This window comes from Sphingomonas sp. 320_CC, assembly GCF_059691795.1.
The window spans coordinates 224,866-282,536 of the sequence record NZ_JCAWAE010000003.1 but is presented as its reverse complement, the minus strand read 5'-3'; the positions used below and the strand labels follow the sequence as shown (position 1 = coordinate 282,536).

Annotated in this window: 45 protein-coding genes and 1 riboswitch (2 of these 46 only partly in view); of the genes, 23 read left to right on the top strand and 22 right to left on the bottom strand. The window is 65.8% G+C overall.

Annotated elements, in window-relative coordinates; all coding sequences use genetic code 11:
• Positions 1-918, bottom strand: partial view of a phospholipase D-like domain-containing protein gene (locus AC59GX_RS12840; RefSeq protein WP_426281530.1) — the 5' portion only. 522 nt of this gene lie to the left of the window's left edge; the window shows 918 of its 1,440 coding nt (coding positions 1-918); its start codon is at positions 916-918; its stop codon lies off the left edge, out of view.
• A 100-nt stretch (positions 919-1,018) separates the two neighbouring features.
• Between AC59GX_RS12840 and dinB the strand changes: the two genes are divergently transcribed.
• Complete coding sequence (dinB, locus tag AC59GX_RS12835) at positions 1,019-2,104, top strand: DNA polymerase IV (protein WP_426281532.1); 1,086 nt, start codon at positions 1,019-1,021, stop codon at positions 2,102-2,104.
• Between the two features lies 1 nt (position 2,105).
• Here the strand turns inward: dinB and AC59GX_RS12830 are convergent, their stop codons facing one another.
• The 3 genes from AC59GX_RS12830 to AC59GX_RS12820 all read right to left on the bottom strand — a co-directional run bounded on the left by AC59GX_RS12830 (position 2,106) and on the right by AC59GX_RS12820 (position 6,868).
• A complete protein-coding gene (locus AC59GX_RS12830; protein ID WP_426281533.1) occupies positions 2,106-3,956 on the bottom strand; it encodes an ATP-binding protein in 1,851 nt (616 codons plus the stop codon).
• Complete coding sequence (locus tag AC59GX_RS12825; protein ID WP_426281849.1) at positions 3,956-5,866, bottom strand: putative bifunctional diguanylate cyclase/phosphodiesterase; 1,911 nt, start codon at positions 5,864-5,866, stop codon at positions 3,956-3,958. The genes AC59GX_RS12830 and AC59GX_RS12825 overlap by 1 nt, the downstream gene beginning before the upstream one ends.
• Before the next feature lie 87 nt (positions 5,867-5,953).
• A complete protein-coding gene (locus AC59GX_RS12820) occupies positions 5,954-6,868 on the bottom strand; it encodes an ROK family protein (protein WP_056488750.1) in 915 nt (304 codons plus the stop codon).
• Positions 6,869-7,033: 165 nt separating this feature from the next.
• On the opposite strand from AC59GX_RS12820, the gene AC59GX_RS12815 reads away from it, so the two are divergent.
• Positions 7,034-7,642 carry a Dps family protein gene (locus AC59GX_RS12815; protein ID WP_056488739.1) on the top strand — a complete coding sequence of 203 codons (609 nt, stop codon included), beginning with the start codon at positions 7,034-7,036 and terminating at the stop codon, positions 7,640-7,642.
• Between the two features lie 79 nt (positions 7,643-7,721).
• On the opposite strand, the gene AC59GX_RS12810 is transcribed toward AC59GX_RS12815, so the two are convergent.
• Entirely contained in the window at positions 7,722-8,324 is a 603-nt protein-coding gene (locus tag AC59GX_RS12810) for a hypothetical protein (protein WP_056489420.1), read from the bottom strand.
• Between the two features lie 157 nt (positions 8,325-8,481).
• On the opposite strand from AC59GX_RS12810, the gene ispH reads away from it, so the two are divergent.
• The 3 genes from ispH to rnhA are packed head-to-tail and all read left to right on the top strand — an operon-like array spanning position 8,482 to position 10,851.
• Positions 8,482-9,438: a 4-hydroxy-3-methylbut-2-enyl diphosphate reductase gene (ispH, locus tag AC59GX_RS12805; RefSeq protein WP_120301031.1), complete on the top strand. Its 957-nt coding sequence runs from the start codon at positions 8,482-8,484 to the stop codon at positions 9,436-9,438.
• Position 9,439: 1 nt separating this feature from the next.
• On the top strand, positions 9,440-10,390 hold the full coding sequence (thrB, locus tag AC59GX_RS12800) for a homoserine kinase (protein ID WP_426281535.1): 951 nt from the start codon (positions 9,440-9,442) through the stop codon (positions 10,388-10,390).
• Positions 10,387-10,851 (top strand): ribonuclease HI, encoded by a 465-nt coding sequence (rnhA, locus tag AC59GX_RS12795; protein WP_056064977.1) that lies wholly within the window; start codon positions 10,387-10,389, stop codon positions 10,849-10,851. Before thrB ends, rnhA begins: the two co-directional genes overlap by 4 nt.
• 2 nt (positions 10,852-10,853) lie before the next feature.
• On the opposite strand, the gene AC59GX_RS12790 is transcribed toward rnhA, so the two are convergent.
• Both AC59GX_RS12790 and AC59GX_RS12785 read right to left on the bottom strand, forming a co-directional pair.
• Positions 10,854-11,939: an NAD(P)/FAD-dependent oxidoreductase gene (locus tag AC59GX_RS12790; RefSeq protein WP_426281536.1), complete on the bottom strand. Its 1,086-nt coding sequence runs from the start codon at positions 11,937-11,939 to the stop codon at positions 10,854-10,856.
• Positions 11,936-12,889 (bottom strand): alpha/beta fold hydrolase, encoded by a 954-nt coding sequence (locus AC59GX_RS12785; RefSeq protein ID WP_426281537.1) that lies wholly within the window; start codon positions 12,887-12,889, stop codon positions 11,936-11,938. Before AC59GX_RS12785 ends, AC59GX_RS12790 begins: the two co-directional genes overlap by 4 nt.
• 79 nt (positions 12,890-12,968) lie before the next feature.
• On the opposite strand from AC59GX_RS12785, the gene AC59GX_RS12780 reads away from it, so the two are divergent.
• Genes AC59GX_RS12780 through AC59GX_RS12745 form a run of 8 tightly spaced genes read left to right on the top strand, consistent with a single transcriptional unit; the run spans position 12,969 to position 20,593 of the window.
• Positions 12,969-13,442, top strand: coding sequence for an A24 family peptidase (locus AC59GX_RS12780; protein ID WP_497301824.1), 474 nt, complete (start codon positions 12,969-12,971; stop codon positions 13,440-13,442).
• A gap of 49 nt (positions 13,443-13,491) precedes the next feature.
• Positions 13,492-14,529, top strand: a complete 1,038-nt coding sequence (gene cpaB / locus AC59GX_RS12775) for a Flp pilus assembly protein CpaB (RefSeq protein WP_426281540.1) — start codon at positions 13,492-13,494, stop codon at positions 14,527-14,529.
• 1 nt (position 14,530) lies between these two features.
• Entirely contained in the window at positions 14,531-16,165 is a 1,635-nt protein-coding gene (locus AC59GX_RS12770; RefSeq protein ID WP_426281541.1) for a type II and III secretion system protein family protein, read from the top strand.
• A gap of 47 nt (positions 16,166-16,212) precedes the next feature.
• Positions 16,213-16,845: a CpaD family pilus assembly protein gene (locus tag AC59GX_RS12765; RefSeq protein WP_133020567.1), complete on the top strand. Its 633-nt coding sequence runs from the start codon at positions 16,213-16,215 to the stop codon at positions 16,843-16,845.
• A complete protein-coding gene (locus AC59GX_RS12760; protein ID WP_426281542.1) occupies positions 16,845-18,134 on the top strand; it encodes a CpaE/TadZ family protein in 1,290 nt (429 codons plus the stop codon). The genes AC59GX_RS12765 and AC59GX_RS12760 overlap by 1 nt, the downstream gene beginning before the upstream one ends.
• A gap of 46 nt (positions 18,135-18,180) precedes the next feature.
• Positions 18,181-19,146: a type II secretion system F family protein gene (locus tag AC59GX_RS12755; protein WP_056489416.1), complete on the top strand. Its 966-nt coding sequence runs from the start codon at positions 18,181-18,183 to the stop codon at positions 19,144-19,146.
• A gap of 10 nt (positions 19,147-19,156) precedes the next feature.
• Positions 19,157-20,149 carry a type II secretion system F family protein gene (locus AC59GX_RS12750; protein ID WP_056488706.1) on the top strand — a complete coding sequence of 331 codons (993 nt, stop codon included), beginning with the start codon at positions 19,157-19,159 and terminating at the stop codon, positions 20,147-20,149.
• 51 nt (positions 20,150-20,200) lie between these two features.
• Entirely contained in the window at positions 20,201-20,593 is a 393-nt protein-coding gene (locus AC59GX_RS12745) for a hypothetical protein (protein WP_426281543.1), read from the top strand.
• A 48-nt stretch (positions 20,594-20,641) separates the two neighbouring features.
• Here AC59GX_RS12745 and AC59GX_RS12740 read toward each other — a convergent pair whose 3' ends face one another.
• The 5 genes from AC59GX_RS12740 to AC59GX_RS12720 all read right to left on the bottom strand — a co-directional run bounded on the left by AC59GX_RS12740 (position 20,642) and on the right by AC59GX_RS12720 (position 25,817).
• On the bottom strand, positions 20,642-20,998 hold the full coding sequence (locus tag AC59GX_RS12740) for a hypothetical protein (RefSeq protein ID WP_426281544.1): 357 nt from the start codon (positions 20,996-20,998) through the stop codon (positions 20,642-20,644).
• 22 nt (positions 20,999-21,020) lie between these two features.
• Positions 21,021-21,578 carry a nicotinamide riboside transporter PnuC gene (gene pnuC / locus AC59GX_RS12735; protein ID WP_426281545.1) on the bottom strand — a complete coding sequence of 186 codons (558 nt, stop codon included), beginning with the start codon at positions 21,576-21,578 and terminating at the stop codon, positions 21,021-21,023.
• Positions 21,575-22,708: a phosphotransferase enzyme family protein gene (locus tag AC59GX_RS12730; protein ID WP_426281546.1), complete on the bottom strand. Its 1,134-nt coding sequence runs from the start codon at positions 22,706-22,708 to the stop codon at positions 21,575-21,577. The genes pnuC and AC59GX_RS12730 overlap by 4 nt, the downstream gene beginning before the upstream one ends.
• Position 22,709: 1 nt before the next feature.
• Positions 22,710-25,019: a TonB-dependent receptor gene (locus AC59GX_RS12725; protein WP_426281547.1), complete on the bottom strand. Its 2,310-nt coding sequence runs from the start codon at positions 25,017-25,019 to the stop codon at positions 22,710-22,712.
• A gap of 53 nt (positions 25,020-25,072) precedes the next feature.
• A riboswitch (TPP riboswitch) is annotated at positions 25,073-25,182 on the bottom strand.
• Positions 25,183-25,481: 299 nt separating this feature from the next.
• On the bottom strand, positions 25,482-25,817 hold the full coding sequence (locus AC59GX_RS12720; RefSeq protein WP_133020572.1) for a hypothetical protein: 336 nt from the start codon (positions 25,815-25,817) through the stop codon (positions 25,482-25,484).
• 185 nt (positions 25,818-26,002) lie between these two features.
• Between AC59GX_RS12720 and AC59GX_RS12715 the strand changes: the two genes are divergently transcribed.
• From AC59GX_RS12715 to AC59GX_RS12700, 4 genes are all read left to right on the top strand, one after another.
• Positions 26,003-26,404 carry a GNAT family N-acetyltransferase gene (locus tag AC59GX_RS12715; protein ID WP_426281548.1) on the top strand — a complete coding sequence of 134 codons (402 nt, stop codon included), beginning with the start codon at positions 26,003-26,005 and terminating at the stop codon, positions 26,402-26,404.
• Between the two features lie 133 nt (positions 26,405-26,537).
• Positions 26,538-26,681, top strand: a complete 144-nt coding sequence (locus tag AC59GX_RS12710; RefSeq protein WP_156362367.1) for a hypothetical protein — start codon at positions 26,538-26,540, stop codon at positions 26,679-26,681.
• 36 nt (positions 26,682-26,717) lie between these two features.
• Entirely contained in the window at positions 26,718-28,220 is a 1,503-nt protein-coding gene (locus AC59GX_RS12705) for a deoxyribodipyrimidine photo-lyase (protein WP_497301820.1), read from the top strand.
• Between the two features lie 96 nt (positions 28,221-28,316).
• Entirely contained in the window at positions 28,317-29,522 is a 1,206-nt protein-coding gene (locus tag AC59GX_RS12700) for an MFS transporter (protein ID WP_497301818.1), read from the top strand.
• A 17-nt stretch (positions 29,523-29,539) separates the two neighbouring features.
• Here the strand turns inward: AC59GX_RS12700 and AC59GX_RS12695 are convergent, their stop codons facing one another.
• Both AC59GX_RS12695 and AC59GX_RS12690 read right to left on the bottom strand, forming a co-directional pair.
• The gene (locus tag AC59GX_RS12695) at positions 29,540-32,569 is read right to left on the bottom strand and encodes a glycosyl hydrolase family 28-related protein (protein ID WP_497301816.1); all 3,030 of its coding nucleotides are present in this window, start codon (positions 32,567-32,569) and stop codon (positions 29,540-29,542) included.
• 223 nt (positions 32,570-32,792) lie between these two features.
• Positions 32,793-33,050 (bottom strand): helix-turn-helix domain-containing protein, encoded by a 258-nt coding sequence (locus tag AC59GX_RS12690; RefSeq protein WP_426281552.1) that lies wholly within the window; start codon positions 33,048-33,050, stop codon positions 32,793-32,795.
• Positions 33,051-33,331: 281 nt separating this feature from the next.
• Here AC59GX_RS12690 and AC59GX_RS12685 point away from each other — a divergent pair, with 281 nt between their 5' ends.
• The 3 genes from AC59GX_RS12685 to AC59GX_RS12675 all read left to right on the top strand — a co-directional run bounded on the left by AC59GX_RS12685 (position 33,332) and on the right by AC59GX_RS12675 (position 38,596).
• Positions 33,332-34,678, top strand: a complete 1,347-nt coding sequence (locus AC59GX_RS12685) for a GntP family permease (RefSeq protein WP_426281553.1) — start codon at positions 33,332-33,334, stop codon at positions 34,676-34,678.
• Complete coding sequence (locus AC59GX_RS12680; protein WP_136190959.1) at positions 34,668-35,399, top strand: FadR/GntR family transcriptional regulator; 732 nt, start codon at positions 34,668-34,670, stop codon at positions 35,397-35,399. The genes AC59GX_RS12685 and AC59GX_RS12680 overlap by 11 nt, the downstream gene beginning before the upstream one ends.
• Before the next feature lie 203 nt (positions 35,400-35,602).
• Entirely contained in the window at positions 35,603-38,596 is a 2,994-nt protein-coding gene (locus tag AC59GX_RS12675; RefSeq protein ID WP_426281555.1) for a TonB-dependent receptor plug domain-containing protein, read from the top strand.
• A gap of 95 nt (positions 38,597-38,691) precedes the next feature.
• On the opposite strand, the gene AC59GX_RS12670 is transcribed toward AC59GX_RS12675, so the two are convergent.
• The 5 genes from AC59GX_RS12670 to AC59GX_RS12650 are packed head-to-tail and all read right to left on the bottom strand — an operon-like array spanning position 38,692 to position 46,021.
• A complete protein-coding gene (locus tag AC59GX_RS12670; protein WP_426281556.1) occupies positions 38,692-39,747 on the bottom strand; it encodes an SMP-30/gluconolactonase/LRE family protein in 1,056 nt (351 codons plus the stop codon).
• A complete protein-coding gene (gene uxaC / locus AC59GX_RS12665; protein WP_426281558.1) occupies positions 39,744-41,156 on the bottom strand; it encodes a glucuronate isomerase in 1,413 nt (470 codons plus the stop codon). Before uxaC ends, AC59GX_RS12670 begins: the two co-directional genes overlap by 4 nt.
• Positions 41,153-42,418, bottom strand: coding sequence for an MFS transporter (locus AC59GX_RS12660; RefSeq protein ID WP_426281851.1), 1,266 nt, complete (start codon positions 42,416-42,418; stop codon positions 41,153-41,155). The genes uxaC and AC59GX_RS12660 overlap by 4 nt, the downstream gene beginning before the upstream one ends.
• An 11-nt stretch (positions 42,419-42,429) precedes the next feature.
• Complete coding sequence (manD, locus tag AC59GX_RS12655; RefSeq protein WP_426281559.1) at positions 42,430-43,641, bottom strand: D-mannonate dehydratase ManD; 1,212 nt, start codon at positions 43,639-43,641, stop codon at positions 42,430-42,432.
• A 10-nt stretch (positions 43,642-43,651) separates the two neighbouring features.
• Positions 43,652-46,021 (bottom strand): glycoside hydrolase family 3 N-terminal domain-containing protein, encoded by a 2,370-nt coding sequence (locus AC59GX_RS12650; RefSeq protein ID WP_426281852.1) that lies wholly within the window; start codon positions 46,019-46,021, stop codon positions 43,652-43,654.
• A gap of 154 nt (positions 46,022-46,175) precedes the next feature.
• Here AC59GX_RS12650 and AC59GX_RS12645 point away from each other — a divergent pair, with 154 nt between their 5' ends.
• A complete protein-coding gene (locus AC59GX_RS12645) occupies positions 46,176-48,299 on the top strand; it encodes an alpha-glucuronidase family glycosyl hydrolase (protein WP_426281560.1) in 2,124 nt (707 codons plus the stop codon).
• A 39-nt stretch (positions 48,300-48,338) separates the two neighbouring features.
• Positions 48,339-50,477, top strand: coding sequence for a GDSL-type esterase/lipase family protein (locus tag AC59GX_RS12640; protein WP_497301813.1), 2,139 nt, complete (start codon positions 48,339-48,341; stop codon positions 50,475-50,477).
• 44 nt (positions 50,478-50,521) lie between these two features.
• Here AC59GX_RS12640 and ppdK read toward each other — a convergent pair whose 3' ends face one another.
• The 3 genes from ppdK to AC59GX_RS12625 form a co-directional block, all read right to left on the bottom strand.
• On the bottom strand, positions 50,522-53,185 hold the full coding sequence (gene ppdK, locus AC59GX_RS12635; protein WP_426281562.1) for a pyruvate, phosphate dikinase: 2,664 nt from the start codon (positions 53,183-53,185) through the stop codon (positions 50,522-50,524).
• 91 nt (positions 53,186-53,276) lie between these two features.
• Positions 53,277-55,751 carry a glycine--tRNA ligase subunit beta gene (gene glyS, locus AC59GX_RS12630; protein ID WP_426281563.1) on the bottom strand — a complete coding sequence of 825 codons (2,475 nt, stop codon included), beginning with the start codon at positions 55,749-55,751 and terminating at the stop codon, positions 53,277-53,279.
• Between the two features lie 232 nt (positions 55,752-55,983).
• Complete coding sequence (locus AC59GX_RS12625) at positions 55,984-56,823, bottom strand: glycine--tRNA ligase subunit alpha (protein ID WP_093398883.1); 840 nt, start codon at positions 56,821-56,823, stop codon at positions 55,984-55,986.
• Positions 56,824-57,024: 201 nt separating this feature from the next.
• Between AC59GX_RS12625 and AC59GX_RS12620 the strand changes: the two genes are divergently transcribed.
• A protein-coding gene (locus tag AC59GX_RS12620) for a TraB/GumN family protein (protein ID WP_426281854.1) crosses the window boundary here: on the top strand, positions 57,025-57,671 show its 5' portion. Its footprint extends 220 nt past the window's final position; the window shows 647 of its 867 coding nt (coding positions 1-647); it begins with the start codon at positions 57,025-57,027; its stop codon lies off the right edge, out of view.

Here is a 57,671-nt window from a genome sequence, read left to right as displayed (position 1 = left end):
CATCGCCAGCGGCTCCAGCCACCCCTGCGCCACAGTCGGGTTGATGATGACGATCTCCGGCCCGTCCGCCTCGTCGAGCCGCCGTGCCACCGCCTCCGCCACTTTCCGCGACGCGAAATACTGGCTCTCGATATACAGATGCTTCTTCGCGCGGGCGATCTGCCCCAGGAACAGCGCCTCGCTCTCGGACACCGGCGCCTGGTCCGACATCTCCGGCTCGGTCCGCGCGATGCCGACGTCGACGTTGCGGAAATCGACCGCCAGCCCCTCGGGCCAGAACGTCCCGCCCGGCACGCCCGCCGCCATCGGCTTGCCCCCCGCCAGTCGCCAGCGCCGGCGGAACAGTTCGCCCAGCGCGTGCGCGACGGGTCCTTGCACCGCGCTGATCGCGTCGTGCCATGGCTTGTACGGCTTGCCCGATGGCTGGACGCGGTGCGGATCGCCGTCGTGGTGATCGCGCGTGTCCCAGCGGTCGCCGGTCATGTCGATCCCGCCGCAGAACGCCAGCGCGTCGTCGATGATGACGATCTTCTGGTGATGCGACGCCGCGGTCGGGTGATGCCCGTCGAGCTTGGTATGGATCCGCTTGTGTCGCATCCACTTGATCATCGTGAACAGCGTCGATCCGCGGAACAGCGACTTGATCGCCCCGGTATCCCAGCGCAACACGAAGATCTCGAGTTCGGGTTCGCGCTCGACCAGCCAGTGCATGAACGCGCCCAGCGTCTTGGGTTCGCCCGGCCGATCGACGCCCGGCTCGAGCAAAATACGCGCATCGAAGTCCCAGCCGATCAGCAGGATGCGGCGTTTGGCCCCCAGCATCGCGACGCGCGCCGTCCGGAAATAGTCCGCCGCATCGACGATCACCGCCATCCGTTCGGCGCGTTCGATCCGCCAGCACTCCGTCCCAACCTGCATCGGTATCCCTTCGTCCGTTGCCGACTGATATGCGTGGCGTGCGGTTTGGTTGCGTGAATGCCCTGTATCGTCGCGCCCGGCCGCCCTATCTGGGATGACGATGGCCGCTCCTCCTACCCAGCCGCCGGCGCAGCGCAAGGTGATCCATGTCGACATGGACGCCTTCTACGCGTCGGTCGAACAGCGCGACGATCCCTCGCTCAAGGGCCGGCCGGTGGCAGTCGGCGGATCGCGTGCGCGGGGCGTGGTGGCGGCCGCGAGCTACGAGGCGCGCGCGTTCGGCGTTCGCAGCGCGATGCCGTCGGTCACCGCGATCCGAAAATGTCCCGACCTCGTGTTCGTGCCCCCCCGGTTCGACGTGTACCGCGAAGTCTCGGACCGGATCCGCGCGATCTTCGCCGACTATACCGACCTGATTGAGCCGCTGTCGCTCGACGAAGCGTATCTCGACGTGACCGAGGACATCCGCGGGCTCGGCACAGCAGCCGCGATCGCGGAGGAAATCCGTGCGCGGATCAAGGCTGATACCGGCCTCACCGCGTCCGCCGGTGTCAGCTACAACAAGTTCATCGCCAAGCTCGCCTCGGACCAGAACAAACCCGACGGCATCTGCATCATCACGCCGAAGCGCGGCGCGGCGTTCGTCCAGTCACTGCCGGTCAAGCGCTTCCACGGTGTCGGACCAGTGACCGCGCAGAAGATGGAGCGGCTCGGCATCCTCACCGGCGCGGATCTCTACGGCATGACGCTCGCGTTCCTGCAGGCGCATTTCGGCAGCTATGCGGACTATCTCTACGGCGCGGCACGCGGCATCGATCACCGGCCCGTGCGCGTCAACCGGGCCGCCAAGTCGGTCGGTGCGGAACGGACGTTCGAGACGAACCTGACGACGGCGGAGGATCTGCGCGCGGCGCTGCACCGGGTGGCGGATGCGGCATGGGTGCGGATCGAACGGCACGGCACCCGCGGTCGCACGGTCACGCTTAAGCTGCGCCACGCCGACTTCCGCACGATCACGCGCGCACGATCGTCGCAGGCACCGGTCACGGACAAGGCCGCATTCCTCTCGGCAGGCCTCGACCTGCTGATGGCGCAATTGCCCGTGCCGGACGGCGTGCGCCTCCTCGGGCTGACATTGTCCGGTATCATGGGCGAAGACGACGAAGTGCAGCCAAGCCTGTTGTAGGTCAAACCAGTTCGACGACCCCTGCATCGGGCGCCAGCAGCGTCAGGATCGCAACCGCGCCCTGCCCCGGCCCCTCGCTCTCCAGACGCAGCGAACCCTGCATCGCGTTCACCGAATTGGCGCACCAGTGCAGCCCCAGACCGCCAGACTTATGCGCACGCGTGGAGAAGCCGCGGTGGAACAGCGTCGCCGCGACCTCGGGCGTGATCCCCTCGCCATCGTCGCGAATCTCGATCGTCACGTTGCCATCGCCCGGTTCGATGGCGGTAACAATCGATCCGCTACCGGTCCCGCGCGCAACGATCGATTCGGCCGCATTGGCAAACAGGTTGCCGATTACCTGGCTAAGAATCAGCCGGTTCGCCATGACCAGATTAGGTCCCGCGGGAAATCCGAACGCGATCGAAGCGCCGTCCAGATAGCGGACGATCGTCGCATTGCGCGCGATGATCGTGGTGACGTCGCATATCTCCAGCGCCGGACGTTCGTGCGCGCCTTGCTGCTGTTGGCCGATGATCTCCAGCACATGCCCCATCGCCTCCCGGCCGATGCTGAGTTCGTGACGCGTGGATTCGCGATTGGCGGCTTCCGCGTCGATCGCCGCGGTGACGAACGCGGCCAGCTTCTCGCGGCGTTCGTCCGAAACGTCGCCACGAGCAAGTTCCTCGATCGCCCGGTCGAGCATGGCGCGGTCGATCGGCGGCACCTGCGCGATCTCGCGGCTGAGGATCGTGCTGATCGGGTTCAGCGCGTTGCGGACGTTGTGCATCACCGCCACCGCACTTTCGCTCCGTCCGAGATCGAACGACTGCACGCCGATCTGTTCACGCAGATCCTTCAATTGCTGCAACATTGCGTTGAAGTTGCGCCCGAGCGAACCGATCTCGTCGCGCCGTTCATCCTCCTCGAGCAGGGTTAGGGATCCCGACGCGCGAACTCGGCGCATATGGTTCTCGATGCGCAGCAACGGACGCAGCACGAGTTGCGCTATGAGGCGACGCAGCACGATGAGCACGAACAGCAGAAGCACGATCGATCCCACGATCGCAAACACCAGCACGCGCCTGCCGAGCCGCGTTGCATCACTTGGCACGGCAAACCGAACCGTGGCCACGGCGCGTCCATCGGCGCCGATCAGTGGCACGGCAATTGCCGCTCTCGACCCTCGATAGGTCGCCACCCCCGAACTGCTGGAACCGACGTCTAACGTCGCGTCGACACCCAAAGCTTCGGATATTTGCTTGGCGGTTATCACGCGTGCGACCGCGATATAACCTTGCCCGGTATCCGCGCCGCTCGCCCCCCCCATTCGCGCGACACCTACCGCTGCGACACTATTCCCCAGCCGCGCATAGAACCGCGCCGAACGACGCCGACCAAGCACATGCGCGAAGTCCGTACGATCGAGCAAATCAATCCATTGTTGCGACGAGGTCGAACCCGGCGGTCCGTTCCAACTCGCGCGAGCAAGACGCCCGTTTGCTGTGATCTCGGCAACGCCATCGGCAGGAAGTGATCGCGTCGCAGGCATAGCGCGACTACCAGGCGCAAGCCTTGCCTCGGATAGCTTCGTTGCATCGCGGCGGTCTCGTGCTTCCGCCTGGACCCCGGCAGCGTATTTGGACAGCATCGCGCGCGTTCGTTCGACCTGCCCGGCGATCGCCGCGTCTTCGAGCTTGGTAAAGCTCGGCGTGATGATCAACGCCAGCAACACCGTGATCGCGACCGTCCCGCACAGCGCCACGCCCGTCATGATCAGCACGAGTTTCGCACCAAGCGACGCAGGCCGCCGCATCTTGCCGAATTGCCGCCCCAGCGTCGCCGGAACGCGACCCATCCCGACAGTCGGCACTAGTTCAGCATTCCGTTGCCCAATTGCCGCGGTGCCGTCGGTCCGTCACCCGCCACATCGTCTTCGCCGCCGAGATAGCGCGCGTTTGCCATTTCGAGTGCGACATCCGCCGCAACCGGTCGCGAGTAGAAATATCCCTGGAAATGGCTCGCTCCAGCCAGCTTGAGCGCCTGGACCTGCGCGTCGGTCTCGACCCCCTCGGCAATCACGCCCAGCCCCAGCGCGCGACCGAGATGGATGATCGAATGCACGATCGCCGCGCTTTCGCGCTCCCGGCCCATGCCATCGATGAACGAGCGGTCGATCTTCAGGCAATCGAGCGCGAACTTGCGGATGTTGTACAGGCTCGAATATCCCGTCCCAAAATCGTCGAGTGCGATCCGGAACCCCATCTGGCGCAGCTTGTAGAGCGTTTCCGCCGCCCGTTCGGCATCGTCGAAGATCGCGGTCTCGGTGATCTCGATCTGCAACCGCGCAGGCTCGATCCCGGCGCGCTCGACGCTTTCCATGATATGCCCGACGAAATTGTGACGGCGAAACTGGCGCGGCGAGAAATTGACCGAGACATACTGACCGGGCCATTGCTTCAGGACGTGTAACGCCTCGCCCAGCACCCAGTCGCCCAGTTCGTGAATCAGGTTCGATTCCTCGGCGATCGGAATGAACGTGCTCGGGCTCATCGCGCCATATTCGTCGGTGTTCCAGCGGATGAGCGCCTCGAAACCGATGACCTCGACCGCGTCGCGCGACACGATCGGTTGATAGACCAGGCTCAGCTCGCCCTTAGCAATCGCCTGGCTCAGCCCACCCTCGACCCGTCGGCGAAAGCGAATGCCTTCGTCCATGCTCTCGTCGAACAGGCGAACGATGCCGCGACCGCCGCGCTTGGCGTCGTTGAGCGCCAAGTCGGACCGTCGCATGACGTCGACTGGATCGCGGCCCTGCCCGCCCTCGCTGACGACCACGCCCGCCGACGCGCCGCCCTGCACCGAATTGCCGAACACCTGCAGGCTGACCGAGCACGCCGCGACGACTCGCTCGCACGCCATGACGCCCGCCGCCTCGCCGGACGTCTCGAACAGGATGCCGAACTCATCCCCGCCGAGCCGGGCCACCAATGCTCCCTCCGGCGCCGATCGCTGCAGGATCGCACAGATTTCGCGGATCAGCGCGTCGCCCGCCAGATGGCCAAGCGTGTCGTTGACCAGCTTGAACCGATCCAGATCGACCATCACCGTCGCGAACAGTCCCGCCGCGCGCGTTCGTTCGGCCAACGCGCGCAGGAACGCGAGCCGGTTCGGCGCATCGGTCAGCGAGTCATGCGTCGCCATATGCACCGCGCGACTCTCGTTCGCGGCTAATTCGGCGCTTTGCTCTTCGAGTTGAACAACCTGCGCGGCCAGCGTGACGCGGGCCGCCTTCAACTCGCGATCGATTTCCCACCGCTTCGCAAGCGCCGTCGCGGTCTGTGTCACCTCGGCGACCTCGAACGGCTTGGCGATGTAGAAGATCTTGTCGGCGGGCCCGGCAACCTTGCTGATTTCGATCGGCGAAAAATCGGAAAATCCGGTGACGATGACGAGGTTGATCTCCGGGTCGAGCGCCCGGATCCGCTGCGCCGTCTCGCGCCCGTCGATACCGGGCGGCATGCGGATATCGATGAACGCGACCGCGAACGGTCCGCCTTCCGCCAACGCCCGCGCGACGTCCGCGACCGCGTCCAGCCCTTGATGCGCATGCGTCAGCGCGAAGCCGGCGATATCCCCGCGGCGCAGATCGCCGGCGTTCCCTCCAAACAGGTCCGCCGCCATCGCGCCGAGCGCTTCGCCGCTCTCCGATCGCTGACCGGCGAAGCTGCGCCGGTAGCTGTCATGCATCGCTGGCTCGTCGTCCACGATCAGAATGCGCATCATTACCGTCCTTCACCGGCCAACGCATCCGTGCCTTGCGGTACGCCAAGTGCCTTCATCGTCACGAAGGATAGTAACCTAAAGCAGTTAAGACGCTGTGAACGATGTTTGTAACTTATGTCCAAGTGCTTGAGCGCCCAGCACGATTGCGCCAAGCGGCCCGGCGTTGTTGCCTAACGCAGGCGGCACGATGAACGTATCGACCAGCGCGACCTCGGGCAGCGTGATGTACCCGCCGAGGCTCCGCGTCATCGCCGCTCGAACCCGCGGGAACAGATGCGATGCCCCCATCACGCCGCCGCCCATCACGATCCGCCGCGGGATACCGGTCAGCACGAGCGTATGGCAAAGCTGGCCGAGCGCATCGGCGACGTTATCCCAGACCGGATGCTCGGCGGGCGCTTCGTCCGCCGGAAAGCCGATCCGTGCCGCGATGGCGGGTCCCGCGACCAGTCCCTCGATGCAAGCGCCGTGGAACGGGCAATTGCCTATCCAGTCGTCACCCTGGAATCGAGCGGGGCGGATATGGCCGAGTTCGGAGTGCGTGAGGCCATCGACCGGACGGTTGCCCGCGATCATGCCGGCGCCGACGCCCGTGCCGACCGTGACATAGGCGATGTCCGGCAGGCCCTTCGCCGCCCCCCAAAATGCTTCGGCCAGCGCCGCGCCGACCACGTCGCTATGGAAGCCCGTGGGCACGCCGTAACGTCGGCTCAGCCGTCCCGCGATGTCGGTCCCGGCCCAGCCCGGCTTCGGCGTCGAGGTGATATGGCCGTAATCCCCCGAATGGCGATCGATCGAGACCGGCCCGAAGCTCGCGATACCGATCGCCACGAACCCGCTCCACCGGTCCAGCACTGCCTCGATCGCGGCCAGCGTCTCTTCGGGGCGCGTGGTCGGAATCCGCACGGTTTCTTCGATCTGGTCGGGGCCGCGCGCAAGAATGCAGATGCATTTGGTGCCGCCAAGTTCGATACCTGCGACCAGCGGTGCTTCCGTCATCCTCAACTCCCAACACGTTTACCGCGCCCGCTTCCTTCGCCGACGCCATCCAGTCAAGAGCAGGTGCGTCGTCGCGATCACACTGAACGAGGATTTGATCTGCTATCGATACGTTCGCTCGTGCGTTATGTCGGTCGAGTTCACCCGAACAGACAGGAATTCCGAATGGCGAAGAAACCCGCGAAGCTGATCAAGGCGGACACCGATGTTTCGGTCGAGGCACAGCCACAGTACAAGGTCGAATATCGCGAGATCCAGCCTTATGGGACGCTGAAGAAGCTCCCGATCGCACTTGAAGACAATGCCCGCGCCCAGAGCGTTGCAACGCTGAACCAGGTGCTCGCGGACACGATGACGATCCGCGACATGTACAAGAAGCATCACTGGCAGATGTCGGGCGCGACTTTTTACCAACTGCATCTGCTGCTCGACAAGCATTATGAAGAGCAGGCAGCACTCGTCGATCTCATCGCCGAACGCATCATGGCGCTTGGCGGTATCTCGATCGCGATGTCGCACGATGTCGCGGAGATGACGACCATCCCCCGCCCGCCAAAGGGTCGCGAAGACGTCCCGACGCAGCTCGCGCGCCTGCTCGAAGCGCATGAGATCATCCTGCGTCAGGCTCATGAAGGCGCCGAAGCTGCCGACGAATCGGGCGACGACGGCACCAACGATCTACTGGTGAGCAACATCATCCGCACGCACGAACCGCAGGTATGGTTCCTGGCGGAACACCTCGCCGCGACCGAACTGGTCCGCAGCGACAAGTAAGATTACGGCCCCCTCTTCATGCGAAGAGGGGGCCGTACTTTCGTTCTGGCATGCCGTAGGCGACAGCCGCGCGGCGTATTTAGCGCGTGGCGTTATACTTCAACTGATCGTCGGTGAGTTGGAACCCGACCAGCGCCTCGAAGCTCGCACGCAGCACGGCCTGGCGAACTTCCGGCGTGCTCAGCGGATCGACCGCAGCGTCCTGATCGCCTGCCTTGCGCTTGCGGGTCAGCTTTTCCCGAACGTCTTCCGGCAAGGTGGCCGCAGCGCGCGATACCGTTGCCGTCGTCGTGGCCGACGCCGATGCCAGCGCTTGTCCGGCGGCGAAGTGCAACGTCACACGGCCGATGCGCTTCGCGACGACCGCGCTGCCGCCGCGCACGACCGTGATGAAATACGGCAACGTCACGTCGCGCGCCGCCTCGGTACGCGTACGGCGAGCGCGGATGTCGAACGTCACGTTGGTCACGACCTGATCCGTCGCATCCGCGCAGGTCGATCGGACGTTGGTCATGAAGCCGGCGACGTCGATCGCCGACTGGTCGCGGCTGGTGACCGGATCGAACAGCGTGATGTCGCCGGTCGCTGCCGGGATCGCCACGGGCGGGCAGACCGAGCGGACTGCGGAAATGCCGCCAGTCGCATCGACTTCGCCCTTGCCGGCGCACCCGCTCAACAAGATCGCACACGCAGAAACGGCTAGGATGGGGGCTTTCACGGCGACGCTTACCTTCTCGAACGAGCGAAAGGGCCACCGCATGTCGCAAGCGGCCCCTGTCGCGGCGCACCATAGGAACCGGCTATCGTCCAGGCAAGCAATCGCGTAGAGGCGTGGCATCATGAGCCCAATCGACAAGCCGCCGCTCGAACTGTTGATCGCAGCACCCCGAGGCTTTTGCGCAGGCGTCGACCGCGCGATCCGGATCGTCGAACTGGCGATCGAGAAACACGGGGCGCCGGTCTATGTCCGCCACGAGATCGTTCACAACAAGTTCGTCGTCGACACGCTGAAGGCGCAGGGCGCGATCTTCGTCGAGGAACTGAACGAGGTGCCTGATGGCGCACCCGTCGTGTTCTCGGCGCATGGCGTACCGAAGTCGGTGCCGCTCGACGCGCAGAATCGCGGGCTCGAATATCTCGACGCGACCTGTCCATTGGTGTCGAAGGTGCACCGCCAGGCCGAGCGGCTGGTCGCGCAGGGGCGGCATATCGTGTTCATCGGCCATGCCGGGCATCCCGAGGTGATCGGCACGTTCGGACAGGTTCCGGCGGGCGCGATGTCGCTGATCGAGACGGTCGAGGACGCCGAGGTGTTCATGCCGATCGATCACACCAACCTCGCCTTCCTGACGCAGACGACTCTGTCGGTGGACGATACCGCCGCCGTGGTGGCGACGTTGCAGCGCCGCTTCCCGCAGATGCTGCCGCCACGGGGCGAGGACATCTGCTACGCGACGTCGAACCGCCAGACCGCGGTCAAGGCGATCGCGCACAGCGTCGATGCTGTGCTGGTGATCGGTGCGCCGAACTCGTCCAACTCGGTGCGGCTGGTCGAGGTTGCCGAGCGCGAGGGGACGCCAGCGATGCTGATCCAGCGCGCGAGCGAGCTCGACTGGGACTTCCTGGCCGGCGTCGGCACGCTGGGGATCACGGCTGGCGCATCGGCGCCCGAATTGCTGGTCCGCGAACTGGTCGACCGGCTGTCGGAGCGCTTCACGGTGTCGGAGCGCGAGGTCGAGACGAACCGCGAGACGATCGCGTTCAAGCTGCCACGCGGACTGGAGGCGGCCGCCTAGCATGGCGGTCTATACGCAGGTGTCGGCGGAGGCGCTGGGCGCGTTCCTCGCGCGCTACGATCGGGGCGAACTCCTATCCGCCAAGGGCATTGCGGAGGGCGTGCAGAACAGCAACTACCTCGTCGAGACGACCGCAGACCGCTTCATCCTGACGCTGTACGAGGAACGGACGTCGACCGACGACCTGCCGTTCTTCCTCGACATGCTCGATCATCTCGCGGCCGACGGCAATCCCGTACCGCGCGCATTGCCCGATCGTGACGGCGTGGCAATCCAGCAGCTCGCCGGACGATCGGCATGCCTGATCGAGTTCCTGACCGGGGTTTCGGTATCGCATCCAACCGCGGCGCAGGCGTTTGCGGCGGCTGCGGCGATGGGGCAGATGCACAACAGCCTCGCCGGGTTCGACCAGGTCCGCCCCAACCCGCTCGGCGCGGACACGTGGCGGCCGTTCCTGGAGCGCTGCGGCCGCGACATCGACACGATCGAACCGGAGCTGTTCGACCGGACCGAGGCAGCGTTGACGGCGGTCCTGGCGGAATGGCCGCGCGACCTGCCGATGGCGGCGATCCATTCGGACCTGTTTCCCGACAACGTGCTGATGCTCGGCGACCGCGTGACCGGGGTGATCGACTTCTATTTCGCCTGCACCGACGTCCGCGCCTATGATCTGGCGGTGATGCACACGTCGTGGGCGTTCGACGGCAATGGCGAGAATTACGACCCGGCGATCGGCAAGGCGCTGATCGACGGCTATGCCAGCCGCTTTCCGTTGTCCGACGCCGAGCGCGCCGCGCTGCCGATCCTGGCGCGGGGGGCATGCCTGCGGTTCCTGCTGACGCGCGCGTGGGACTGGCTCAACACGCCGGCCGATGCGCTGGTGACGCGCAAGGATCCACTCGCCTATTGGCGGCGGCTCGAGACGTATCTCAAGGACGACCTGTTTGCATGACTGACGAAGCTCCCGTTTCCATCACCAAGGTCGAGATCTTCACCGATGGCGCGTGCAAGGGCAATCCGGGCCCCGGCGGCTGGGGCGCGGTGATCCGCATGGGCGCGCACGAGAAGGAATTGTCGGGCGGCGAGACGCCGACGACCAACAACCGGATGGAGATGACCGCAGCGATCGAGGCGCTCAATGCGCTGACCCGGCCGTGCGCGGTAACGCTGTATACCGACAGCAAATACGTGATGGATGGCCTCACCAAGTGGGTGAAGGGCTGGCAGCGCAACGGCTGGAAGACCGCCGACAAGAAGCCCGTCAAGAACGCGGAACTGTGGCACGCGCTGCTGGCGGCGGTGGCGCGGCACAAGATCGAATGGCAGTGGGTCAAGGGCCATGCCGGCCACCCGGAGAACGAGCGCGCGGACAAGCTGGCGAGCGATGCCGCGGTGGCGGCCGGGCGCAAGTAAACCTAGAACCGAGCGGGCGAATAGCGTGCGGCGTCGATCGCCGCGACTGCGGGATCGGGACTGACGCCGAGCAGCAGGCTGGCGGCGAGCAGCGCCGCCGCAGGGGCGGTCTGGATGCCGAAGCCGCCCTGCCCCGCGCACCAGAAAAAGCCGGGCACGTCGCGGTCGAAACCATAGATCGGCAGGCGATCGGGCGCGAACGTGCGCAGGCCCGCCCAGCGTCGCTCGACCGCCGCGACTCGCCAGTCGACGACCTGCTCGAACCGATCGATCGCGATCGCGACGTCGATCTCCTCAGGCGCGGCGTCGCACGGGGCCGTCGGCGTCTCGTCGTGCGGGCTGAGCCACAACCGACCGCCGAGCTCGGGCTTGAAATAGAAGCGACCGGCAATGTCGGCGATATGCGGCAGCCCTTCGGGTGCGCCGGGGTCGGTACGCAGTTGCACCATCGTCCGGCGATAGGCCTGCAAGCCTAGCGGGCGGACGCCGGCCCGCGCTGCGATCGTATCCGCCCAGGCCCCGGCCGCGTTGACGATCGTCCTTGCCTGGAACGCACCTGCCTTCGTCTCGATCGTCCAGATCCCGTCGGCGCGCGTCGCTCCGGCAAACGCGGCATCGGTGACGAAGACCGCACCCGCCCGGCGCGCGGTGGCGATGCTTTCGGCGTGGAGCGCGGCGACGTCGATATAGGCACAGGTCGCTTCCTGCACGCCCAGCATCCATTCCGGGCGAAGGCCGGGCACGAAAGCGGAAGGATCGACTCGGTCCAGCCGCACGTCGCTATCCGCGAAGTCGGCAAGGAACGCGTCCATCGCCGCTTCGTCCTCGGCGCGGCCGACGTGCAGCGAACCGAGCGGCGCCAGATGGCCCCCTGCCCGCAACAGCGGACCGGACGCCGTCGTCAGCGGCTGAATATCCGGCCCGCCGTACGTTTCCGACCAGAAGGCGGCCGAGCGCCCCGTCGCGTGATAACCGGGCGCGTCCTCCGCCTCCAGGACGAGCACACGCGCCTGCAACCCGATAGCCGCGGCCAGGCTAGCGCCCGCCATGCCCGAGCCGACGATCGCGATATCGTAGGTTTTCGTCACCGTCGGACCGCGCACGCATCCAGAAACGAATCGATCGCCGACAACGCCCGATCTCGCACGCCATCAGCCTCACGCAGGATCTCATGCGCGGACTCCGACCCGAAGCGAACGACCTGCGCATTGCGCAACCGCCCGGCAAGGCGGAGCGCCGCACGCGGATCGACCAGCTTGTCGGCCTCCGCAATCAGCATCAGCACGGGCGTATCGATCGACTCGACCCGCGGATCGCTCGCCAGCGCCGCAGCGCCCGCGAACCCCTGTGCGAGCCACGCCCAGCTCGGTGGCCCCAGCACGAGTTCGGGATGCGCCGCCTGCCACCATCCCTCGTCGCTGTAGCGATCGGCGTCGTGCGTCAGCAGCGACCGGCGCGAGGCGACCGATCCCGGCCGCTCGTTACTGCGCCATGCCGCGCGCGCAGGGTCGCCGCGGCCGGCGATCCACCGCGCGATCCGTGCGCTGAAGGCCGCGCCGAACGGCCCCTTCAACCCGATCATCGGCGCGACCAGGATCGCCGCATCGGGCTGGGTCGACCGATCGGCAAGCGCGCGCATCACCATCATCCCGCCCATCGAATGGCCGAGTATAACGCGTGGCAGGCCGTGGCCCGCGTCCTCCGCGCTCCAATCCGACCAGAACGCCGCAAGGTCGGCATCGAACACCCGGTAGTCGTTCGCATGCCCGACATGCGGATCGCTCGACAAACGCCCCGACCCGCCCTGCCCGCGCCAGTCGAACGCCGTCACCGACCAACCCGATGCGTGCAGATGCGCGAACGTCTCGAGATACTTCTCGAAGATATCGCCGCGCCCCGTCTGGAACAGCATCCGCCCGCGCGGTGACTGTGCCGGCCAGTCGAATCGGCGCAGCTTCCAGCCGTCGGGCGCGGTCCAATAGCCGATGCGCGCCTTGTCCGGAATCGTCCGACGCACGGCTGCCGGATCGATCGTCATGCGCAAACCCGTGGCATCATTCGAAATTCCTCCAAGCACGGTTACTTTTTCGAAAGCCATGTCCGTTAGGGACTAGCCGATGGGATGGAACATTGCTCTTCCAATTTTGATTCTGGTGCTCGGCGGCCTGCTGGTCTCGGCGGGTATCCAGGATGCGCGGACGCGGGAGATCGCGAACTGGAAGACCGCGGCGGTCGCTCTGCTGGCGCCGCTGTGGTGGTATGCGAACGGACTCGACCCATGGCCCGACATGGCGCTGCAGATCGGCGTCGCGCTCGTCGTCTTCGCGCTGTTCCTGGTAGCCTTCCACTTCGGCATGATGGGTGGCGGCGACGTTAAGCTGATCGTCGCGCTCTCGCTGTGGCTGCCGTTCCCGGCGTTCCTGTCGATGCTGATGGTGATGTCGATCGTCGGCGGCCTCGTCACGCTCGTCATGATGATCGAGCATCGCGCCAAGAAGAACGCCGGACAGATCGAGGTTCCCTACGGTGTGGCAATAGCAATCGCCGGACTTGTTGCGCTGCGCGAACCACTCCTTAACCAGTTTCAGTGATGATTAACGTCGAAATACATTCGCGGCGCCTGAAAGGCACGATCTAGTCATGGATACACGCAAGATCATTTTGCTGGTCGGCGCGCTTATAGTCGCAGCCGTCACGGCCTTCTTCGCCCGAACGCTGATCGCCGGCAGTTCGGCGCCGCAAGCTGGCGCGACCGCAATCGCCGCGCCGGTCATCGACGGCCCCGAAGTCCTGGTCGCAACCCGCTCGCTCCCGGTCGGCACGATACTCGACGCCACGGCGCTGAAGTTCCAGCCCTGGCCGAAGGAGCTGGTCGACAACGCCTATTACCTCCGCGACAAGACCGACCTGAAATCGCTGCAGGGCACGGTGGTGCGCAGCATCATCACCGCCGGACAGCCGGTGACGCAGGGCGCGCTGGTGAAGCCCGGCGATCGAGGGTTCCTCGCCGCGGCACTCGGGCCCGGCATGCGCGCGGTCACCGTCCCCGTCTCGGCACAGGCCGCGGTCGCCGGGTTCGTGTTTCCCGGCGACCGAATCGACCTCGTGCTGACCCAGGCGGTCAGGGGCGGTGGCGATGGTGATCCATTGAAGGTGTCCGAAACGATCATGCGCAACATCCGCGTGCTCGCGACCGATCAGCGGACCGACAATTTGGTCGGTGCGGACGGCAAGACGGAGGTCAAGACGTTCTCCAACGTGACGATCGAGGCGACGCCGAAGATGGCCGAACAGGTCGCGCTCGCGCAGACGCTCGGCTCGCTGTCGCTGTCGCTTCGGTCGATCGCCGACAATTCGGCCGAACTCGAGGAAGCGATCGCGTCCGGCGCGGTGAAGGTACCCGACGGTACCGATCCGAAGGCGGAGAAGGCGATGTTGGTGCGTGTCGCCGGCCAGCCGAGCTCCGGCGCGGGTAGCTATCAGACCGGCGCCGACGTCTCGCGGTACCAGCGCAGCACGGTGCCCGGCAAGGCATCCAGCGGCGAAGACGGTCGTCCTATGCAGATGATGAGTGCGCCGCAGTCCGGTGGCGGGGCACCGGTCGTGGTGCAGGGCCCGGCCGTACGGGTCGCCCGCGGCAACGCGGTGACCATGGTTCCGGTCGGGGGGAAGAATTAAGATGCGTATCGCCATGACGCGCCCAGTCGGACGGCAGATGGGTTGGCCGCTCGCGGTCGCCCTTGCCGCGGCCACCGCCGCACCATCCGTCCCCGCGCTCGCCCAGCATGCCCAGCGGGCTCAGGCTCGTACGCAGGCCACCCCCTCGGGACTGCCCGTCGTCCAGGTCAACACCGGTCGCGGACGTCTCGTCACGCTGGCGCGGCCGATGAGCGACCTGTTCGTCGCCGACGACACCATCGCCGACGTTCAGGTCCGCTCGCCGACGCAGCTCTACGTGTTCGGCAAGAAGACCGGCGAGACGACGATCTCGGCAACTGCGAAGGGCGGCGGCGTCGTCTACGCCTCGACCATTCGCGTCGGCAACAACCTCGATTCGGTGCAGCAGATGCTTGGGCTCGCGATGCCCGAGGCACAGGTCGTCGCGACGCCGATGAACGGGTTGATCCTGCTCACGGGTACGGTCGCCGCACCCGAGGATGCCGCCGAAGCCGAACGGCTGGTGCAGGCGTTCGTCGGTGATTCGACAAAGGTCCTGTCGCGACTGAAGACGGCGACGCCTCTGCAGGTAAATCTCCAGGTACGCGTCGCCGAAGTCACGCGGAACTTCGTCAAGAATATTGGTGTGAACCTGACGAGCCGGAGTTCGGGTAACTTCCTATTCAACATCGCCCAGGGTCGCCAGGGCACCATCACGACCGTGCCCGGCGTTATCAATGCTCCCAATGCGCCCATCGACGCCAATGGCGCCTTCCCCGGCAACACACTTTTCGGCTTTCCTGCCAAGGCCGCGATCGGCTCAACCGTCGGCCTGGCGGGGCGCCTACTCGGCATGGACCTGCTCGGCGCGATCGATCTCGGTGAAACGCTGGGTCAGGTAACGATGCTCGCCAACCCGAACCTGACCGCTCTGTCGGGTGAAACGGGCACGTTCCTGGCAGGCGGCGAGATACCGATCCCGCTGGCGCAGGCGCTCGGCACGATCTCGGTTGAGTACAAGCAATACGGCATCAGCCTCGCCTACACCCCCACGGTCTTGTCGGATGGTCGGATCTCGCTTCGGGTACGCCCCGAAGTGTCGCAGCTCGATTACGCCAACGCGATCACGCTCAGCGGCACGCGCGTGCCCGGCCTCACGACTCGTCGTACCGAGACGACCGTGGAACTCGGCTCGGGCCAGAGCATGATGATCAGCGGCCTGCTGTCGAACAACAACAACAACAGCTACGACAAGACGCCGGGGCTGGCGAACCTGCCGATCATCGGCGCGCTGTTCCGCTCGAACGCCTTCCAGCGCAACGAGACCGAACTCGTGATCGTCATCACGCCGTATCTGGTGAAGCCGGTCAACAACGCCAGCGACATCGCGCTGCCGACCGACGGTGCGCGCGCACCGACTGATATCGACCGCGTACTGTTGGGTACGCTCAGCGCCACCGGCGGCGGCAAGCGGCCGGTGCCCACGATCGCGCGGCCTTCCTATGTTCCACCGGCGATCGGTGCCGCCGCCCCGGTCATGCCGATGCCGCGTAGCGATGTCCGCCGCAGCGAGGACGATATCGCCGCGCGCCCTGCCAACGGGAATGGCGCCAAGACCAAGAAGGGCGCCGTGCCCGCGCCAGGTTTCTCGAATTGAGCCGGCCCCTGCCCCGCCGCTCGCGAACACCGCATCAAGGATTTCCGATGATCACCAAGTCGATCCTGTTAGCGTCCCTCGTCCCCGCGCTGTTGCTCGGCGGGTGCATGGGTACCGAGAATCGCGGGCTTGAATCGGTCCACCAACCGGTCGTGAGCCGCTCCGACTACGCGCTCGATCTCGGCGTGTCGGGCGGCGCACTGGCGCCGGGCGAACAGCAACGGCTTGCCGGCTGGATGAACGCGATGCGGCTCGGCTATGGCGACCGCGTAGCCATCGACGATCCCGCGGGCGAAGGCCCCGCCGCGCACGGCGACGTCGCCGCGGTGGTCGCGAGCTATGGCCTGTTGCTGAGCGACGACGCGCCGGTCACCCCGGCCTCGGTCACGCCAGGATCGATTCGGGTGGTGGTCAGCCGGATGCGCGCGCAGGTGCCGCACTGTCCGGACTGGTCGCGCAACGCGACCAACGAGTTCGAATCCAACACGTCGTCCAACTTCGGCTGCGCGATCAACAGCAACCTCGCGGCGATGATCGCCAATCCTGCCGACCTCGTGCGCGGCAAGGAAGGCGCGGAGACCACCGATACCGCCGCCTCGTACAAGGCGATCGACACGTACCGCAAGAAAGCGCCGACCGGTGCCGGTTCGCTCGCTGCAGCCACGCCGGGAGGCAAGTGATGAACGCTCCGTGGAAGCCCGCTGGCGCCGCCAGTCGCGATCCCTTTGCCGCCTATGTCTGCGACGAGACGACCGCGGCGGCATTGCGCCCGATCGCGACCGAACTCGGCTGGTCGGTCGACAAGATCTACAAGGGCGGACTGCGCAACGCGATCCAGTCGCTGTCGGTTGCCGCATCACCGCAGATCCTGTTCGTCGATCTCGCCGAGTCGGGCGATCCGCTGAACGACATCCACGCGCTCGCCGAAGTCTGCGAGCCCGGCACGGTGGTGATCGCCGCTGGCCAGGTGAACGACGTCCGCCTGTACCGTGACCTCGTCGCGAGCGGTATCCAGGATTACCTGCTGAAGCCGCTCCATCCCGACATGCTGCGCGAGGCGTTCGTCCATGCGCAGATGATGCTCAATGCACCGAAGCCCGTCGACCTGTCGCCGGAGCGTCCGCATTGCTCGGTCGGCGTGATCGGCACGCGCGGCGGCGTCGGCGCATCGACGATCGCGACTTCGATCGCGTGGCTGCTCGCCGACAAGGAGAAGCGATCGACCGCGCTGCTCGACCTCGACGTGCATTTCGGCACGGGTGCGCTCAGCCTCGATCTCGAGCCCGGCCGCGGCCTGACCGACGCGATCGAGAATCCGAGCCGCATCGACGGATTGTTCATCGAACGCGCGATGGTCAAGGCGACGGAAAACCTGTCGGTGCTGAGCGCCGAGGCACCGATCAGCACGCCTGTGGTCACCGACGGCTCCGCCTTCTACCAGCTGCAGGAGGAGATGCGCGCGGCGTTCGAATGCACCGTCGTCGATCTGCCGCGCGCGATGATGATCCAGCACCCGCACCTGATCAGCGACGTGAAGCTCGCGGTGATCGTCACCGACCTGACGCTGGCGGCTGCGCGCGATACGATCCGGATCCTGTCGTGGCTGAAGACGAATGCGCCGCAGATCGAGCTGTTCGTAGTCGCCAACCGCGTGCACACCGGCGGCCAGCTCGAGATCAGCCGCAAGGATTTCGAGGGCTCGATCGAGCGCAAGATCGATTACCTCGTTCCGTTCGACCAGAAGCTCGCGGCGCAGTCGGCCAAGCTGGGCAAGCCGATCGTCGAGGTCGGCAAGACCAGCAAGACGATCGCGCCGATCGTCGCGCTCGCCAGCGCGCTCGCCGCGGCGGTCGCGGACTGCGGCATCGACGGTGCCAAGGCGTCCCGGGGCCGGTCGCTGATGGGCAAGTTCGGCGAACTCCGCGGGCTGATGACGAAGCGCACGCTGAAGCCGGCAAAAGCGAAATGACAGCGCATGGTCATGCGCACATGACGAGCGTCGCGCAATGACCGGCATGGCGCCGCTCCTGCTCGTGATGGTCGGCGCGAGCATCGTGCTGGGGATGATCGTGTTCGCATTCGCCGGGCCCTCGCCGGGCCGCGCAAAATCGCGCCGGCTCGTGGCGTTGCGCGAACGGCACGGCGACGAGATCACCGTGGCGGACGCGCACATGCGGCGCATCTCGCATGCGCGCGATACCAAGATGGATCTGGCGTTCGGTCGTATCCTGCCCAACCCGGTGCAGCTCGCAAAGCGGCTCGCGATGACGGGCAAGGACTGGACGGTCGGCCAATACGGCATGGCGACCGCCGGGATCGCGTTGGTCGTCGCGGCGCTCATGCTGTTCAAGGGCATGCCGATCCTGCTCGCGTTGCTGTTCGGCCTGTTCGTCGGCATCGGCCTGCCGCATCTGGTCGTCGGCAAGACGATCAACCGCCGCGTCGGCAAGTTCACCGCGAAGTTTCCCGACGCGATCGAACTGCTGGTCCGCGGGCTGCGCTCCGGCCTGCCGATCAGCGAGACGATCGGCGTCGTCGGGCATGAACTCGACGGCCCGGTCGGCGAGGAATTCCGCTCGGTCAGCGACAAGATGAAGATCGGCCGGACGATGGACGCCGCGCTCCAGGAGACCGCGGACCGGCTCGGCACACCCGAATTCCAGTTCTTCGTCATCACCATCGCGATCCAGCGCGAGACCGGCGGCAACCTTGCGGAGACGCTGGCCAACCTTGCCAACGTGCTGCGCATGCGCGGCCAGATGAAGCTGAAGATCAAGGCGATGTCGTCGGAATCGAAGGCGTCCGCATACATCATCGGCGCGCTGCCGTTCATCGTGTTCGCGCTGATCTGGTTCATCAACGGCACCTACATGCAACGGTTCTTCGTCGACGAACGGCTGATGGCGATCGGCATGGGCGGCATGATGTGGATGGCGATCGGCGCCTTCATCATGGCCAAGATGATCAACTTCGAGATCTGAGGGACTGACGATGGGCGAGACCGCCGGACCTACCCTGCTCGGGGTCGACGTACTCTGGGTCGCGACGATCCTGTCGGGTGTCGCCGCGTTCGCCGTGATGATCGCGATCTATGCGGTGACGACGGTTCACGATCCGATGGCCAAGCGCGTCAAGGCGCTGAACGATCGTCGCGAGCAGTTGAAGGCCGGCATCACCGCCTCGACCAAGCGCCGCGCGAAACTGGTCACCCGCAACGACACCGCGGACCGGATGCGCGGCATTCTTTCGTCGATGAAAGTGCTGCAGGACAGCCAGGTCAAGGCGGTCCAGGTCAAGCTGATGCAGGCCGGCATCCGCTCGAAGGAATGGGCGCCCGCAGTGATCTTCGGACGCTTGGTGCTGCCGATCGTGATCGGCGGGGCGATGCTCTATTGGGTCTACGGCACCGATGGCTTCGCGACCTGGGGCCCGCTCAAGAAATACGGGCTCGTCGCGATGAGCTTCATCCTGAGCTACAAGGCGCCGGACCTGTATCTCGACAACAAGATCAAGAAGCGCTCGGATGCGATCCGCAAGGGCCTTCCCGACGCGCTCGACCTGCTCGTGATTTGCGCCGAGGCCGGCCTGACCGTTGATGCCGCGTTCCACCGCGTCGCGCGCGAACTCGGCCGCGCCTATCCCGAACTGGGCGAGGAATTCACCCTCACCGCGATCGAGCTGGGCTTCCTGACCGACCGCCGCAGCGCGTTCGAGAACTTCGCGTTGCGCGTGAAGCTGGACGCGGTGAAGGGCGTCGTCACGACGATGATCCAGACCGAGAAATACGGCACACCGCTTGCCTCCGCACTGCGCGTATTGTCGGGCGAATTTCGCAACGAACGCATGATGCGTGCCGAGGAGAAAGCGGCACGTCTGCCCGCGATCATGACCGTGCCGCTGATCCTGTTCATCCTGCCGGTGCTGTTCGTCGTCATTCTCGGCCCAGCCGCCTGCTCGATCTCCGACGCGCTGCTCAAGGGGTAAGCAACCGCAACGCCAACGGATCGTTGAGCCCCGTAACAGGAGGGTTTTTCGATGCCGTTGTTTTCCACGCCTACGCAATTCGCCGCGCTCGCGCTAATCTTCGTCGCCGGCTGGCTGTTCGGATTGGCGAGCCATCCCGGTGGCAAGAAGTGGAAGGCGCGCTATCACGCCGAGCGTGACGCGCACGCGGTCGCCAAGAAGGATGCCGACATCCGCGCCGCCGCCGCCGAAAAGCGTGCGGTTGAGGCCGAGCATGAGAATGCGCGCCTCGTAAAGGCCACGCCGGTAGCGCCAGTCGTACCGGTGACGACGACCCGTGCGCCGGTAGAGGATCGCTCGATCTTCGTGTCGCCTGACACGCGTCCCGTAGCCGCGTCGTCGGCCCGCCCGGCCTATAATAATGATGGCACGAAGCGCGGCTGGTTCGACTTCGACCATCGCTAATATCTTAAGGCGGCCCACTCACCACCGAGCGGGCCGCCTTATCGAAGCCTATTGGTAATGTGCGACGTTCTCGAACCCGGTGTTCGTCTTCGCCATCTTGACCAGCTTTCTAGCGTAGGACCGCACGTGCCGGTCGAAGCGCGTATCGTTGTAGACACCGCGCCAGATATATTCGTCGCGGTCCAGTATCGCGGCAAGTGCGGCGCCGAACGCGGCCTGGCTATCCGCCACGCCTTTGCGGCTCATCAGCGAACAGACCATTTCCTCGGCCGACGCCTTGTCGCAATCATCCTGCAATTCACGGCCGCCACGCTCGGCAACAACTTGCTCGGAGCGTGCGGCAATCCCCCGTGCGTCCAGCCATTTGCGGACCGCGTCGCCGTCCCAGTCCTTTTTGTCCGCCAACGCCCAATCTCCGTTTCGCGCGCTAGCCGGTGGAGCGCGCCTGCCAGCGCCGATATCCGATCACGGCCAGCACGACCATCGCCGCGTACAGGCCAGCCGTGAGCATGAGCCCCTTATACGCGAACATCCCGACATACAGGACGTCCACGGCGATCCACAGCAGCCAGTTCGCCGCATGACGTCGCGCGACCCAATATTGCGCGACCAGACTGAAACTGCTGAGCGTTGCGTCGGCCCAGGGCAATGCCGCGTCGGTGTAACGGCTCATGAACCAGCCGATCACGAACGCCCCGACCGCTCCCGCGCCGAGACCCGCAACCGCACGCGATGACCGCAACGGCTCGACGACGACATCGCCGCTATCGTTCGTGCCGCGCGCCCAAGCCTGCCAGCCATAGACGATGGCGATCGCGAACAGCGCCTGGAGCACCATGTCCGCGTACAACCGCACGTCGAGGAACAGCTTGAAGTAGAGCGCACAGGCGATGAAATTGATTGGCCAGCACAGCATGTTGCGCTTCGCGGTCAGCCATATCCCGGCAAAACTGACGACGACCGCAACGATCTCGAGCGGCGTCATGACTGCGCGATCCGCCGCAGGAAGTCCTGGCCCGGACGCGAGAAGAACCACGCCGCATGATCGATCAGATAATCATCCCAAGCCATGGCGGCGGACGCGGTGTCCGCCACGACGGCGGTGAAGTAATCGGCCTCCGACAGCGCGAATTCGACATGGACCAACGGCACCAAGGACACGATCGCGGCGATCTCCTCATGGCTCAGCGGTAGGACTTCGGCATAGCCCGCCATCAGCGCCAGCGCCGTCTCGGGATCGGCGATCGCATCGTCAGCCCCCTGCCCCAGATCCAGCCAGCGCACCGCCGTTCGCTCGATCGCCGTCGCGATGTCGTGAACGGCATTGGTGCGATCCGCCAACCCGAAGTCGAACACGGTCCGCACCGCGCCCGCTCGAGTCCAGAGAAGGTTGGAAGGATGCCAGTCGTTGTGCGTCCACAACGGCGTCTGTTTCGCGAGAAGCGACGACAGGTCGCTATCGGCCTGCTCGAACAATCGCGCGAGTTGCGCTTGCCACGGCCGGGCGGAAAGGAATGCGGTCAGCGCCGGGCGGACGGCAACATATGCGCTCGCCGCAGCCAGCGGATCGGCGGCAGGAAGTATCGTGAAACTCGAGACTAGGGGTTGTAGGCGTCGCGCAGGCGCATCGAACCCGCGCGCCGCGACGTGCAGTTCCGCCAATGCCACGCCGGCGGCATGGGCATGGTCGAGCGACAGGAACGGCGTCCATGACAACCGGTCGCGGTACAAATCCTCGCCCGGCGCCTGACGGTGCAACTCGTACGACCATGGACCGATCGCGACCGCGCTTGCCCCATCTGCGGTCGTGATAACTTCTGGCACCGACGCGCCCGCGCGAGCGAGGTACGCGATGAATGCGTGTTCCTCGGCCAGCCCTTCGACCGTGCGGACAAGGTGATGGTGGCGCTTCAACAGGAACGCACCGTTCGTCGTGTACACCAGAGTCGCGGCGGAGAACGGTCGCGGGGAATGCCAGTGCAGCCCGGTCATCCGCCCTGCCGCCGGAAAATGCGCCAGCACCGCCTCAGCCTCGTCCGCAGCGATGGCGGGCCAGGTCGGCGCCTCCAGCGTCGTACCCATGCCGTGGACCAGATGCTTCAGCTGCGACGCCACCTCAGAACGCCCGCGAGATCGTCGCCATGACCGCCGCGCCGCTGCCGATGTAATACGCGGGCGGCGAGCCGGCGATCACCGTGCCGTTACGGCCGATCGTGTCCTGCGCATTGGTGCTGACCGACTGCACGCCGGCCAGGACGTGTGGATCGGTGACGTTGATCGCGTTGACGCGCAGGTCGGTGCGCTTGCCGTCGAGCCAGTCGGCAAGGTGCATGCCGACCGACAAGTCGAGCGTCGCATAGCCCTTGATGCGTTCGTCGTTCATGAAGCTCGCATATTGCCGGCCGATATATTTCGACGCGACGCTGCCGAAGAACCGGCCGTCGTCGTAGATCCCGCCAGCGCCGAACTGCACGGTCGGGCTGGACACCGCGTGCTTGCCCCTGGTCGGCAGGAAGTCCGCGCCGACCGGGAGGTCGTCGTCGATCCGTGCGCGCAGATATTCGCCGGAAAGATACAGGCTGACACCCGCGACCGGGCGGTAGTCGATCTCCGCATCGACGCCGTACGAGGTCTGGCCGCCAGCGTTGAGGGTGGCATTCACCTGCGCGCCGCCCTGGTCGAGCACGGTCGCGAGCTGGCGGTTGCGGAACTTGTAGTGGAAGCCCGTCACCGAAGCGGATAGCTGTTCGCCGATGAACCGATAGCCGATCTCCTGCGACACCGAATATTCGTTCTTGAGCGCGTTCGTCCCCTGCACGACCACTTCGCCACCATAATAGCTGTTATAGAGCGTGAACTCGTTGGGCGTGCGGAAGTTGGTGGTGATGTTGGCGAACAGCTGCTGGCGATCGTCGATCCGGTAGTGGATCGCGGCGCGCGGCAGCGCGGCGAAGCTGTCGTTGCGCACCTTGTCCTGCGGCCCGGGGAGGTAATTGCGGCCGTTACGCAGCACGTTCACGCCCTTGAACCCGGCATCGATCGTCAGCCGCGGCGTCAGCGCGATGCTGTCGGCGAGGAAGAAGCCCTTCGTCACGGTGACGGTGCGCTGGTTCTCATAGGCGAGCAGGCGGCCATCGGCGGTGCGGATCGCCTTGGCGCGATAGCCCCAGCGATCGGTCGGCTGCCCGTCTGCGTCGATCGAGGTGTAGGACTGCGTGACGCGGTCGGTGCCGTAGTCGAACCATAACCCCGCCGTGAGCGTGTGCGCACCGGTCTTGAAGGTCAGCTTGCTGACGTTGCCGGTCCGCATCTGGTCGCCGGTGTAGTTGCCGAGCACGGTCGCAACGCCGTCGACCGCACCGGGCAGCGCGATCGGCTGCGCCAGTTCCTCAGTACCGAGGAAATTGCCTTCGGTGGTCAGTTGCGTGCCGTAGGGCGAGTTGCCGTAACCGAACTGGAGGTATGTGGTGGTGTCGAGCGCCAGCCGATCGTTCAGCACGAGGTGCACCGGTGCGGAGGCGTAGAGGTTGCGGAACGGCGCGCGGTACAGGCGCCAGTAGTTGGTGCTCCCCGCCGTATAGCGCTTGTCGTAGTTGAAGCCGCGACCTTGTGCGGTCCATTCGGCGAGCGTCGGGCTCGGGTAGCTCGACGAGTTCGCGTCGTTGTACGACAGCGCGAGGCTGGCGCGGTTGCCGGCGCCCCATTCGTTGAGCAGCTTGGCGTCGATATGCTGGCGCGTATCGTAGCCGGCACCTCGCCAATTATCCGCTCGGGTGTTCGAATAGGACAGGAACGCCTTCAGCCCGGTATTGCCGATCATCCCGCTATCGACGCGGAAGAACCCACGCCGCGCCGCGTAGCTCCCGAGCGACAGGTCGACGAGTGCGCCGGGACGCGCCTTCGGATCGTCGAGTGCGAGCGACAACATCCCCCCTGCCCCGCCGAGCGTCGGCGAGTCGATATCGACCGACCCTTGGGCGAGCGAGATGCGTTTGAGGTTCTCCGGGTCGGCGAACTGCGACGGGTAGGCGTAATAATAGCCGATGTCGTTCTGCGGCGCGCCTTCCATCAGCACGCCGATCTCGTCCTGGCCGAGACCGCGCAGCGTCAGGCTGGAACTCGTCGACAGGCCGTACGGGTCGCTCGATGCGACGTTCGCGCCGGGCAGCAGCGTCACCAACTGAAACGCGTTGAGCGTCGGCGCCTGCTTGACGATGAAGTCGGCCGAGATCGCACTCTGCGCGCGTGGCACCTTCTGGTCGGGCAGCAAGCCTGCCGGGTCCTGCTTGCCGACCACCCGGAATTCAGCGGGTTCGACAGGCTCGGACGCGACCTGCGCGCTTGCAGAGGATGCGGCAAGGCTCGCCGAGAGGGTCAGCGCTACCCGGAAAGCAGGGCGGCCACGCGCTATAAACGGGCGCGTCACAACAAAAAACCAGCATTAAAAAACGTCACGTCCACTCCAATCGGAGGGACGACGGGCCAGCCGCAGACCCTCCCTACGCCGGTATAAGCCGGATCAGGTTCAGCGGGTCATGGGCTGTTGCCCACCTCTCAGCCGCACATCAGCGGCCCCCCGGGGATACGTGCCGCTTAGGCGGTTGGGCGAGTGGTGGAAAGGGCTATCACGTTGATCTGGCTGGAGTGCCGCACGCGGTGCACCGGCGAACCTCAAGCCCCTCCCCAAGAATGGCGCGCAGCGGCCGGCCTACCCAGAAAACATGCTGTGAAAACAAGGTAGGCCGACCGCCTCTACTGCTCGATCGACGAGCACCACCAGGGTCGGCAAGGGAGCGCCAACACCGCGGCGGTGTGACAGTTACGTTGCAACGCGGCTTAAAGACTCACCGCATCACAAAATGTGGCGACTAACGGCGACGTCGTACGATCAGGCGCGACCCTCGCGACGCTTGATCTCTCCCAGCAGCGCCTCGGCCACCGGGTTGCCGACCTCGCCGCCCGACTGGTCGTACGCGCCCGCAAGCTCCGCGTCCGTCGCGCCCTGCAACAGCGCGTTCACCTCCGCGTTGAAGTCGTCGACCTCGCCCGCGGCGGCATCGGCGGCGTCCTCGCTCGTCACGGCCGGCTCTGCTCCAGCAGCCGGAGCGTGTGCCATCACGGCATCCTGCTTGAAGACGTCGAAGGCTTCGGCGGCCTCGTTGCGCTCCTCGATCGCGATTTCGAGGCGGGTGAACAGGTCAAGCTGCGGTGCGGTGTTTTCCATTCCGCCAGCTTATCCGCGCGAACACGGTCCAGGCAACTCGTTCGCGCACGCCCGCTACCCGAAGCGAGAACGTACCAGGAATCTCTATAATCTAAAGCAACTCGTGAGACTTCCAGCCGGAACGTCCGTTCTGCCCTTCAAGTCGCCGACCTGGAACCGGCGATCGGTTGCAACAGGGAAAGACCATGACCGCGATCCGAGCCGCCGAACCGTATGACCTTTCCCGGTTGATGACGTTCGATTCCTTCCCCGGAGACCGGATCGCGGAGATCGTCGAGCGCCGCATGCTGGTAGCCGAAGTGGACGGCGTCATCGCAGGCTATATCGCGTGGCAGACCGGCGGATGCATCGGCAAGGACTATGTGAACAAACTGGTCGTCGATCCGGACTATCGTCGCAACGGGATCGCCCAATCGTTGATAGCCGAACTGAAATCTGTCCTGAGTGGCAGAGTCTTCATCTCGACCGGTATCGATAACAGCGCCGCTGTCGGACTTTTGACACGCACCAATTGGCAATTAGCCGGGCAGATCGTTGGCTTGCGCCCTGCAGACGAAGCGGAAATCTTTTACTACCGAGACCTTTGAGTCGCGGCATTGCCCTTGATATTTACTACCAACATCAGTTCTCACGGAGTTAAGCGGGCAGGTCGTGGGATTTTTGCGACTAGTCGAGGGACCGACTTGTATCGCCAAACGTTTGCGGCGATATAACTCAGACATGCCCCAACGGATGCTCAATCCCGATCAACGGCTTCGCGAGCATCTCGAGGATGCGCTGGCGGAGGCTGATGCGCTCGGCCAGACGGTCGTCGCCGCATTGATCTCCGAGGCACTCGACGCTTTGGCATACGTCCGCCCCTGAAGGGATCGTCGCGCCAGCCCCGTGTGTTGGGCCATCATGGTAACGCCGCTCTCGCAACCTTCGACTGTAGAATCGCTGGACTCCTGGGCCGAGGCGTCCCGCGTCCGCCGGATGAACGCGGCGGAAGTACGTCCGACGGGGCGCTACGTCCTTTGCTGGCTGCAGCAGGCGTTGCGTGCCCGCGACAATCCGGTGATCGACGCGGCGATCCGTCTCGGCAACGATCTCGAGCTGCCGGTCCTCGTCTATCACGGGCTGCGCGAAGACTACCCCTACGCGTCCGATCGCCTGCACCGGTTCATTCTCGGCGCAAGCCGCGATCTAGCGCGAGACTGTCGCCAGCGCGGCCTCGCCTGCGTCCAGCATGTCGACCGCGACGACGCGCGCGAGAAGGGTCTGGTCTATCGTCTGGCAGCCGACAGCGCCGCGGTGTTCGTCGAGGACCAGCCGACCTTTGTCGCGCGCTGGCAGTCGGACCGTGTCGCCGCCCGCACCGAAGTCGCGATGTTCGCGGTCAACGCCGCATGCCTGGTACCCCCCGCGCTGCTCGGCGACGGCATCGGCTCGACCACCGCGTTCCGGCGCAAGCACGAGGCAGTGCGTGCGGATTGGCTGGCGACCGACGACCTTCAGGCGGACATCGCCGCGTATGACGGCCCCCTGCCCTTCACGTCCGATCGTCTCGAATCATGCAGCGACGCCGACCTGGACCGGCTGGTCGCTAGCGCAGCGATCGATCATTCGCTTGCGCTCAGTCCGGACTTCCCGGCCGGTCGCGACGGTGCGCTAAGCAAGCTCGAACGGCTGATGGACATTGTGCTGCCGACCTATGCGACGACCCGCAACGATGCGACCAAACCGGTCGGTGCGAGCATGCTCTCGCCCTATCTGCATTTCGGCGTGATCGGCCCACGCGAAGTCATGGCCACCGTCGAAGCCGCCGATGCGCCCGCCGCCGCCAAGACCAAATTCGCCGACGAACTGCTGACATGGCGCGAATGGTTCCACTACCAGGCTCGCGCGCTTCCCTCGCCCGAGCGCTACGACCGCGTCTCGGAATGGGCCCGCGAAACGCTCGCAGCGCACGCTTCTGACCCGCGTCCGGAAGTGGAAACACTTGCCGACCTGCTCAACGGGACCACCAGGGACGAGACCTGGAACGCTTGCCAGCGCCAGTTCCTGGTCGACGGCTGGATGCACAATAATCTGCGCATGTACTGGGCCAAGCGGATCATCGCCCTGACGCCCGATCCCGAAACGGCATGGGCGACCGCCTGTTACCTGAACGACCGGCTCAGCCTCGACGGGCGCGATCCGTCGACCTACGGCAACATCGCGGCGTCGTTCGGTGCAGGATCGCCCGGTCGCGACGGGCCGCCGATCTACGGCAAGGTGCCGACGCGGTCGGATGGCTCGACCCGGCACCGCGACGGTGGCCCGGAGTGGCTTCGTACCGCCGCAACGCGTACCGCGCCCGAACCTACGCTGCCATCGGGCCTGCCGTCCGCACTTTACCTTACGGGCGAACTGCCCATCTAACCCGAGCGCGCGTCGCCGCCCGCTAACGACGCTCGACCCATTCACCTGCAAGCATGGCGCGCCCGTCAGGCGCAGCGCCGTACACCGGAATTGACCATGACATCGACTGCGCAAGACCGCCCGGAACCTCGTACGACGGGCTATGTCCTGACCAGCAGCGTGACGTTCGCGATGGCGGCCGCTGCCGGCGTTGCGGTTGCCAACATCTATTACAACCAGCCGATGCTCGGCGTGATCGAGAAGGATCTGCCGGGCAAACTGTCCACGCTGATCCCCACCGCGACGCAGCTTGGCTATGCCGCGGGGCTGTTCTTCCTCGTGCCACTCGGCGACCTGATCGAGCGCAAACGGCTGATCGTGATCCAGTTCGCCGTCCTGGCTGCCGCGCTGGTCGCCGCCGCGATCGCGCCCACCGCGGGGCTCGTCGTGGCTGCCTCGCTTCTGGTGGGCATCGCCTCCACGGTCGCGCAGCAGATCGTCCCGCTGGCCGCCAACCTCGCCGCGCCGGACCGACGGGGGGCGACCGTCGGCACGGTCATGTCAGGCCTCTTGTGCGGAATATTGCTGAGCCGGACGCTCGCCGGCTTCGTCGCCACGCATGCCGGCTGGCGCGAGATGTTCTGGCTCGGCGTGCCGATGGCGCTCGCGGTCGGCCTCTGGATGACGATCAAGCTGCCCCGCAGCCAGCCAGCCGCTACACTGTCCTATGGCGGTCTTCTCCGCTCGCTCGTCGGGCTATGGCGCGAGTTCGGCGCATTGCGGCTGGCGACCGTCACCCAGTCGCTGATCTTCGCCGCGTTCACCGCGTTCTGGACGATCCTCGCGCTCAGACTTCAGGAGCCGCGCTATGCGCTGGGCGCCGACGTCGCGGGCCTGTTCGGCATCGTCGGCGCAGTCGGCATCTTCGCCGCACCGATCGCCGGGCGGTACGCGGATCGAAAGGGACCGCATATGGTGATCGCGCTCGGCGCCGCGCTGACGCTGGTATCGTGGATCCTGTTCGGCGTGTGGACGTCGATCACAGGCATGGTCGTCGGTGTCATCGTGCTCGATTTCGCCGTCCAGAGCGCGCTCGTCTCCAACCAGCACATCGTCTACGCGCTGCGCCCCGAAGCGCGGGCGCGGCTGAACACGATCTTTATGGGCGGGATGTTCCTGGGCGGCGCGGTCGGGTCCGCCGCCGCGACGCAGGCCTGGGCCGCGGCCGGCTGGTTCGGCGTGGCCATGCTCGGCATCGTACTGACCGCACTGGCGACGCTGATCCAGACGGCCAGCCTGGTTCGGCGCAAGCGGGCGATCTGACCGATCGCCCAACGCGCTTACAGTCCGATAGAGTAGAGTGCGTGGTGCGCCAGGATGAACAGCGTACGACGATCGGCGCCACCGATGACGAGTTGCAGCGGACGTTCCGGGACGTCGATACGGCGTAACAGCGAGCCGTCCGGCCGGTAGACGAACACCTGTCCATTGGCAACGTACAGGTTGCCAGCCGTATCACGCGTCGCGCTCTCGCCGCCGCGCGGTGCGACGACCTTGAGGTCCGTCACCCGGCCGTCGTCGCCGACCAGACCGCTATACGTGCGATTCTCCGATCCGTTGGTCAGCACCACCCGCTCGCCGGGAGGCGCCGTGACGAACCCATAGGAGTCGAGCGTATCGGACCAGCGCCAGCCCTGATGATCGTCCGGCCCCTGGTTCCACACGCGGAACGCCGGCAGCACCAGCGACCCGTCGGGCGAGACATATTCCTGCGCCTTCGCCTCGCCCATCTTGCTGGTGAAGAAATCGGCGAGCGGTGGATATTGGTACGTCGTCGGATCGATCCGGTCGGCGAACTCGCCATTCGCCCAGACGTTGACGGGCAGCACAGTAGCCGCACCGCGTCGCGCCTTGGCTGGGGTTGGTGCGATGACTCGAACGTCAGCCGGCTTGGTCGGATCGATGCTGTAGACGGTCCCGTCTCGTCCGGCCGACGACAGCACCAGCAGATCGCCGGACTTGGCGACCGCGAGGTTCACCGCGTCGAGCGGCGCTTCCGCGACGATCGACAGGCCTTCGGTCTTCGACCAGCCATGGATCCGCTGGAAGCGACGATCGATGAAGTACAGCTTGCCCTGCGCATCGACCGCGCCACCGGCGATCGAATAGAAACCGTCGGCCAGTTTCTCGACGCCCGGCGTTGCCGGTATCGGAGTTCGCACTGCCGTGGCCGACGCTGCCGGCACGTCGAGCTTGGCGAACTCGAGTTCGCGCACTTCCTGCCCGCGCGTCATGTCCTTGATCGTGTTCTCGAACGGGAATTTGCTCGCGCGTAGATATGTGCCGCAGCCCTTCGCATCGCAGCTCGCGAACCCGCTTTCGGCGTTCACGTGGACGTTGCGGAAACGGATATCGCCGGAGTTGTAGAGCTTTACCGCGGCGTCCATCGGCTTGATCGACCGTGTGACGCGGTAGCTGTGGTAATTGGCGAACAGGATGTTGCGCGAATTGCGGATCTCGGTGGAAATCGCGTCGACGCCGTCGCGCACTTCCTGCTCAGTCTGTGGCGCGAGGAATTCCCAGTTCTCGACGTTGTCGAGGACGATCTCGGCGCGATAATGGTGTTCGGCGGAGAGTTCGTAGACGTGGCCGGGGGTCTTGGTGTTCGAGACGTGGAAGCCCGCCGATGCCAGCGTGTTCGGCGACCAGATCGCCGCGAACGTGCCGCCGCCGCCGTCGGTCACCCAGATGCTCGGATGCTGGCCATCGAAGCGCGCACGCGGATCGCCGAACCCGATCGGGCTGCCCTTGGTCAGCACGGTGCCGCCCCCGCCCTGGATCTTGACGTCATTGATCATCGACGCCTCGCCCGCCTTCCAGAGAAGCGCGGTCGCACGCGGGTTCACGCCACCGGTCCATAAGCCCAACCCGGAGACGATCGCGTTGCCGCCTTTCGCGCTCTCCAGCAGCGCCTTCGGGCCACCGACGCCCATATAGGCCGGCGTCTCGTCGGGGAGATAGAGATGCGTGAGGCTCGGGTGTAGCGAGATCAGCACGCTGTCGGGCCGCAGCTTCAGCGTGTCGGTGACGCGGTAGCGACCGACCGGAAGATACAGCACACGGTGGGTGTCGATCGCGCGCTGCAAGGCTGCGGTATCGTCGGTGGTATCGTCACCTTTGACGCCCAAATCATGCACGTTCGCCCATTCGTGCACGGCCGGCGTGGCCCGAATAGCCGGCGCGCGTCGGGCGGGCAGTCGAGACAGCGGCGCGATCGAGACGTCGGTCGCATATTCGCCGATCGTACCGAGGCCCGCCAGCTTCAGACCGTAGGAAAAGTCGGCGACCCGGTAGGTTGGCCCCGCCGCCGCGACGGTCTTGCCGCTTTCGCGGAAGCGCGCGAAAGTCGGCGTATTGCTGGCGACCGCATTGTCGAAGCCGATTTGCGTGAAGACGCTGTTCTCGGCGGAAACGACGATGCCCGCCTGCGACACGTTCTCGAACCGGACGTCCTTGCCCCAGAATGAATCCGAATAGCCGCGGTCGATCTCGATGCCGATCGGCGTATCGCGGATCGCGACGTTGACCAGAGTTAGGTCGACCTCATGCTCGCGGATCGCGGCGTCACGCTGACCCTGGAACTCCGAATCGAGCAATGTGAACTGCCACGCGGGCGAGGTCTTCTCCGACATGATGCCGTATCGACCGCCGAAGAAGCGCAGATTCTCGAACTCGTTGCCCGCCTGATAGACGCCGGCAAGACCCGAGCCGATGTGGAAGTCGATGTGTCGCAGATAGCCGTGCTGCGCGACCCGGAAGCGCACCGCGACCGCGCCGGTATTGCCGTCGCCGATCCGGAAATCGACGTTGGACAGCGTGGAATAGAAAGTGCTCGAGGTGGCGTCGAAGATCGCCGGATTGAACGGCACGCTGGTGCGCGGCGGTACGGGTGCCTTGCCGACGCGGTACTGGTCCTCGCCGGTGAAGCTGACCATCGCCGCCACGCCGGACCCGAAGCCCGCGCTGTTGTCGGCGAGGACGATCTCCGGGCGAGTCGCGCCGACACCGAAGACGCGGACGGCGGACCGGATGAAGATCGTGCGACTAATCCGATAGCGTCCCGACGGCAGGAATACGACGCCACCATGACCGCCAGCCGCCGCCGCGTCGATCGCCTGCTGAATCGCCGCGCTATCGTCCGCGCGGCCATCGCCGACTCCCTTGACGGTTACCGCCTGCGGATCGTTGGGTTGGCTGAGATAGACCGAGACCGACTTGGTTGGCGCCGCCGTCTTTGCAGCCACGGTCTTTGCAACGGCCGGGCTGGCGACAAGAAGCACCGTTCCGCAGAGCAGCCATTTCGCAACCATCGTCCGTCTCCCGTTATCAGGACAGCAGTCCTACCGTTCGTGGAGGCCCGCTTCATCTGCGACGAAGGTCGTATTCGGGAACCTTCGATCCTCCCCCGCAAGGGGGAGGTGGCTGGCCCTTGCCAGACGGAGGGGGAGGTAAGGATAACGTCTGCTCCGTGTCCGCCCCCTCCGTCGCCTACGGCGCCACCTCCCCCTTGCGGGCGAGGATTAAGCAGAGATGTCAGATCGCCAGCGTCTGCGCGACGATCGCGGCCTGCGTCCGGTTGCGGACGTTCAGCTTGCGCATCAGGGCGGTCATGTGGACCTTCACGGTAGCCTCGGCGATCCCGAGATCGAAGGCGATCTGCTTGTTGAGCAAACCCGAATGCACGCCGCGAAGGACCCTGATCTGCGTCGGCGTCAGGCGCGGCGACGCGGCGCGCGTCGCGGCAGTGGTCGCTACCGAAGGTTGGTGCGTATGGTATCCAGGCCGTTCCATGGTCATCCCTCCCTGTGCGCCGGCCGAAATCGCAGCGGCCTAGGGCCGAGACGCGGTGGCTATCGCTGTTGATCCAGTGATCCGTTACGCGGATTCGGTTGGACAGGTTTTGACTATGGGCCGTGCTATCGGACGCAATCAAGCCTTTTTTGTTGTCAGATCGAAAAGACCTGTCGTACAGATCTGCCATCATATCGGCAGGCGAAGGCGCCGCCGACCAACGGGAGGGGCGTGATGTCACGAGCACTGGACGAGCGCGCGCGACTGCGGTCTGTTCGCCGATGATCGGCGCCGACATGCGACTCGTGATCGCCGCACTCGCGGGGATATTGCTTGCCGTCCTGATGATCGTGCGCGGTCGACTCCATCCCTTTATCGGCCTGCTGTGTGGCGCATTCACGGTGGGCCTACTTGCCGGACTTCCCCTACCCGACGTCGCCAAGGCGGTGCAGAAGGGGGTCGGCGACATCATCGGCGGCACCGGACTGGTGGTCGCGTTAGGCCTATCGCTCGGCGCGATGCTGCATCTGTCGGGCGCCGCTGCGTCGCTTGCCAAAGGCGCGTTGCAGATGACCGGCAAGCAAGCGGCACCATGGGCGACGCTGGGCATCGCGATCATCGTCGGGCTTCCGCTGTTCTTCGAGACCGGCCTCGTCCTGCTGCTGCCGATCGTCGTCGCGGCCGCCGAAGAAATGACCGGCAAGGACGGCGCGGAACGCGATGCCGCCAAGTTGAGGCTGATCATGCCCGCGCTGGCAGGGCTCGGCGTGGTCCATGCACTCGTGCCTCCGCATCCCGGCCCCCTGCTCGCGGTCGAGGCGTTGGGCGCCAACCTTGGCAAGACGATGCTCTACGGCATCGCGATCGCCATTCCGACGGCGATCATCTCCGGTCCGCTGCTCGCGAAGTTCACGACGCGCGGCGTGCGGCTGGAAGCGCCGGTATTGCATGATCCAGGGCTCGGCATCGCCCCGCCGCCGCGGCTGTCGTCGCTATTGATCGTGCTTCTGCCGGTGCTGATGATCGCGACCGGAGAGCTGGGCCAAATGATCCCGGGTATGAAAGGAACCGCATGGCTGGTCGCCGCAAGCAACCCTGTGGTCGCGCTGTTGCTCACCAACCTGATCGCGCTCCCGCTGCTGTTCGGCCGCCGCCTGCGTGAGGCTGCGATCCAGAACGCGGTGTGGCACGAGACGATGGGCGCGGCGGGCGCGATCCTGCTGGCGATCGGCGCGGGCGGCGCGTTGAAGCAGGTGCTGGTGACCGCAGGCCTGTCCGATCTGCTCGCGCGCACGGTATTGATGTATTCGATCTCGCCGCTGCTGCTCGGCTGGCTGGTCGCGGTCGGCATCCGCCTCGCGGCTGGCTCGGCGACGATCGCGACGATCACCGCGGTAGGCATCATGCCAGGCGTCGTCGCAAGCTCGGGCGTGTCCCCCGAATTGGTCGTGCTGGCGATCGGCGCGGGCTCCGTGTTCTTCAGTCACGTCAACGATCCCGGCTTCTGGCTCGTCAAAAGCTATGTCGGCACCAGCACCACGGACACGTTCCGCACATGGTCGATGCTGGAGACGTCGATCTCGGTAGTCGGCCTCGCGTTCGTCCTGGCGCTCAGCCATGTCGTCTGAGACTCCGAGCACCCCGCCGCCGATCGTCCCGGACAAGCCCGCCGCGAACGGCATAAGGCTCGCCGACCGCGCCTATACTGCGATCGTCCAGATCATCCTCGATGAGCAGCTCGCGGTCGGTGATCGGCTTCCGGCCGAGGACAAACTCGCCACCATGTTCGGCATGTCCCGCACGATCGTCCGCGAGGCGCTGGCGAGGCTCGCGTCCGACGGCATCACGCAGGCACGGCGCGGTGCAGGGTCCTACGTCAAGCGGCGACCGTCGGAGCGGCTCGGGTCGCACATGCCGATGGCCGACATCGCGGCGACGCTCGGCACCTACGAAGTCCGCTTCGTACTGGAGGCGGAGGCGGCGCGGCTCGCGGCACAGCGCCGGTCGCATCACCAGATGGACGCGATCGAACACGCGTTGGAGGCGTTGCGGACCGCGTTGCTGTCGAATGCGCCCGCGCATGACGAGGACTGGGTGCTGCACCGCGCGATCGCCGAGGCGACTGCCAACGCTGCGTTCCTGCCGGTCTTCGATCACCTCCAGGACGCGGTGATGCGGATCCTGCGCGCCGGTGTCGACATCTCGCGGTCGCGCGCGCCGGAAGTGATCAAGGCGATGATGGACGAGCACGACGCGATCGTCGAAGCCATCCGTGCGCAGGATGCGGACGGCGCGGCGCTGGCGATGCGCTGGCATCTCTCGCAAGGCCGCAAGCGCCTGATGCCCTGACGTGTCAGGCTTCGGCTCACGCGCCGCACCTGCGACCATGGTCGTAGATGATACCGCGCCCAGTATATCGTAGAGAACGACAAGAATGACACGTCGCCAGGCCGGACCACGGCACGCGCCACGTGCGACAAGGGGATGGACGGATGAACAAGGTTACGCGCGGTCGACGCTCAGTCGAATCTTTCAATGTTAACGCAACCAGCATGATTGTGCTGGCCACCGCGTTGCTCTGCGCTCCTGCTGCAGCCCAAACCGTTGCCCCGCCGTCCGACCTGCCCACTTCGACTCAATCGGCCGATCCGGCAGCGCCGCCCCAGACGCTGACCCCGCAGACCGCCGCAGAAGAGCAGGGCGCGCCGGACAAGGACATCGTCGTCACTGGGTCGCGCATCGTCTCGAGCGGCTACAACGCACCGACGCCGACGACCGTGATCGGCGAAGACCAGATCCTCAAGAACGCGCAACCCAACATCTTCAACGCGGTCGCGCAGTTGCCGTCGCTGCAGGGCTCGACCGGCGCGTCCACGGGCACGTTCAGCACGTCCAGCGGTACGCAAGGACTGAGCTCCTTCTCGCTGCGTGGCCTCGGCCCGATCCGTACGCTGACCCTGCTCGATGGCCAGCGCGTCGTCGGCGCCAACGTCTCCGGCGTCCCCGACATCAGCATGTTCCCGCAGCTGCTGGTCAAGCGCGTGGACGTCGTCACCGGCGGCGCATCCGCCTCCTACGGCTCGGACGCAGTCGGCGGCGTGGTCAACTTCATCACCGACACGCGCTTCAAGGGCTTCAAGGCGAACGTCCAAGGCGGCATCACCAATTACGGCGACGACAAGCAGGGCCTGGTCCAGGCCGCGTTCGGCACGTCGCTGTTCGGCGATAAGCTCCACCTGATCGTCAGCGGCGAATATGACGACGAAGACGGCGTGGGCCCGGGCGATTTCGGCACAGACCTCGCCAAGGGTCGCGACTGGTACCGCGCCACCACGCTCGTCAACACCGGTCAGACCAACAACGGCCTGCCGCAGTTCAACTATCGCGACTATGCACAGCCTTATCAATATGCGCGCTACGGCCTGATCAACAACGGCCCGTTGCAGGGCATCGCGTTCGATCAGAGCGGCGCGCCGTATAATTTCAGTTATGGATCGAACGGTCGTCCGACCGGCACCGGCGGCGTCACCAACTGCTTCCCCGCCAACAGCTTCTGCGTCGGCGGCGACCTATCGGGCGCGCCGGGCTCGGGCGCATCGCTCCAATCCTCGCTGGAACGGCTCAACGGCTTCGGGCGGATCGGCTTTGACTTCGCCGAGAACAACGAGGCCTATGTGACGGTCAACCTTGCGCAGGTGAAGACCAGCAACCAGCCTAGCCCGGGGTATAACCGCCCCAACCTGACCGTGCAGTGCGCCAACCCCTTCCTGCCGCAGTTGGTGCGGGATCGGTGTGCGACGGCGATCAATCCCGCTACCGGTACTCCAGGGATCACCCAGTTCAACTTCGGTACCAGCAACGGCAACTTCCCCGATCCTTTGGTCCAGACGGACCGGCGCCAGTACCGCTTCGTCGGCGGCCTGAAGGGCAAGTTCGAGATCGGCGGTACGCCCTGGAACTACGACACCTATTACGAACACGGCATTACGCTGGCGGCGATCGACGTCGACAATACCGTGTTGCAGCCGCGCTACGTCGCCGCGACCAACGCGATCACGCTGAACGGCGCGATCGTCTGCGCCGATCCGGTCGCGCGTGCCGCCGGATGCCAGCCGATCAACATCTTCGGCGGGGCGGTGCCATCGGCATCGGCGCTCGCTTATGTCACGCCTGCCAATGGCCCACTCCAGCGCACCAAGCTGACGCAGGACGTCGCCAGCCTCAACTTCTCCGGCGAGCCGCTCAACCTGTGGGCCGGGCCGTTGTCGGTTGCCTTCGGTGGCGAGTATCGTCGTGAATTCTACCGCGTCCACGGCGACCCCTATGGTGCGGGCGTCACCGCACTCAGCCCGAACAGCACAGCCTATCCCGCCGATCCGCTGCTGAATTCCGCGCTGGGCAGCAACTGGGCAGCTGGCAACTATAAGAACGGCCGCGGCAAGTACGAGGTGTATGAAGGATTCCTCGAACTCAACCTGCCGTTGTTCAACAGCGAAAAGATCGGCCGCGCAAACCTCAACGGCGCGGGCCGCGTGACGCATTACAGCACGTCGGGCACGGTCTGGGCGTGGAAGGCCGGCGGCACCTGGGATACGCCGCTCGACGGCATCCGGTTGCGCGCCGTCACGTCACGCGACGTCCGTGCGCCGAACCTGTCCGAACTGTTCGCCGCGCCGACCGTCACCACGCTGCCGAACTTTACCAATCCGTTTTCCGGTAGCGGCGTGCAGGCGTTCCAGAACACCGTCGGTAACCCAGATCTGAAGCCGGAAATCGCGCGCAATACCGAGGTCGGTATCGTCCTGTCACACCCGTCGTGGGCACCGGGTCTCGGTCTGTCGTTCGACTATTACAAGATCAAGCTAGACGGCGTCGTCTCGACACTGTCGCCCGATCAGATCGTCCGCTTCTGCTTCGAGGGCAATCAAGCGTTCTGCGGCGGCTTCGTGCTGAACAGCCCGACCCAGGGCGGCAATTTCATCAACGTCCAGCCGTTCAATCTGGCATCTTGGAAGACCAGCGGGTTCGACATCGAGGCGAGCTATCAGTGGAAGAAGCCACTCGGCATCCCCGGCAACTTCACGCTCCGCGTGCTCGGCACGCATGTGAAGGAGTTCCTTGTCGACGCAGGGATCGCCGGCGTTGACGTCGTCGACCAGGCCGGAGCCAACAACGGCGCGACGCCGGACTGGAAGTGGCTGGCGACGCAGAGCTACGACAACGACGTCTTCAGCCTCAACCTGCAGGAGCGCTGGTTCTCGGACGGCGTGTTCGGCAATCAATATGTCGTCTGCACCACCGCTTGCCCGGTCTCGACCGCCAACCACCCGACGATCGACTATAACAAGATGAAGGGTGCCTTTTACATCGACCTCGGCGGTTCGGTGAACCTGACCAAGCAGGTCAGCATGTTCTTCAAGGTCGACAATCTGTTCGATCACGATCCAGAGCCCGCGCCGCAGACCAATACCGGCCTCGACGTGAACCCGGCACTGTACGACACGCTCGGCCGCTTCTACCGCCTGGGCGTCCGCGCCCGGTTCTGATCGACCTGTCCCCGGTAGCGGTTGCTATCGGGGAGCGTCCCAAGACCGTGCCAACGTGACCGATGGGCAAACGACCCGTGTCGAACGAAGACGGATCAGCCCTCGCTTTGCCAACCCGCACGGAGCGGCAGGCGCAGGACGCGGTCGTTCGCGGTCATGAACAACGCCCGCCCCCGTTCCCCGAACGCGCAGTTGGCGATCGGCGCGCCGGTCGTCACCAGCGCGAGCGGCTCCGCATCGGGCGTCATGAACATCATCCCGCCGGGCACCGAACACACCAGCGTTCCGTCCCGCGCGACCTTCATGCCGTCGGGCAACCCCGCCCCGCCCCGCGCCTTCATCGCCTTGGCGTCGAGCAGCACCCGGGCATTGCGCACGCCCTTGGCGTCGAGGTCGTAGGCCGTGATCCGCGGTGCGGCTTCGTCCGACACCGATACGTAAAGTCGCGTTTCGTCGGGCGAAAGTGCGATGCCGTTCGGTCGCGTCAGGCTTCCCTCCAGCAGTTCGACCACGCCACCGGGACGCAGCCGATAGACGCCGTTCACCGACATTTCCTTCAGCGGCGACGTATCGCCTTCGGTCAGGCCGTAGGGCGGATCGGTGAAGTAGAGCGTCCCGTCGCGCGCCACATGCATGTCGTTCGGGCTATTGAACCGCTTTCCCTGATACCGGTCGATCACCACCTCGCGTCGCCGCGTAGCCAGATCCACGCGATCGATCGAACGACCACCACTGTTCGCGATCAACAACCTTCCTGCATGGTCGAGCGTCAGTCCGTTTGCACCCGGCTCCTGGACGAGCTTCGGATCGGTACCGCCTGCCCCCGACGGATCGAGGAACGGCACGGCGGGGCCACCCTTGTGCCAGCGACGAACGATATTGGCAGGCGGATCGGAGAACAGCAGATACTGCCCTGCCTCCACCCATACTGGCCCCTCCGCCCAGCGAATGCCGGTGGCGATCGTCTCGACGTGCGTGTCGGGCGCGACCATCCGGTCGAACGCGGGCGACAGACGCTGGATGCGCGGCTCGCCAGCGGGGCCAGCACCAAAAGCAGGCGCGGCGACCATCGCCATCGCTCCGAACAGGATGTCGCGACGTCCCGGCCGGAACGTGCCCTTCGCGCGACGCTCGAGGCCGATCTGTTTCATAGTCGATAGGCCTGCTTGACCAGATCGTAGGCGAGCGCTCGGGCAACCTCGTGCGCTTCATCCTCTTCGAGCCGGTGTTCGGCGACGAGTTTCGCCAGGAAGGCACAGTCCATCCGGCGCGCGACGTCGTGCCGCGCGGGGATCGATAGGAAGGCGCGCGTGTCGTCGTTGAAGCCGACCGTGTTGTAGAAGCCGGCAGTCTCCGTCGCCCGCTCGCGGAAGCGGCGCATCCCCTCCGGACTGTCGTGGAACCACCAGGGCGGGCCGAGCCGCAGCGACGGGTAATGGCCGGCGAGCGGGGCGAGTTCGCGGGAATAGGTGTCCTCGTCGAGCGTGAAGAGGATCAGCGTCAGCCGGGGATCGTTGCCGAACCGATCGAGCAGCGGCTTCAGCGCGCGAACGAATTCGCCGGGCAGCGGGATGTCGCCGCCCTTGTCGCGGCCGAAACGTGCCAGCACCGAGGCGTTGTGGCTGCGCGATACGGCAGGATGGAGCTGCATCACCATACCGTCCTCGACCGACATCGCCGCCATCTCGGTCAGCATCTGCGCGCGGAAGAGTTCGGCGTCTGCGGCGGTCGGCTGCGCCATGACGCGCGCATAGAGTGCCTCGGCTTCGGCGGGCGTCAGGTCCGCCGTCGAGGCCGACGGGTGACCGTGATCGGTCGAGGTCGCGCCGGCATCGCGGAAGCGCGCACGGTGGAAGCGGTGCGCGGCGAGATAGCCCGCATAGCTGCCGACGTCTTCGCCCGCGGTCTCGCCGAAGCGGCGGACGTTGGAGGCGAAGCCCGGCGTGTCGGGATCGACGACGGGGTCGGGGCGATAGGCGGTGACGACGCGGCCGTTCCAGTCGCTCGCGCGGATCGCGGCATGGTGATCGAGCGGGTCGAGCGGGCTTTCGGTGGTGGCGATCAGCTCGATGCCGAACCGGTCGAACAGCGCGCGGGGGCGGAAGGCGGGTGTCTTCAGCGCAGCGTCGATCGTGTCGTAGTACATGTCGGCCGTCGCGGGTTCGAGGCGGACGTCGATGCCGAACGCTTCGGCGAACACCCAGTCGAGCCACATCCGCGACGGCGTGCCGCGGAACAGATGGTAGTTCGCCGCGAAAATCTTCCAGATCGCATGCGGATCGGTCTCGGTCGGACTGCCATCCACCGTCGGCACACCGAGCGCGTCCAGCGGCACGCCCTGGCTGTAGAGCATCCGGAACACATAATGATCGGGGACGATCAGCAGCGAGGCGGGATCACTGAACGCTTCGTTCCGCGCGAACCATGCCGGATCGGTATGGCCGTGCGGACTGACGATCGGGAGGTCCTTTACCCCGGCATGCAGCGCGCGAGCGATGTCACGAGTGCGGCCATCGCCGGGAAAGAGGCGGTCGGGATGGAGACGTAGCGGATGGGTCATGCGAGGCGTTCCGGATCGACGGGAGTATAATGCGGTACGAGCAGGTGGATAACCAGCAACGCGACGAGATAGGCGCATCCGGCGACCGCGAAGATCGGGCCATAGCTACCGACGCCCGCCAGGATGGTGCCCGCGAACTTGGCCATCAGCATGCCGCCGCATGCTCCCGCCAGCCCGCCGAGACCGATCACCGATCCGCCCATGCCGCGCGGAAACAGGTCGCCTGGGATCGCGTACACGTTGGCGGAGAAGCCCTGGTGACACGCGCACGCCAGGCCGATCGCCGCGACCGCCCACCACAATCCGGGTGCCTGTGCGGCGAAGATGATCGGCAGCGCGAACAATGCGCAGGCGAACAACGCCGTCTTTCGCGCGCGGTTTGGCGTCTGGCCGCGTGCCAACAGCCGCGACGAGAACCAGCCGCCCGCGACCGATCCGACATCGGCCAGCATATACACGGCGACTAGCGGTGGACCGAAATCGAGCATCTTCACGCCGTATTGCCGGTTGAAGAAATCGGGCAGCCAGAACAGGAAGGTCCACCACACCGGATCGATCAGGAACCGGCCTAGCATATAGGCCCATGTCTGCCGCAGTCGCAGTAGCGTGCGCCAGCGGACCGGCTTGGCGGCGGGCACCGGGTCGGCCTCGATCCACGCCAGCTCTTCAGGCGTCACGCGCGGATGCTTGCGCGGCGATCGGTAGAACGCGAGCCAGGCGACTAGCCAGATCACGGTCAGCGCGCCCGTCGCGACGAACGCCATCCGCCAGCCGAACGTCACCGCGATCACCGGAACGATCAACGGCGTGAGGATCGCACCGACGTTCGAGCCCGCGTTGAAGATACCGATCGCCAGCGCGCGCTCGCGTTGCGGAAACCATTCGTTCGCCGCGGCCAGGGCTGCCGGGAACGCCCCGGCCTCGCCGATCGCGAGCGGGATACGCGCGAAAATCATCATGCCGGCGCTGGTGAACAGCGCGTGCGCGACATGACCGATCGTCCACAGTGTCACCGCGACCGCATAGCCGATCTTCGCCCCGACCCGGTCGACGAACCGCCCGAACAGCACATAGGCGATGCCGTACGCCGCCTGGAACGCGATCGCGAGATCGGCATAGCCCTGCTCGCTCCAGTTATAGCGCGCCTGCAGTTCGGGTTTCAGCACCGGCAGCACGAGTCGGTCGATATAGCTGAGTGCGACCGCAGCGAAGAGCAGCGCGCAGACGATCCACCGCACTTTCCCGCGCGGTTTCTCGATCATGGTGGCGGCGGTTACCAGTTGCACAGCGTGCCATCCTCGAGACGCGCGACGGGGAGGTAGGCGCGCTTATAGTCATAAGTCGCGGCAAGCTCTTCGTCGATGTCGGCGCCGAGCCCCGGCGCCTCCCCCGGATGCATCATGCCGTCGTCGAAGCTGTACGCATGCGGAAAGACCGCATCGGTTTCGTCGGTATGCGGCATATGCTCCTGCACGCCGAAATTCGGCACCGACAGCCCGAAATGCAGCGCCGCCGCCATCGCCACCGGCGACAGGTCGGTCGCACCGTGGCAGCCGGTCCGCACCTGGTACAGGTCGGCAAGCGACGCGATCCGGCGCAGGTGCGTGATGCCGCCCGCGTGCACGACGGTCGCGCGGATATAGTCGATCAGCTGGTTCTGGATCAGGTCCTTCGCATCCCAGATCGAATTGAACACCTCGCCGACCGCGATCGGCGTCGTCGTGTGGTGACGGATCAACTTGAACGCCTCCTGGTTCTCGGCCGGCGTCGGGTCCTCGATCCAGAAGAGGTTGTACGGCTCGAGCGCCTTGCCGAGCCGCCCCGCCTCGATCGGGGTCAGCCGGTGGTGGATGTCGTGGAGCAGATGCACGTCCCAGCCCATCGCCTCACGCGCGGCCTTGAAGAGTTCGGGGACGACGCGGAGATATTTCTCGGTCGACCAGACGCTTTCGCTCGGCAGGTCGGCGTCGGCCGGCTCATAGCGCGCGCCGTGCTTGGCGACACCGTAGGTCGAGGCGAGCCCCGGCACGCCGCATTGCAGTCGGATCGCCTTGTATCCCTTGGCCTGCTCCGCCTTGGCGACCGCGATCGTATCCTCGATCGTCGTGCCGTTGGCGTGCGCGTAGACCATGCACGCATCGCGCGCCGCTCCGCCGAGCAACTGGTACACCGGCATCCCCGCGAGCTTGCCCTTGATGTCCCAGAGCGCGGTGTCGACCGCAGCGATCGCCGCCATCGTCACCGGACCGCGCCGCCAATACGCGCCCTTATACAGATACTGCCAGACGTCCTCGATCCGGTGTGCGTCGCGGCCGATCAGGCACGGCACGACATGGTCGGTCAGATAGCTTGCGACGCTCAACTCGCGGCCATTGAGCGTGGCATCACCGAGCCCGGTGGTGCCGTCGTCGCATTCGATCTTCAGCGTGACGAAGTTGCGGCCCGGACAGGTGACGATGACGCGGGCGGAAACGATCTTGGGCATCGCGGGTCCTTCAGGCGATTTCGAGGATGGCGGATTTGAGCTGTGCCGAACTCGGCCCGGCCATGATCGTGAACAGGCCCGGCTCGACGACCTCGCGCATGTCGACGTCCCACAGCGCGAACGCGTCCGGCCCGAGCGTAAAGCGCAACGTCCGCCGCTCGCCGGGCGTCAACGTCACGCGTTCGAACCCCTTCAACTCCATCACCGGCCGCGCCACCGATGACACTTGGTCGCGGACGTAGAGCTGCACGACCTCGTCGCCGGCGCGCTGCCCGATATTGGCGACGTCGACCTCGACCCCGACGCTGCCGGCGATGCCGATCTTTGCCGCCGACAGCCGCGGTGCGCTGACCTCGAAGCGCGTGTAGCTAAGCCCGTGCCCGAACGGGAACAGCGGCGCCGTCTCCGCGAACAGGTAGCCGCGCTGCGTCGACGGCTTGCGGTTGTAATAGAATGGCACCTGGCCGACTTCGCGGACCACGGTCACGGGCAGCTTGGCACCCGGATTGATCCGCCCGAACAGCGCCTCGGCCATTGCGGTGCCGCCCTCCTGCCCCGGATACCAGCATTCGAGCACCGCGTTCGCCTTCGCCATCACGCCCGGCCAGCTCGGCGGACGTCCGTTGATCGCCGCGATCACGATCGGCTTGCCCAGCGCATGCAGCGCGTCGAACAGCGCGTTCTGCTCGCCGAGCAGGTCCAGTGTGGTGCGATCGCCCAGGTGATTGGCCGAGAACCCCTCGCGGCTGGTCTGCTCGGTATCGCCGATCGCGAGGATGATCGTGTCGGCACCGCGTGCGACCTCGACCGCCTCGGCGATCAGCGCGCGGTTCTTGGCCGGATCGGCGAGCAGCACCGCGTCCTGCGACCGGTCCTCGCTCTGCGTGATGAACACGCCCTGCGCATGGACGATCGTCGCCGCGCCGCCGACCAGTGCACGCACGCCGTCGAGCAGCGACACCGTCTGGCGCGGCGGCGCGGAATAGCCGCCGAGCCGCGCGACCGCTGCATTGGGCCCGATGACGGCGATCTTGCCCTTGGGCGCGAGCGGTAGCGTGCCGTCGTTGGTCAGCAGGCACATCGATTCGCGGGCAGCCTCCAGCGCGACGCCGCGCGCTTCCGCGTTACCGGTCAGACGAGCGGCGGCGCGGGGATCGACCGCCGAGTCCTCGAACAAGCCGGCACGGAACTTCAAGGCCAGCATGCGCGCGCAGGCGGCGTCGACCTGCGCGATCGGCACCGTCCCCGCCCGCACCTGCGCGGGCAGCGTGCGATAGGCCAGGCCATCGGGCAACGCGCTGTCGACTCCGGCCGCCAAAGCCAGCTTCGCTGCCCCGTTCAGGTCACGCGCTATGTGGTGGATCGTGTCGAGCTCCTCGATCGCGCCGTAATCGCTAACGATTGCGCCCGAAAACCCCCATTCGCCGCGCAGCACGTCGCCGAGCAGCCAGTGGTTCGCATGGCTCGGCACGCCGTCGATCTCATTATACGATGGCATCACCGCGCCGATCCCGGTCCGCGTCACGACCGCGCGGAACGGCGGGAAGAAGCTCTCGCGCAGTTCGCGCTCGCCGATCGGAGCGGGACCGATATTGTTGCCCGCCTGGGGCTGACCGTGGCCGGTCATGTGCTTCAGCGTCGCGAAGACCTTGCCGGGTGCCAGCGTCGTGCTGTCGCCCTGCAGCCCCTCGACCGCGGCGACCCCCATCTCGCCGCACAGATAGGGGTCCTCGCCGAACGTCTCCTCGATCCGGCCCCAGCGCGGATCGCGGGCGATGTCGACGACCGGCGACAGCGAGAGGTGGCTGCCATGCGCGCGTACTTCGCGACCAATGATCGTCTGCGCGCGCCGCATCAGGTCGCGGTCGAAGCTGCCGGCCATGCCGATCGCCTGCGGGAACATCGTCGCGTCGGGCGCCATGTAGCCGTGCAGCGATTCCTCATGGAAGATCACCGGGATGCCGAGCCGCGTCCCTCGCGCCCAGCGCTGGACCGCGTTGACGAACGCGATCGTCGAGGCCGTTCCGCGCCACGCAGCGCCGGTGCCGCCAGCCGTCACCGCGACCGATGGCCCGCCACGCTTGTCGGACGGCCGCGTGACCTGCCCGAACCCCGCCGGATACGCCGCGGTCGCGCGCGCCGGATCGAAATCGAGCCCGCCCGGCACCATCACATCAGCCTTGGTCGCCCACAAGGAAATGGTCTGGCCAACTTTCTCCTCCAGCGTCATCCGCGCCATCAGGTCGCGGACCCGAAGATCGACCGGCGCGCGGGGATCGCGGTAGGTGGGTGACGGGGTCGCAGCGTACGCAACGCCCGGGATAAGCCCTGTGATGGAGACCGAGCCGAGCAGGCCGAAAAGGTCACGCCGGGTCGGCATCATGGTCGGCGCGTTCCCTGCTGTCTTCGTACCGGCCAAGATTATCTCCTAATGTGAAACGCGGCATTGCTGTCGAAGCCGTCGTCGTGATAGCGATAACATGGCTGATCATCCGCGATCCTGTCAATGTGGTGCGGAACGGCGGGAGAGGATTATGACGATATTCGGCCGATGGATCGGTAAGTTCGTGCTTCTGTTCGGAGCGGCAATTGGTTTGACCGGACCGGCGCAAGCTGAAGACGGCTATGATCTCTGGCTGCGATATCCGGCTTCGGCGACGACAGGCGCGCGCGGCGCACCCACGATCGAGGCACGCGGCGATACACCTACGCTGAAGGTGGCCGCGGCGGAATTACGCCGCGGCGTAGGTTTGTTCGGGACGAGCACGCTGCCGATCCTGCTGGCCACCACCAACGATCCCGACGTCGCAGCACTCCGCCTTCCGCTGGCAGCGCTCGGCGATGAGGGGTACCGCGTTGGACACGTCACGCTCGGGTCCCGCCGCGTGCTTCTCGTCACCGCCAACACCGATCGCGGCGTGCTCTACGGCAGCTTCGCGCTGCTGCGTCATCTCCAGACCGGCGGCAGCCTCGACCGTATCGCCCTGACCTCGAGCCCCCGCGTGAAACTGCGCGTGCTCAACCACTGGGACAATCTGGATGGCGTGGTCGAGCGTGGTTATGCCGGCGCGTCGCTGTGGGACTGGTGGACACTCCCCGATTTCCGCGACCCGCGTTACACCGACTACGCGCGCGCCAATGCCTCGATCGGGATCAACGGCACTGTCCTCAACAACGTCAACGCGAAGGCGGAGAGCCTTACCGCGCCGTACATCGCCAAGGCTGCTGCGCTCGCCGACGTTTTCCGGCCATATGGGATCAAGGTATATCTGTCGGCGCGATTCTCGGCCCCGATCGAACTCGGCGGGTTGAAGACCGCCGATCCGCTCGATCCGCAAGTCGCGGCGTGGTGGAAGGCGAAGGCCGACGAAATCTATCGCAGCATTCCCGATTTCGGAGGCTTCCTGATCAAGGCGAACAGCGAGGGGCAGCCGGGCCCGCGTGATTACCACCGCAGCCATGCGGACGGCGCCAACATGCTCGCCGCTGCGGTCGCACCGCATGGCGGGATCGTGATGTGGCGCGCGTTCGTCTATGCCGAGACCGACCCCGATGACCGCGCGAAGCAGGCCTATACCGAATTCAAGCCACTCGACGGCAAGTTCGCGCGCAACGTCATCGTCCAGGTCAAGAACGGCGCGATCGACTTCCAGCCGCGCGAGCCGTTCCACCCGCTGTTCGGCGCGATGCCCAAGACCCCGCTGATGATCGAGTTCCAGATCACCAAGGAGTATCTTGGCTTCGCAACGCACCTTGCCTATCTCGGGCCGCTGTTCGCCGAGACGCTCGGCAGTCAGACGATGCGGACGCCCGGTGAGACCGTGGCGAAGGTCGTCGACGGTTCGGTGGAAGGTCATAGACTTACCGGCATGGCGGGCGTGGCGAATATCGGCCGCGACCGCGACTGGGCGGGATCGACGTTCAACCAGGCGAACTGGTACGCGTTCGGAAGGATGGCGTGGGATCCGACGCTCGGCGCCGCACCTGTCGCGCGCGAATGGGCGGCGATGACGTTCGCGCCCTCCCCCGTCGTCGTTGATCCGGTGGTCGCGATGATGATGGGATCGCGCGAGGCGGTGGTCGATTACATGACACCGCTCGGCCTCGCGCACGTTATGGCGACGGGCCACCATTACGGCCCCGGCCCGTGGGTGGCCGACCTCAAGCGCCCCGAATGGAACCCGGTCTATTACCACCGCGCCGACAAGGCGGGGATCGGCTTCGATCGGACCAAGACCGGGAGCAACGCGGTTACGCAATACGCGCCCGAGCTTGCCCGCAAACTGGCCGATCCTGCGACTACCCCTGAGCGCGACCTGCTGTGGTTCCACCATGTACCGTGGACGTACCGGACGACCTCAGGGCGATCGGTGTGGGCGGAAATGGTCCATGATTACGATGCGGGCGTGGGCTACGTGGCCGGCATGCGTCGGCAGTGGGACGGCGTGAAGACCGAGGTCGATGCCGAGCGCTGGGCAAAGACCGCGACGTATCTAGCGGTCCAAGAGCGCGAGGCGCGCTGGTGGCGGGATGCCAGCCTTGCCTATTGGATGTCGGTCAACGGCCTGCCGCTCCCGGCGGGGGCCGCGGCACCCGCACATGACTTGGCATGGTACAAGGCACAGCGCTTCCCGTACGCGCCCGGCAACCCGCAATAGCTGCGCGCTGACACTGGATAAGAGGACGAGGATGCGATGATGAGACGGTGGCCGGTAGCGCTGGTGTTGTGCGCCCTGATCGTGACAGGCGCGGGCGCGCGGGACACTGCGCCGACCCGAGACGCACATTGGATTGCAACATGGGGATCGTCGCAGATGATCGCCGAGGGGGACAATGCGCTCCCAGCCGATCGGGCCGCCGCGATCACGCTGCGCCAAGTGGTGCGGGTCTCGGCCGGGGGCGAACGCATACGCATCCGGCTTTCCAACGCGTTCGGCACGCGCCCACTGGCGATCGGTGGGGCGCACGTCGCCCGATCGGTCGCCCCCGGTACGCCGCGGATCGAGGGCGACGCGCGGCTGAACTTCTCCGGCCAGAGCGACGCAGTCATCCCGGCCGGCGCGGAAATCTACACCGACCCCATCACGTTCTCCGTCACAGCCGGTGCCGATCTAGCCATCAGCCTGTATCTGTCGGACGCCGCCAGCCCGCAGACCGGCCACCCCGGCTCCCGCGCTACGAGTTTCACGCTGGCAGGCAACGCGGTGGCGGACGAAACGTTGGCGGGCGCAACACCGACGACGCACTGGTATGCGATCGCGGATATCGAGGTCGCTGCCGCGCCGACGGCGGGGACGATCGTGGCGATCGGCGACTCGATCACCGACGGTTACGGCGTGAAGCCCGAGCGCAACACCCGTTGGACCGACGTGCTCGCACAGAGACTTCGCGGAACTACGGCGACACGCGCGATCGGCGTTGTCAATGCGGGGATCGGCGGCAATCGCGTTCTGCTCGACGGACTTGGTCCCAATATGCTCGCACGGTTCGACCGCGACGTGATCGCGCGTAGCGGCGTGCGCTGGGCGATCGTGCTGGAGGGTGTGAACGACCTTGGCGTCCTGACGCGCGAGGCGCCCGCCACTCCTGCGCAACATGCCGTGATTGTTGCGCAAATCACGGCCGGCTTCGCGCAAGTCGTCGCGCGGGCGCATGCTCACGGGATCAAGGTGATCGGCGGGACGGTGATGCCGTTTGGCGGCAACACCAATTATCATCCGACCGCGGAGAACGAGGCGGATCGGCAGGCCGTCAACACGTTCATCCGAACCTCCGGTGTGTTCGACGCCGTCATCGATTTCGACCGATTGATGCGCGACCCGGCGCATCCCGATCGGCTGTCTCCTGCGTATGACTCGGGTGACCACCTGCACCCGTCCGAAGCTGGCTATAGGACGATGGGCAAGGCTGTACCGCTGAGTCTGTTCCGCGGCGCGCGCGCGTCGACCCGGTCGCGATCGGTGATCGGCGTTGCGGCTCCCGTGCCGGTAGGCCCCTCGAACCGAGCGGACAAACGTCCTGCCATTGCGATCACCTTCGACGATATTCCGGCACACGGGCCACTCATACCGGGGCAGACTCGGGTGGATGTGATCCGGGCGATTACCGGGGCGCTGGCCGCGGCGAAGGCGCCGGCGTTCGGGTTTCTGAATGCGGGATTTGGCCTCGATGCGCCGGACGATGCTGCAGGGGCGATCGCGGCTTGGCGTGCTGCCGGACTGCCACTTGGCAACCACACTTACTCGCATGCCAATCTCGACAAGGTGGGCGCGGCTGCGTTTTCCGCCGATGTGGTCCGGAACGAAGCGCCTCTTTCCGCCGTCGCCAAGGGGACCGACTGGCATTGGTTTCGGTATCCGTTCCTTTCTGAGGGTAGCACACCGGCGGTTCGCGACGCGGCCCGTGCCGACCTGCGGGCTCGCGGGTATCGGGTTGCGGCGGTGACGATGAGTTTCAACGATTTTAGCTGGAACCCGGTCTATGCCGCTTGCTCGGTCAAGCGGGATGTGGGTGCGATCGCCACGCTTGAGGCGAGCTTTCTCGGCGATGCGCGGGCTGCTGCGTTGGCGGCACGGGCGCGGGCCAAGGCTCAGGTGGGACGGGACATTCCCTATGTCCTGCTGATGCATGTCGGGGCGTTCGATGCGCGAATGTTGCCGAAGCTGCTCGCGCTGTACCGCGAGATGGGGTTCCGTTTCGTGACGCTGCCCGACGCCGAAGCCGATCCCTATTATGCGCCGGCGGTCGGCCTTTCGCTGCCGGGGCCGACGCCGTCGCTTGCCGGCCCGCCTGCCCTGCCCGCGCTGGCCGGTCCGCCGGCGGGTCTGTGTAGCTGATTGCCGCCCCTCTCTCCCCCGGATCGGGAGAGAGGGGTTTCACCTCACTTCTCGTTGAGTGCCGCCTGCGCCGCTGCAAGCCGGGCGATCGGGACGCGGTAGGGGCTGGCGGAGACGTAATCGAGGCCGACCTTTTCGCAGAACGCGATGCTGGCGGGGTCGCCGCCGTGTTCGCCGCAGATGCCGAGCTTGATGCCCTCGCGGGTCTTGCGCCCGCGTTCGGCGGCGATTTCGATCAGTTCGCCGACGCCTTCGACGTCGATGCTCACGAACGGGTCCTTGGCGTAGATGCCCTGCTCGACATACGCGCCGAGGAAGCGCGAGGCGTCGTCGCGGCTGACGCCCAAGGTGGTCTGCGTCAAATCGTTGGTGCCGAACGAGAAGAACTCGCCGACTTCCGCGATCTCGCCAGCCCGCAACGCGGCGCGGGGGAGTTCGATCATCGTGCCGACGAGATACTCGATCGTCCGGCCCTTTTCGGCGAACACGGCCTTCGCGGCCTTGTCTACCACGGCCTTCATCAGCTCCAGCTCGCGGCGGGTGGCGACCAGCGGGATCATGACTTCAGGGATCGGGGCTGCGCCGGACTTCTCCGCGACATCCACGGCCGCCTCGAAGATGGCGCGCGCCTGCATCTCGTAGATCTCGGGGTAGGTCACGCCGAGACGGCAGCCGCGATGGCCGAGCATCGGGTTGAACTCGTGCAGTTCCGCCGCGCGGCGCTTGAGCGTGTCGACATCGACGCCCGCCGCGGTCGCGACTTCGGCAAATTCGGATTCCTCGTGCGGGAGGAATTCGTGGAGCGGCGGGTCTAGCAGGCGGATCGTCACCGGCAGGCCGGCCATCACCTCGAGGATTTCCGTGAAGTCCTTGCGCTGTTCGGGGAGCAGCTTCTCGAGCGCGACGCGGCGCCCCTTCTCGTCCGACGCCAGGATCATCTGGCGGACGTTGGTGATGCGGCTGCTTTCGAAGAACATGTGCTCGGTGCGGCACAGCCCGACACCCTCGGCGCCGAACTCGCGCGCGACGCGGCAATCCTCGGGGGTCTCGGCGTTGGCGCGGACCTTGAGGCGGCGGACCTCGTCGGCCCAGACCATCAGCGTGGCGAAATCACCCGACAGCTCGGGTTGGACGGTTGCGACCGCGCCGATCATCACTTCGCCGGTGGTGCCGTCGATGGTGAGCAGGTCGCCCTCCTTCACCTCGCGGCCGCCGCAGCGCATGATCTTGGCCTTGGCGTCGATGGAGAGCGTGCCGGCGCCGGAAACGCAGGGGCGCCCCATGCCGCGGGCCACCACGGCAGCGTGGCTCGTCATGCCGCCGCGTGCGGTCAGGATGCCCTTCGCCGCATGCATGCCGTGGATGTCGTCGGGCGAGGTCTCGGTCCGGACGAGGATGACTGCGACGCCGTCGGCGGCCTTCTTCTCGGCGGCATCGGCGTCGAACACGACTGCGCCTGAGGCTGCACCCGGCGATGCGGGAAGGCCCTTGGTCAGGACGTCGCGGTGCGCCTTGGGGTCGAGCGTCGGGTGGAGCAGCTGGTCGAGCGCCATCGGCTCGATGCGCAGGATCGCTTCCTCGCGGCTGATCAGACCTTCGTTGGCCATGTCGACGGCGATCTTGAGCGCGGCCTTGGCGGTGCGCTTGCCGGCGCGGGTCTGGAGCATCCAGAGCTTGGTCTTCTCGACCGTGAACTCGATGTCCTGCATGTCGCGATAGTGGTTTTCGAGGGTGTCGAACACGTCGGCGAGCTGGTGATAGACCTCGGGCATCGCCTCTTCCATCGAGGCGGGCTTGGCGCCGGCGTCTTCGCGCGCGGTCTTGGTCAGATACTGCGGGGTGCGGATGCCGGCGACGACGTCTTCGCCCTGCGCATTGATCAGGAATTCGCCGTAGTAGGCGCGGTCGCCCTTGGACGGGTCGCGCGTGAACGCGACGCCGGTGGCCGATGTGTCGCCCATGTTGCCGAACACCATCGCCTGGATGTTGACCGCAGTGCCCCAGCCGCCGGGGATATCATTGAGGCGGCGATAGACTTTCGCACGCTCGGACTGCCACGAGCCGAAGACGGCACCGACCGCGCCCCAGAGCTGGTCGTGGACGTCCTGCGGGAAAGGCTTGCCCCAGAGCTTCTCGACGAGGCCCTTATATTCGGCGACGAGTTTGCGCAGGTCGTCGGCCGAGAGTTCGGTGTCGAGCGTGAAGCCCTGGTCTTCCTTGGCGATCTCCAGCGCTTCCTCGAACGCGCCGTGATCGAGTTCGAGGACGACGTCGGCGTACATCTGGATGAAGCGGCGATAGCTGTCCCAGGCGAACCGCGCGTCCTCGGACTTGGCGGCGAGGCCTTCGACGGTCTCGTCGTTGAGGCCGAGGTTGAGGACGGTGTCCATCATCCCCGGCATCGACGCGCGGGCGCCCGACCGGACCGAGACGAGCAACGGGTCGGCGGGGTCGCCGAACGTCTTGCCCGTGACGCCCTCGATGTGCGCGAGGCCGGTTGCGACCTCGTCGCGCAGGCCCTGCGGGAACTGGCCGCCCTCGTCGTAATAGACCGCGCAGAAATCGGTCGAGATCGTGAAGCCCGGCGGGACCGGCAGGCCGATCGACGCCATCTCGGCAAGGTTCGCGCCCTTGCCGCCGAGCAGGTTCTTGTCGCCCTTGCCGCCATCCGAAACACCGCCGCCGAAGCGATACACATATTGGGTCATGGTCGGTCCTCTAAGTGTTTGTTTTTACCCGCAAGACGGCGCGGAAGTGCACAAAGTGCAGACGCTGGGAGCATCTGCACTTCGCTTCAAATCAACCCTCGATCTTCGAGAAATCCGCGACGTTGTGCACTGCGGCGCGGACTCGCTCAAGTAGCGCGAGACGAGCGGATCGCTTGGCGGGATCGGAATCGTTGACGATAACGCTATCAAAGAATGCGTCGATCGGGGCGCGCAGCGAGGCGAGCGCGGCCATGGCGGCGGCGAAGTCTTCGCGCGCGATCGCGGCGGTGGCGCGGGGTTCGGCGGAGTCGAGCGCGGTCATCAGCGCGGTCTCTGCGGGTTCGGGGGTGTAGGACAGCGCTTCTTCTTCGCCCCTCCCTGGAAGGGAGGGGTTGGGGGTGGGTCGGTCCGAGGCGGGCGCGGCGTTCCCACGAGGGCTACCCACCCCCGGCCCCTCCCTTTCAGGGATGGGAGCAGAAGAGGCTGCGTCGTCCTTCGGCGCTTCCTTCTTCAAAATATTGGCGGCGCGCTTGTAGCCGGCGAGCAGGTTCGCACCGTCCTCGGTGGTCACGAACGCCTGGAGCGCGTGGACGCGCGCGAGCAGGCGGACGAGATCGTCCTCGCCGCCGAGCGCGAACACCGCGTCGATCAGGTCGTGACGGACGCCGGCTTCGCGTTGTTGGACCGAGAGTCTTTCCCCGAAAAACGGAACGATCTCTTGCTGCTTCATATCAGCGAAGGCGAACACTGCCGCGGGTACTTGGTCTTCGGACAGGCGTGCAGTCAGAACGCTCTCTAAACTCCCGCCCCGCAAACCTTCCGTTTGGATGTCGTGTTGGGATGCCAAGGAAAAGAACGCTGCCATCCGGTCGTCCGAAATTTCGTCTACCCGACGCGCGCCAGCCAGCAACCGGTTCCACCAAAACACGCCGTGCTGGGTAAGTGCCTGAATCAAAGCCCGACGAAAGCCAAGTCGCAGTTGGTTGACGGTAATGATGCGGATGGCACCCAGCGCCGCTCGACGTAGAGCAAAAGGATCCTTCGAGCCCGTTGGCTTCTCGTTAATCCCGAAGAAGCCAGCAATCGTATCCAGCTTGTCCGCCAAGCTTACGGCCACCGTTACCGGGTCGGTGGGGACGTCGTCGCCTTGGCCGACCGGCTTGTAGTGGTCGCGGATGGCGGTGGCGACGGACGGGTGCTCGCCCTGCGCGGCGGCGTAGTAGCCGCCCATCAGGCCTTGCAACTCGGGGAACTCGCCGACCATGCCGGTGACTAGGTCTGCTTTTGCGAGGCGGGCTGCGCGGTCTGCTAGGTCTGCGAGCTCTTCTCTCCCATCCCGCTTGCGGGAGGGGTCGGGGGAGGGGCTAGCCTCAAACGCGGCGGTGGTGGTTGTGTCAGGCCCTCCCCCGACCCCTCCCGCGAGCGGGAAGGGAGCAGAAGCAGAAGCGACTATGCCCTCTTCTACCAGCCAGCGGGCGAGTTTCGCGACGCGGTCGACCTTGTCGGCTACGGTGCCGAGCTTTTCGTGGAAGACGATCTTCGACAGCTTCTCCGCCTGCTCTTCGAGCGGGACCTTGAGGTCGGTGTCGTAGAAGAACTTGGCGTCCGACAGGCGCGCGGCGAGGACCTTGCGATTGCCCTCGACGATCTTCGCGCCGCCGTCATGCGCGGCGATGTTAGCGGTACAGACGAAAGCGTTCGCCAATTTTCCGTCCGCGCCGCGGCAGACGAAATATTTCTGGTTCACGCGCGCCGTGAGCTGGATCACCTCGGGCGGGACGTCGAGAAACGCGGGATCGAACTGGCCGAGCAGGGGAATCGGCCATTCCGTGAGGCCAGCATTCTCCGCGACTAGGCCCTCGTCCTCGATCAGTTCGAGGCCGGCCTGCGCGGCGGCTTCGCGGGCGTGGTCGCGGATCAGCGTGGCGCGTTCGTCGTGGTCGACGATGACGTGGCAGGCGCGCAGTTTCTCGACATAGTCGTGCGCGCCGCCGATCGTGATCTGGTACGGGTGGTGGAAGCGGTGGCCGAGCGTGGCGGCGCCGCTGGCGATGCCGGCGATCTCGAACGGCACGATCTCATCGCCGAGCAGCGCGACGATGCCTTGCAGCGGGCGGACCCACCGGAGCGATTCAGTGCTGGCCGACGCATCGCCCCAGCGCATCGACTTCGGCCACGGGAACGCGCGGACGATCGCGGGGATCGCCTCGGCGAGCACGGCGGCGGTGGCGCGGCCGGGCTTCTCCGTGACTGCGAAGAGCGTACCGTTGCGGTCTATGAGTTGCTCGCGCGTGAGGCCCGTCTTGCGGAGGAAGCCTTCGAGTGCCTGGGGTGGGGCTGAGGTCTTCGGGCCCTTGGTTTCCTCGGAGACGGCGGCGGTCTCAAGCGGCAGGTCGCGCGCGATCAGCGTCAGGCGGCGCGGGGTCGCGTAGGTGACGATGGCGCTGGTGGCGATGCCGGCCTTGGCGAGCTCGGCGGTGAACAGCTTCGCGAGGTCTTCACGCGCCTTGGACTGCATCCGGGCGGGGATTTCTTCGGAGCGGAGTTCTAGGAGGAAGTCGGTCATTTGGGTTCGCACGCGAAGAAGAGAGAAGGGGTTTCGCGCAGAGGCGCAGAGGCGCGGAGGAGAAGGGTAGAAGAGAAGGTTGGAGCGGTTGCGCTGCGCGCGAACAAGTGACGCCGCAGGCGTCTTTGAACATGCCGAAGCCGGATTGCCGGTCGATATACCGACGGCCCTGCCTTCTGCTCCGCGCCTCTGCGCCTCTGCGCGCAAAAACCTTCTTGTCGACGAACAGCCATCACGCCGCCCATCCGTGCTTGTCCATCCAGGCGGCGCAGGCGCCTTTCGCGAGGTCTCGGACGCGGCCCATATAGGCTTGGCGTTCGGCTACCGAGATTACGCCGCGGGCTTGCAACAGGTTGAAGATGTGGCTGGCTTTGATCGCCTGCTCGTAGGCTGGGATCGGGAGCTTGGCGGCCAGTGAGTTCTCGCATTCGGCGACGTGCTTGCGGAACTGGTCGAAGAGCGAGTCCGTGTCGGCGATCTCGAAGTTCCACTTCGACATCTCCTGCTCGTTCTCCAGGAACACGTCGCCGTAGGTCACCCCGGCGTCGTTGAACGCCAGGTCGTAGACCGAGTCCTTGTCCTGGATGTACATCGCGAGGCGCTCCAGCCCGTAGGTGAGTTCGCCAGCGACGGGCTTCATGTCGAAGCCGCCCATCTGCTGGAAATAGGTGAACTGAGTCACCTCCATGCCGTCGCACCAGACCTCCCAGCCGAGCCCCCAGGCGCCGAGCGTTGGGCTTTCCCAATCGTCCTCGACGAAGCGGATGTCGTGCTTCAGCATGTCGATGCCGATCGCGGCTAGGCTGCCGAGGTAGAGCTCCTGGAGGTTGGCGGGGCTTGGCTTCAGGATGACCTGGTACTGGTAGTAATGCTGGAGCCGGTTGGGGTTCTCGCCGTAGCGCCCGTCGGTCGGGCGGCGGCAGGGCTGCACGAACGCGGCGTTCCACGGTTTCGGCCCGAGCGCGCGGAGCGTCGTGGCGGTGTGGAAGGTGCCCGCGCCCATTTCCATGTCGTAGGGCTGCAGGATCAGGCACCCGTGCTCGCTCCAGTAATCGTGGAGCGTGAGGATCATGCGCTGGAAGCTAAGAGGCTTTTTCACGGGCTGGGTCACGGGCTGGGTCACGCGCGGGCTTTGGCGGATGGGGGTGCGGGAGGCAAGTGGTGCGTTGCGACCGGGCGTCCTACATGGGGCCAAACCAACAATGAGGATGCCGTCACCTTGAAGCTGTTTTCGAAGATCGTTTCGTTCCGATCCGCGCTCTCTGCCATCGCCATGGCGTTCGCCCTGCCCGCCTGTGCGCAGGTCGCGCCGAAGCCTGTGCAAGCCGCGAACGATGCCGATCCGGCGTTGTGGGTGGTGAAGGACAAGGACACGACGATCTACCTGTTCGGGACGATCCATGTGTTGAAGCCCGGCATGACGTGGTTCGACGAGGCGGTGAAGACTGCGTTCGATCGCTCGAACCAGGTGGTGCTGGAGCTGGTGATGCCCGATCCGGCGAAGATGCAGTCGCTGGTGATGGCGACCGGCGTGTCGAAGGACGGGCCGACGCTGACCGAGCAGCTGCCTGCGGACAAGCGTGCGGCATATGCGAAGGCGGTGACCGACCTGGGGCTCCCGGCGAATGCGTTCGATCGGTTCAAGCCTTGGCTGGCGGCGACCAACCTGTCGATCGCGCCGCTGTCGAAGCTTGGGTACGACTCGGCGAACGGGCCCGAGCAGGTAATTACGGCGGCGGCGAAGGCTGCGGGGAAGCCGGTGATCGGGCTTGAAACGGCGGAGCAGCAGCTTGGGTATTTCGGCGGGCTGTCGCAGAAGGCGCAGATCCAGTTTCTGGGGAGCACGATCGACGAGCTGCCTAAGCTCGAGAGCACGATGGCGACGATGGTGGACGAGTGGGCGAAGGGGGATCCTGAAGC

Coding starts and splice junctions, on each gene's coding strand:
- dinB (WP_426281532.1), top strand. CDS start 1,019: ATGGCCGCTCCTCCTACCCAGCCGCCGGCGCAGCGCAAGGTGATCCAT.
- AC59GX_RS12825 (WP_426281849.1), bottom strand. CDS start 5,866: ATGCGCATTCTGATCGTGGACGACGAGCCAGCGATGCATGACAGCTAC.
- AC59GX_RS12820 (WP_056488750.1), bottom strand. CDS start 6,868: ATGACGGAAGCACCGCTGGTCGCAGGTATCGAACTTGGCGGCACCAAA.
- AC59GX_RS12815 (WP_056488739.1), top strand. CDS start 7,034: ATGGCGAAGAAACCCGCGAAGCTGATCAAGGCGGACACCGATGTTTCG.
- ispH (WP_120301031.1), top strand. CDS start 8,482: ATGAGCCCAATCGACAAGCCGCCGCTCGAACTGTTGATCGCAGCACCC.
- thrB (WP_426281535.1), top strand. CDS start 9,440: ATGGCGGTCTATACGCAGGTGTCGGCGGAGGCGCTGGGCGCGTTCCTC.
- rnhA (WP_056064977.1), top strand. CDS start 10,387: ATGACTGACGAAGCTCCCGTTTCCATCACCAAGGTCGAGATCTTCACC.
- AC59GX_RS12785 (WP_426281537.1), bottom strand. CDS start 12,889: ATGACGATCGATCCGGCAGCCGTGCGTCGGACGATTCCGGACAAGGCG.
- AC59GX_RS12780 (WP_497301824.1), top strand. CDS start 12,969: ATGGGATGGAACATTGCTCTTCCAATTTTGATTCTGGTGCTCGGCGGC.
- cpaB (WP_426281540.1), top strand. CDS start 13,492: ATGGATACACGCAAGATCATTTTGCTGGTCGGCGCGCTTATAGTCGCA.
- AC59GX_RS12770 (WP_426281541.1), top strand. CDS start 14,531: ATGCGTATCGCCATGACGCGCCCAGTCGGACGGCAGATGGGTTGGCCG.
- AC59GX_RS12765 (WP_133020567.1), top strand. CDS start 16,213: ATGATCACCAAGTCGATCCTGTTAGCGTCCCTCGTCCCCGCGCTGTTG.
- AC59GX_RS12760 (WP_426281542.1), top strand. CDS start 16,845: ATGAACGCTCCGTGGAAGCCCGCTGGCGCCGCCAGTCGCGATCCCTTT.
- AC59GX_RS12755 (WP_056489416.1), top strand. CDS start 18,181: ATGGCGCCGCTCCTGCTCGTGATGGTCGGCGCGAGCATCGTGCTGGGG.
- AC59GX_RS12750 (WP_056488706.1), top strand. CDS start 19,157: ATGGGCGAGACCGCCGGACCTACCCTGCTCGGGGTCGACGTACTCTGG.
- AC59GX_RS12745 (WP_426281543.1), top strand. CDS start 20,201: ATGCCGTTGTTTTCCACGCCTACGCAATTCGCCGCGCTCGCGCTAATC.
- pnuC (WP_426281545.1), bottom strand. CDS start 21,578: ATGACGCCGCTCGAGATCGTTGCGGTCGTCGTCAGTTTTGCCGGGATA.
- AC59GX_RS12720 (WP_133020572.1), bottom strand. CDS start 25,817: ATGGAAAACACCGCACCGCAGCTTGACCTGTTCACCCGCCTCGAAATC.
- AC59GX_RS12715 (WP_426281548.1), top strand. CDS start 26,003: ATGACCGCGATCCGAGCCGCCGAACCGTATGACCTTTCCCGGTTGATG.
- AC59GX_RS12710 (WP_156362367.1), top strand. CDS start 26,538: ATGCCCCAACGGATGCTCAATCCCGATCAACGGCTTCGCGAGCATCTC.
- AC59GX_RS12705 (WP_497301820.1), top strand. CDS start 26,718: ATGGTAACGCCGCTCTCGCAACCTTCGACTGTAGAATCGCTGGACTCC.
- AC59GX_RS12700 (WP_497301818.1), top strand. CDS start 28,317: ATGACATCGACTGCGCAAGACCGCCCGGAACCTCGTACGACGGGCTAT.
- AC59GX_RS12695 (WP_497301816.1), bottom strand. CDS start 32,569: ATGGTTGCGAAATGGCTGCTCTGCGGAACGGTGCTTCTTGTCGCCAGC.
- AC59GX_RS12690 (WP_426281552.1), bottom strand. CDS start 33,050: ATGGAACGGCCTGGATACCATACGCACCAACCTTCGGTAGCGACCACT.
- AC59GX_RS12685 (WP_426281553.1), top strand. CDS start 33,332: ATGATCGGCGCCGACATGCGACTCGTGATCGCCGCACTCGCGGGGATA.
- AC59GX_RS12680 (WP_136190959.1), top strand. CDS start 34,668: ATGTCGTCTGAGACTCCGAGCACCCCGCCGCCGATCGTCCCGGACAAG.
- AC59GX_RS12675 (WP_426281555.1), top strand. CDS start 35,603: ATGATTGTGCTGGCCACCGCGTTGCTCTGCGCTCCTGCTGCAGCCCAA.
- AC59GX_RS12670 (WP_426281556.1), bottom strand. CDS start 39,747: ATGAAACAGATCGGCCTCGAGCGTCGCGCGAAGGGCACGTTCCGGCCG.
- uxaC (WP_426281558.1), bottom strand. CDS start 41,156: ATGACCCATCCGCTACGTCTCCATCCCGACCGCCTCTTTCCCGGCGAT.
- AC59GX_RS12660 (WP_426281851.1), bottom strand. CDS start 42,418: ATGATCGAGAAACCGCGCGGGAAAGTGCGGTGGATCGTCTGCGCGCTG.
- manD (WP_426281559.1), bottom strand. CDS start 43,641: ATGCCCAAGATCGTTTCCGCCCGCGTCATCGTCACCTGTCCGGGCCGC.
- AC59GX_RS12650 (WP_426281852.1), bottom strand. CDS start 46,021: ATGCCGACCCGGCGTGACCTTTTCGGCCTGCTCGGCTCGGTCTCCATC.
- AC59GX_RS12645 (WP_426281560.1), top strand. CDS start 46,176: ATGACGATATTCGGCCGATGGATCGGTAAGTTCGTGCTTCTGTTCGGA.
- AC59GX_RS12640 (WP_497301813.1), top strand. CDS start 48,339: ATGAGACGGTGGCCGGTAGCGCTGGTGTTGTGCGCCCTGATCGTGACA.
- ppdK (WP_426281562.1), bottom strand. CDS start 53,185: ATGACCCAATATGTGTATCGCTTCGGCGGCGGTGTTTCGGATGGCGGC.
- glyS (WP_426281563.1), bottom strand. CDS start 55,751: ATGACCGACTTCCTCCTAGAACTCCGCTCCGAAGAAATCCCCGCCCGG.
- AC59GX_RS12625 (WP_093398883.1), bottom strand. CDS start 56,823: ATGATCCTCACGCTCCACGATTACTGGAGCGAGCACGGGTGCCTGATC.